This window comes from Kitasatospora sp. NPDC058063, from assembly GCF_042885395.1.
GTDB lineage: Bacteria > Actinomycetota > Actinomycetes > Streptomycetales > Streptomycetaceae > Kitasatospora > Kitasatospora lactacystinica.
Window position 1 is genome coordinate 173,480 of the sequence record NZ_JBHVSD010000008.1, and the last position, 55,951, is coordinate 229,430.

General features: G+C 73.7%; 47 protein-coding genes and 5 pseudogenes (1 of these 52 only partly in view). 30 read left to right on the top strand and 22 right to left on the bottom strand.

The features are described from left to right. Positions 1 to 1,995 carry the 5' portion of a Tex family protein gene (locus ACFVUY_RS16125; RefSeq protein ID WP_387730421.1) on the bottom strand. It extends 516 nt beyond the left edge of the window, so only the first 1,995 of its 2,511 coding nucleotides appear in the window; it begins with the start codon at positions 1,993 to 1,995; the stop codon falls past the left edge of the window. Positions 1,996 to 2,173: 178 nt separating this feature from the next. On the opposite strand from ACFVUY_RS16125, the gene ACFVUY_RS16130 reads away from it, so the two are divergent. From ACFVUY_RS16130 to ACFVUY_RS16150, 5 genes are all read left to right on the top strand, one after another. Next, positions 2,174 to 2,566, top strand: a complete 393-nt coding sequence (locus ACFVUY_RS16130; protein ID WP_387730424.1) for a PPOX class F420-dependent oxidoreductase — start codon at positions 2,174 to 2,176, stop codon at positions 2,564 to 2,566. A 92-nt stretch (positions 2,567 to 2,658) separates the two neighbouring features. Next, complete coding sequence (locus tag ACFVUY_RS16135) at positions 2,659 to 3,558, top strand: aminoglycoside phosphotransferase family protein (RefSeq protein WP_387730427.1); 900 nt, start codon at positions 2,659 to 2,661, stop codon at positions 3,556 to 3,558. A 299-nt stretch (positions 3,559 to 3,857) separates the two neighbouring features. Then, complete coding sequence (locus ACFVUY_RS16140; protein WP_387695618.1) at positions 3,858 to 4,511, top strand: TetR family transcriptional regulator; 654 nt, start codon at positions 3,858 to 3,860, stop codon at positions 4,509 to 4,511. Between the two features lie 9 nt (positions 4,512 to 4,520). Beyond that, complete coding sequence (locus ACFVUY_RS16145) at positions 4,521 to 5,255, top strand: tyrosine-protein phosphatase (RefSeq protein WP_387730430.1); 735 nt, start codon at positions 4,521 to 4,523, stop codon at positions 5,253 to 5,255. A 101-nt stretch (positions 5,256 to 5,356) separates the two neighbouring features. Then, a complete protein-coding gene (locus ACFVUY_RS16150) occupies positions 5,357 to 5,917 on the top strand; it encodes a DinB family protein (RefSeq protein WP_387730433.1) in 561 nt (186 codons plus the stop codon). A gap of 170 nt (positions 5,918 to 6,087) precedes the next feature. On the opposite strand, the pseudogene ACFVUY_RS16155 reads toward ACFVUY_RS16150, so the two are convergent. Further along, a pseudogene (locus ACFVUY_RS16155) lies at positions 6,088 to 6,918 on the bottom strand (pentapeptide repeat-containing protein); the annotation flags it as partial. Between the two features lie 129 nt (positions 6,919 to 7,047). On the opposite strand from ACFVUY_RS16155, the gene ACFVUY_RS16160 reads away from it, so the two are divergent. Next, positions 7,048 to 7,710: a GNAT family N-acetyltransferase gene (locus ACFVUY_RS16160; RefSeq protein WP_387730436.1), complete on the top strand. Its 663-nt coding sequence runs from the start codon at positions 7,048 to 7,050 to the stop codon at positions 7,708 to 7,710. Positions 7,711 to 7,746: 36 nt separating this feature from the next. Here ACFVUY_RS16160 and ACFVUY_RS16165 read toward each other — a convergent pair whose 3' ends face one another. Together ACFVUY_RS16165 and ACFVUY_RS16170 are read right to left on the bottom strand one after the other, a co-directional pair. Beyond that, a complete protein-coding gene (locus tag ACFVUY_RS16165; RefSeq protein ID WP_387695614.1) occupies positions 7,747 to 8,550 on the bottom strand; it encodes an SGNH/GDSL hydrolase family protein in 804 nt (267 codons plus the stop codon). A gap of 260 nt (positions 8,551 to 8,810) precedes the next feature. Continuing rightward, positions 8,811 to 9,164, bottom strand: a pseudogene (locus ACFVUY_RS16170) (winged helix-turn-helix transcriptional regulator); the annotation flags it as partial. A 97-nt stretch (positions 9,165 to 9,261) separates the two neighbouring features. Here ACFVUY_RS16170 and ACFVUY_RS16175 point away from each other — a divergent pair. Further along, positions 9,262 to 10,476, top strand: coding sequence for a pyridoxal phosphate-dependent aminotransferase (locus tag ACFVUY_RS16175; protein ID WP_380538651.1), 1,215 nt, complete (start codon positions 9,262 to 9,264; stop codon positions 10,474 to 10,476). A 30-nt stretch (positions 10,477 to 10,506) separates the two neighbouring features. Continuing rightward, positions 10,507 to 10,839 carry a YnfA family protein gene (locus ACFVUY_RS16180; RefSeq protein WP_359912267.1) on the top strand — a complete coding sequence of 111 codons (333 nt, stop codon included), beginning with the start codon at positions 10,507 to 10,509 and terminating at the stop codon, positions 10,837 to 10,839. Positions 10,840 to 10,899: 60 nt separating this feature from the next. Here the strand turns inward: ACFVUY_RS16180 and ACFVUY_RS16185 are convergent, their stop codons facing one another. The 3 genes from ACFVUY_RS16185 to ACFVUY_RS16195 all read right to left on the bottom strand — a co-directional run bounded on the left by ACFVUY_RS16185 (position 10,900) and on the right by ACFVUY_RS16195 (position 13,638). Then, a complete protein-coding gene (locus ACFVUY_RS16185) occupies positions 10,900 to 12,567 on the bottom strand; it encodes a fibronectin type III domain-containing protein (protein ID WP_387730439.1) in 1,668 nt (555 codons plus the stop codon). A 232-nt stretch (positions 12,568 to 12,799) separates the two neighbouring features. Beyond that, on the bottom strand, positions 12,800 to 13,054 hold the full coding sequence (locus tag ACFVUY_RS16190) for a hypothetical protein (RefSeq protein ID WP_359912273.1): 255 nt from the start codon (positions 13,052 to 13,054) through the stop codon (positions 12,800 to 12,802). A 167-nt stretch (positions 13,055 to 13,221) separates the two neighbouring features. Continuing rightward, the gene (locus ACFVUY_RS16195) at positions 13,222 to 13,638 is read right to left on the bottom strand and encodes a (2Fe-2S) ferredoxin domain-containing protein (protein WP_359912276.1); all 417 of its coding nucleotides are present in this window, start codon (positions 13,636 to 13,638) and stop codon (positions 13,222 to 13,224) included. A gap of 188 nt (positions 13,639 to 13,826) precedes the next feature. Between ACFVUY_RS16195 and lepB the strand changes: the two genes are divergently transcribed. Then, positions 13,827 to 14,459, top strand: coding sequence for a signal peptidase I (lepB, locus tag ACFVUY_RS16200; RefSeq protein WP_387730441.1), 633 nt, complete (start codon positions 13,827 to 13,829; stop codon positions 14,457 to 14,459). A gap of 38 nt (positions 14,460 to 14,497) precedes the next feature. Here the strand turns inward: lepB and ACFVUY_RS16205 are convergent, their stop codons facing one another. Then, positions 14,498 to 16,153 (bottom strand): FAD-binding dehydrogenase, encoded by a 1,656-nt coding sequence (locus tag ACFVUY_RS16205; protein ID WP_387695611.1) that lies wholly within the window; start codon positions 16,151 to 16,153, stop codon positions 14,498 to 14,500. Between the two features lie 368 nt (positions 16,154 to 16,521). On the opposite strand from ACFVUY_RS16205, the gene ACFVUY_RS16210 reads away from it, so the two are divergent. Further along, positions 16,522 to 17,460 carry an SGNH/GDSL hydrolase family protein gene (locus tag ACFVUY_RS16210; protein ID WP_387730444.1) on the top strand — a complete coding sequence of 313 codons (939 nt, stop codon included), beginning with the start codon at positions 16,522 to 16,524 and terminating at the stop codon, positions 17,458 to 17,460. 168 nt (positions 17,461 to 17,628) lie between these two features. Here ACFVUY_RS16210 and ACFVUY_RS16215 read toward each other — a convergent pair whose 3' ends face one another. Next, positions 17,629 to 18,753: a HoxN/HupN/NixA family nickel/cobalt transporter gene (locus ACFVUY_RS16215; protein WP_387730446.1), complete on the bottom strand. Its 1,125-nt coding sequence runs from the start codon at positions 18,751 to 18,753 to the stop codon at positions 17,629 to 17,631. 259 nt (positions 18,754 to 19,012) lie between these two features. On the opposite strand from ACFVUY_RS16215, the pseudogene ACFVUY_RS16220 reads away from it, so the two are divergent. From ACFVUY_RS16220 to ACFVUY_RS16240, 5 genes and pseudogenes are all read left to right on the top strand, one after another. After that, positions 19,013 to 19,996 (top strand): annotated as a pseudogene (locus tag ACFVUY_RS16220) (hydrolase); the annotation flags it as partial. A 158-nt stretch (positions 19,997 to 20,154) separates the two neighbouring features. Then, positions 20,155 to 22,008, top strand: a complete 1,854-nt coding sequence (locus ACFVUY_RS16225) for a CocE/NonD family hydrolase (protein ID WP_387695607.1) — start codon at positions 20,155 to 20,157, stop codon at positions 22,006 to 22,008. 60 nt (positions 22,009 to 22,068) lie between these two features. Continuing rightward, positions 22,069 to 23,064, top strand: coding sequence for a helix-turn-helix domain-containing protein (locus ACFVUY_RS16230; RefSeq protein WP_387730449.1), 996 nt, complete (start codon positions 22,069 to 22,071; stop codon positions 23,062 to 23,064). 127 nt (positions 23,065 to 23,191) lie between these two features. Continuing rightward, positions 23,192 to 23,656: a hypothetical protein gene (locus ACFVUY_RS16235; protein ID WP_387730452.1), complete on the top strand. Its 465-nt coding sequence runs from the start codon at positions 23,192 to 23,194 to the stop codon at positions 23,654 to 23,656. A gap of 36 nt (positions 23,657 to 23,692) precedes the next feature. Continuing rightward, positions 23,693 to 23,833, top strand: coding sequence for a hypothetical protein (locus ACFVUY_RS16240; RefSeq protein WP_387730455.1), 141 nt, complete (start codon positions 23,693 to 23,695; stop codon positions 23,831 to 23,833). Here ACFVUY_RS16240 and ACFVUY_RS16245 read toward each other — a convergent pair. After that, complete coding sequence (locus tag ACFVUY_RS16245; protein WP_387730458.1) at positions 23,830 to 24,663, bottom strand: hypothetical protein; 834 nt, start codon at positions 24,661 to 24,663, stop codon at positions 23,830 to 23,832. The genes ACFVUY_RS16240 and ACFVUY_RS16245 overlap by 4 nt on opposite strands. Positions 24,664 to 24,757: 94 nt before the next feature. Beyond that, entirely contained in the window at positions 24,758 to 26,077 is a 1,320-nt protein-coding gene (locus ACFVUY_RS16250; RefSeq protein WP_387730460.1) for a tetratricopeptide repeat protein, read from the bottom strand. A 297-nt stretch (positions 26,078 to 26,374) separates the two neighbouring features. Here ACFVUY_RS16250 and ACFVUY_RS16255 point away from each other — a divergent pair, with 297 nt between their 5' ends. The 3 genes from ACFVUY_RS16255 to ACFVUY_RS16265 all read left to right on the top strand — a co-directional run bounded on the left by ACFVUY_RS16255 (position 26,375) and on the right by ACFVUY_RS16265 (position 27,974). Further along, positions 26,375 to 26,866, top strand: a complete 492-nt coding sequence (locus ACFVUY_RS16255) for an NUDIX domain-containing protein (protein WP_387730462.1) — start codon at positions 26,375 to 26,377, stop codon at positions 26,864 to 26,866. 103 nt (positions 26,867 to 26,969) lie between these two features. After that, positions 26,970 to 27,407, top strand: coding sequence for an ATP-binding protein (locus tag ACFVUY_RS16260; protein WP_387730464.1), 438 nt, complete (start codon positions 26,970 to 26,972; stop codon positions 27,405 to 27,407). Positions 27,408 to 27,422: 15 nt separating this feature from the next. Beyond that, positions 27,423 to 27,974: a hypothetical protein gene (locus ACFVUY_RS16265; protein WP_387730466.1), complete on the top strand. Its 552-nt coding sequence runs from the start codon at positions 27,423 to 27,425 to the stop codon at positions 27,972 to 27,974. Between the two features lie 437 nt (positions 27,975 to 28,411). Here the strand turns inward: ACFVUY_RS16265 and hemC are convergent, their stop codons facing one another. After that, positions 28,412 to 29,344: a hydroxymethylbilane synthase gene (gene hemC, locus ACFVUY_RS16270; RefSeq protein ID WP_387730469.1), complete on the bottom strand. Its 933-nt coding sequence runs from the start codon at positions 29,342 to 29,344 to the stop codon at positions 28,412 to 28,414. A gap of 523 nt (positions 29,345 to 29,867) precedes the next feature. Between hemC and ACFVUY_RS16275 the strand changes: the two genes are divergently transcribed. Continuing rightward, positions 29,868 to 30,167, top strand: a complete 300-nt coding sequence (locus tag ACFVUY_RS16275; protein ID WP_387730472.1) for an RICIN domain-containing protein — start codon at positions 29,868 to 29,870, stop codon at positions 30,165 to 30,167. Positions 30,168 to 30,193: 26 nt separating this feature from the next. Here the strand turns inward: ACFVUY_RS16275 and ACFVUY_RS16280 are convergent, their stop codons facing one another. The 5 genes and pseudogenes from ACFVUY_RS16280 to ACFVUY_RS16300 all read right to left on the bottom strand — a co-directional run bounded on the left by ACFVUY_RS16280 (position 30,194) and on the right by ACFVUY_RS16300 (position 34,576). Next, positions 30,194 to 31,090, bottom strand: a complete 897-nt coding sequence (locus tag ACFVUY_RS16280) for an aminoglycoside phosphotransferase family protein (RefSeq protein ID WP_387730687.1) — start codon at positions 31,088 to 31,090, stop codon at positions 30,194 to 30,196. An 80-nt stretch (positions 31,091 to 31,170) separates the two neighbouring features. Next, the gene (locus ACFVUY_RS16285) at positions 31,171 to 31,836 is read right to left on the bottom strand and encodes an HAD family hydrolase (protein WP_387730475.1); all 666 of its coding nucleotides are present in this window, start codon (positions 31,834 to 31,836) and stop codon (positions 31,171 to 31,173) included. A 75-nt stretch (positions 31,837 to 31,911) separates the two neighbouring features. Then, a pseudogene (locus ACFVUY_RS16290) lies at positions 31,912 to 32,637 on the bottom strand (putative Ig domain-containing protein); the annotation flags it as partial. A 204-nt stretch (positions 32,638 to 32,841) separates the two neighbouring features. Further along, positions 32,842 to 33,528: pseudogene (locus ACFVUY_RS16295) on the bottom strand (serine protease); the annotation flags it as partial. Positions 33,529 to 33,646: 118 nt separating this feature from the next. After that, positions 33,647 to 34,576 (bottom strand): hypothetical protein, encoded by a 930-nt coding sequence (locus ACFVUY_RS16300; RefSeq protein ID WP_387730477.1) that lies wholly within the window; start codon positions 34,574 to 34,576, stop codon positions 33,647 to 33,649. A 150-nt stretch (positions 34,577 to 34,726) separates the two neighbouring features. On the opposite strand from ACFVUY_RS16300, the gene ACFVUY_RS16305 reads away from it, so the two are divergent. Further along, positions 34,727 to 35,848, top strand: coding sequence for an alpha/beta hydrolase (locus ACFVUY_RS16305; RefSeq protein WP_387730480.1), 1,122 nt, complete (start codon positions 34,727 to 34,729; stop codon positions 35,846 to 35,848). 71 nt (positions 35,849 to 35,919) lie between these two features. After that, positions 35,920 to 38,340, top strand: a complete 2,421-nt coding sequence (locus tag ACFVUY_RS16310; protein ID WP_387730482.1) for a glycosyltransferase family 39 protein — start codon at positions 35,920 to 35,922, stop codon at positions 38,338 to 38,340. Between the two features lie 77 nt (positions 38,341 to 38,417). Here the strand turns inward: ACFVUY_RS16310 and ACFVUY_RS16315 are convergent, their stop codons facing one another. From ACFVUY_RS16315 to moaA, 3 genes are all read right to left on the bottom strand, one after another. Further along, positions 38,418 to 39,983: an alpha/beta hydrolase gene (locus ACFVUY_RS16315; protein WP_387730484.1), complete on the bottom strand. Its 1,566-nt coding sequence runs from the start codon at positions 39,981 to 39,983 to the stop codon at positions 38,418 to 38,420. A gap of 70 nt (positions 39,984 to 40,053) precedes the next feature. After that, positions 40,054 to 40,824, bottom strand: coding sequence for an HNH endonuclease family protein (locus tag ACFVUY_RS16320; RefSeq protein ID WP_387694761.1), 771 nt, complete (start codon positions 40,822 to 40,824; stop codon positions 40,054 to 40,056). Positions 40,825 to 40,965: 141 nt separating this feature from the next. Further along, on the bottom strand, positions 40,966 to 41,985 hold the full coding sequence (gene moaA / locus ACFVUY_RS16325) for a GTP 3',8-cyclase MoaA (protein WP_387694760.1): 1,020 nt from the start codon (positions 41,983 to 41,985) through the stop codon (positions 40,966 to 40,968). Between the two features lie 130 nt (positions 41,986 to 42,115). Here moaA and ACFVUY_RS16330 point away from each other — a divergent pair, with 130 nt between their 5' ends. From ACFVUY_RS16330 to ACFVUY_RS16350, 5 genes are all read left to right on the top strand, one after another. Further along, on the top strand, positions 42,116 to 42,733 hold the full coding sequence (locus ACFVUY_RS16330; protein WP_359908002.1) for a nucleotidyltransferase family protein: 618 nt from the start codon (positions 42,116 to 42,118) through the stop codon (positions 42,731 to 42,733). Positions 42,734 to 42,907: 174 nt separating this feature from the next. Next, on the top strand, positions 42,908 to 43,756 hold the full coding sequence (locus ACFVUY_RS16335) for a hypothetical protein (RefSeq protein WP_387694759.1): 849 nt from the start codon (positions 42,908 to 42,910) through the stop codon (positions 43,754 to 43,756). 275 nt (positions 43,757 to 44,031) lie between these two features. Further along, positions 44,032 to 44,874, top strand: coding sequence for a hypothetical protein (locus ACFVUY_RS16340; protein ID WP_387694758.1), 843 nt, complete (start codon positions 44,032 to 44,034; stop codon positions 44,872 to 44,874). Between the two features lie 160 nt (positions 44,875 to 45,034). Then, complete coding sequence (locus tag ACFVUY_RS16345) at positions 45,035 to 45,958, top strand: (2Fe-2S)-binding protein (RefSeq protein WP_387730487.1); 924 nt, start codon at positions 45,035 to 45,037, stop codon at positions 45,956 to 45,958. A 214-nt stretch (positions 45,959 to 46,172) separates the two neighbouring features. Next, the gene (locus ACFVUY_RS16350; RefSeq protein WP_387730489.1) at positions 46,173 to 47,279 is read left to right on the top strand and encodes a DUF2637 domain-containing protein; all 1,107 of its coding nucleotides are present in this window, start codon (positions 46,173 to 46,175) and stop codon (positions 47,277 to 47,279) included. 64 nt (positions 47,280 to 47,343) lie between these two features. Here the strand turns inward: ACFVUY_RS16350 and ACFVUY_RS16355 are convergent, their stop codons facing one another. Beyond that, the gene (locus ACFVUY_RS16355; protein ID WP_387730492.1) at positions 47,344 to 49,773 is read right to left on the bottom strand and encodes a SpoIIE family protein phosphatase; all 2,430 of its coding nucleotides are present in this window, start codon (positions 49,771 to 49,773) and stop codon (positions 47,344 to 47,346) included. Between the two features lie 425 nt (positions 49,774 to 50,198). Next, positions 50,199 to 50,573 (bottom strand): ATP-binding protein, encoded by a 375-nt coding sequence (locus tag ACFVUY_RS16360; protein ID WP_380547894.1) that lies wholly within the window; start codon positions 50,571 to 50,573, stop codon positions 50,199 to 50,201. 708 nt (positions 50,574 to 51,281) lie between these two features. Between ACFVUY_RS16360 and ACFVUY_RS16365 the strand changes: the two genes are divergently transcribed. From ACFVUY_RS16365 to ACFVUY_RS16380, 4 genes are all read left to right on the top strand, one after another. Then, positions 51,282 to 51,992 (top strand): urease subunit gamma, encoded by a 711-nt coding sequence (locus ACFVUY_RS16365; RefSeq protein ID WP_387694754.1) that lies wholly within the window; start codon positions 51,282 to 51,284, stop codon positions 51,990 to 51,992. Beyond that, on the top strand, positions 51,989 to 53,710 hold the full coding sequence (locus ACFVUY_RS16370; RefSeq protein WP_387730494.1) for an urease subunit alpha: 1,722 nt from the start codon (positions 51,989 to 51,991) through the stop codon (positions 53,708 to 53,710). The genes ACFVUY_RS16365 and ACFVUY_RS16370 overlap by 4 nt, the downstream gene beginning before the upstream one ends. Positions 53,711 to 53,744: 34 nt before the next feature. Next, positions 53,745 to 54,794: an agmatine/peptidylarginine deiminase gene (locus ACFVUY_RS16375; protein ID WP_387694752.1), complete on the top strand. Its 1,050-nt coding sequence runs from the start codon at positions 53,745 to 53,747 to the stop codon at positions 54,792 to 54,794. 75 nt (positions 54,795 to 54,869) lie between these two features. Continuing rightward, positions 54,870 to 55,469, top strand: coding sequence for a TetR/AcrR family transcriptional regulator (locus ACFVUY_RS16380; RefSeq protein WP_387694751.1), 600 nt, complete (start codon positions 54,870 to 54,872; stop codon positions 55,467 to 55,469). The last annotated feature ends 482 nt before the right edge of the window (positions 55,470 to 55,951 follow it).

Genomic DNA, 55,951 nt, shown 5'->3' on the forward strand with positions numbered 1-55,951 from the left:
CACCATGCCGACCTCCAGGTCGCCGATCTTGTCGACGCCCTCCTTGAAGGTCGCGGTGCGGAAGGCCGGGCGCGGGTCGCGGCCCGGCTTGTCCAGCTCGCCGAGGATGTCGGTGACGGTCGGGACGCCGAAGGTGTCGTCGGCGAAGTCCGCCGGGCGCAGCGCCCGCAGCCGCTCGCCGTTGCCGATCAGCTCGCCCAGCTCCCCGCCGGTGGCGGCCAGGATCCGGCGCACCACCGGGTAGGCCTCGGGGTGCACGCTGGAGGCGTCCAGCGGGTCAGCGCCCCCGGGGATGCGCAGGAAGCCGGCGCACTGCTCGAAGGCCTTGGGGCCGAGCCGGGAGACGTCCTTGAGCTGCTTGCGGGTACGGAACGGGCCGTTGGCGTCGCGGTGCGCCACGATGTTGTCGGCCAGCGTGCCGGTGATCCCGGAGACCCGGGTGAGCAGCGGGGCCGAGGCGGTGTTGACGTCCACGCCGACGGCGTTGACGCAGTCCTCGACCACGGCGTCCAGCGAGCGGGAGAGCTTCACCTCGCTCAGGTCGTGCTGGTACTGGCCGACGCCGATCGACTTGGGGTCGATCTTGACCAGCTCGGCCAGCGGGTCCTGGAGCCGGCGGGCGATCGAGACCGCGCCGCGGATCGACACGTCCAGCTCCGGCAGCTCCTGCGAGGCGAACGCGGAGGCCGAGTACACCGAGGCGCCGGCCTCGCTGACCATCGCCTTGGTGAGCTTCAGCTCGGGGTGGCGCCCCAGCAGGTCCTCGGCGAGCTTGTCGGTCTCCCGGGAGGCGGTGCCGTTGCCGATCGCGACCAGGTCGACGCCGTGCTTCGCCGCCAGCGCGGCCAGGGTGGCCAGGGCCGCGTCCCACTTGTTGGCGGGCTGGTGCGGGTAGATCGTGTCGTACGCGACGACCTTGCCGGTGGCGTCCACCACGGCGACCTTCACGCCGGTGCGGAAGCCCGGGTCCAGGCCCATGGTGGCGCGGGTGCCGGCCGGGGCGGCGAGCAGCAGGTCGCGCAGGTTGGCGGCGAAGACCCGCACCGCCTCCTCCTCGGCCTCGGCGCGCAGCCGGGCGCGCAGGTCGATGCCGAGCCGGACCAGGATGCGGGTGCGCCAGGCCCAGCGGACGGTGTCGCCGAGCCACTTGTCGGCCGGGCGGCCGCGGTCGGCGATGCCGAAGCGGGCGGAGATCCGCTGCTCGTAGTCGTTCTCGCCGGGCAGGTCGCCCTCGGACTCGCCGTCGTACGGGGAGAGGTCGAGGTCGAGCACCTCCTCCTTCTCACCGCGCAGCATCGCCAGGATGCGGTGCGAGGGGAGCCGGGTGTACGGCTCGGCGAAGTCGAAGTAGTCGGCGAACTTGGCGCCGTCGCCCTCCTTGCCGTCCCGGACTCGGGCGACCAGCCGGCCGCGGGTCCACATCCGCTCGCGCAGCGAGCCGACCAGGTCGGCGTCCTCGCCGAAGCGCTCGACCAGGATCGCCCGGGCGCCCTCCAGCGCGGCGGGGCCGTCCGCGACCGACTCGTTCAGGTACCGCGCGGCCAGCGCGGCCGGGTCCTGGCCCGGGTCGGTCAGCAGGGTGTCGGCGAGCGGCTCCAGGCCGGCCTCGCGGGCGATCTGCGCCTTGGTGCGCCGCTTCGGCTTGAACGGCAGGTAGATGTCCTCCAGCCGGGCCTTGGAGTCGGCGGCGAGCACCCGGGCCCGCAGCGCGTCGTCCAGCTTGCCCTGGGCCTCGATCGACTCCAGGACGGCCGCCCGGCGGTCCTCCAGTTCGCGCAGGTAGCGCAGCCGCTCCTCCAGGGCGCGCAGCTGGGCGTCGTCGAGGGAACCGGTGACCTCCTTGCGGTAGCGGGCCACGAAGGGGACGGTCGCGCCGCCGTCGAGCAGGTCGACCGCAGCCTTCACCTGCCCCTCGCGGACACCCAGCTCCTCGGCGATCTTCCGCTCGATCGCCTGCTGGGCCTGCCGGGCCACCTGTTCGACTGCCGTGGTCACGAAGCCGGTCACCTTCTCCATCAGTGCTTGCGCCGTACGCCCTGCATTCTGGCAGGTGCCGACGACGACGCCCGGCCGCACCCGGGACGGCCGGGCGTGGCGCGCCGTCCGGTGCCGTGCCGGGCGGCTCCACCGAGGCTTGAGCGGGGCCCAGTTGCCGCTTCCTAGGCTGGCGGGCATGGACACTCTGGATGCCGCCGCCGAGTTGGAGCGGCTCGCCGCCGCCAAGTACCTGCTGTTCACCACGTACCGGAGGAACGGCACTCCGGTCGCCACCCCGGTGTGGGTCGCGCGCGACGGTGACGCGCTGGTCTTCACCACCGTCACGAAGACGGGCAAGGTCAAGCGCCTGCGCAACCGTTCGGACGTGCTGGTCGGGCCGAGCGACATCCGCGGGAACCTGCTCGGCGCCCAGGTGCCGGCCGTCGCGGTGCTGGACCCGGACCGGGCGCCCGCCTACCGGAAGCTGCTGCGGCGCAAGTACGGGCTGCTGTGCGCGGTGGCACTGACCGCCAACGTGCTGCGCTTCGGCAAGGGCGGCACCATCGGGGTGCGGGTCACCTTCGACTGATCGTCCGCCGGTCGCTTTCGAATGGCCTTCGGAATGTGCGCAGTTCGGGAATCGGGCTGAACGGTAACGACCAGAGCTGTACGCTGCCGGGCATGTGCGCTGCCACCCGGATGCACCCCGACGGGCCGGTGGTCGACGCGACCCTGGTCCGTCGGCTGATCTCCGTCCAGTTCCCGCAGTGGGAGCGCCTTCCGATCACCCCGGTCCCCGCCCCCGGGGCGGACAACGCGATGTTCCGCCTCGGGCCCGAACTCGCCGTCCGGCTGCCCCGGGTGGAGTGGGCCGCCGGGGGCCTGCGGCGGGAGCAGCAGTGGCTGTCCCGGCTGGCGCCGCGGCTGCCGCTGCCCGTCCCGGCGCCGCTCGCGGTCGGCCGGCCCGCCGCCGGCTACCCGTGGGAGTGGTCGGTGCTGCACTGGCTGGACGGCGCCAACCCGGCCGTCAACGCGCTGGCCGCGCCCCAGGCCCTGGCCCGCGACCTGGCCGGCTTCGTCAACGCGCTGCGCGCCGTCGACCCGGCCGGCGCCCCGCCCTCCCAGCGCAGCACCCCGCTCGCCTCCCGGGACGGCGCCACCCGCGCGGCCATCGCCCAGCTCTCCGGCTCGATCGACACGGGCGCCGCAACCACCCTGTGGGACAAGGCGCTTCGGCTGCCCGAGTACGCCGGCCCGCCGGTCTGGATGCACGGCGACCTCACCCCGGGCAATCTGCTGCTCGCCCCCACCGGGCGGCTCTCCGCCGTCATCGACTTCGCCCTGATGGGCGTCGGCGACCCGACCGCCGACCTGATCGTCGCCTGGAACCTGCTGCCCGCCGCCGCCCGTCCGGCCTTCCGCGCCGCCCTGCGCGCGGACGAGGCGATGTGGGCCCGCGGCCGCGCCTGGGCGTTCTCCATCGCCCTGGTGACGATCCCGTACTACCGCCACACCGACCAGGCGCTGACCGCCAACGCCCGCCACGTCGTCCGCGAGGTGCTCGCCGACCGCAGCGCCTAGGCCCTCTCTTTCGGATCACGTCGGACCAGTGGGCGTCGTTGGAGTGCGTGCATCGGCGGTGCGGAGGAGGGAGTCCATGCGGTGGGGGCACCTCCCGGCCGCCAGGCTGGGGGCCATCGGCGACCGACGACAAGCCGGCGAGGTGCGTGCTCCGGCAGCGACCGCCTGGCGTGATCCGAAAGAGAGGGCCTAGGGTCCGTCCGCCGTACTCGGCGGCGGCCCTCCCGGGCCGGACACGCCCGCCGGAGGACCGGGTCCAAAACCTGTCCCGGTCAATCCCCACTGCTAGCCTGAGCCGCATGACGGGACTGCGGGAGCTGAAGAAGGAGCGGACCCGGCGGGCCATCTCCGAGGCGGCCATCGCGCTGTTCCTGGAGCACGGCTTCGACCGGGTGTCGGTGGCCGACGTCGCGGCCGCCGCCGAGGTCTCCAAACCGACGCTGTTCTCCTACTTCCCCACCAAGGAGGACCTGGTCGTCCACCGCTTCGCCGACCACCAGGAACAGGCCGCCGAGGTGGTCCGCGCCCGGCCGCCCGGCGAACCGGTGCTCGACGCGCTGCTGCGGGACTTCCTGGCCGGGCTCACCCGGCGCGACCCGGTCACCGGCCTCAACGACCACCCCGCGGTGCTCGCCTTCACCGGCCTGGTCCACGGCACCCCCAGCCTGGCCGCCCGGGTCGGCGAGTACGTGGCCCGCGCCGAGCAGTCGCTGGCCGAGGCGCTTCGCGCCAGCCCCGGCCTGCCCGGGCCGCAGGAGCTCACCGCCACCCTGCTCGCCGCCCAGGTCACCGCCACCCAGCGGGTCCTCGCCCTGCACAACTGGCGCCGCATCCGGGACGGCCGCACCGCCGACGGGCTGTACGCCGAGGCCGTCGGGGACGCCACCGGCGCCTTCGGCCTGCTCGCCCACGGCTACGGCCCACCCCGCGGCGAGCGGCCCGCCGCTGACTAGAGTGCGCGCATGACGACGCGTCACCACTCCTTCGATGCCCTGCACAACTTCCGCGACCTGGGCGGCCATGCGGCCGCCGGCGGACGCTCCGTCCGGTGGGGGCTGCTGTACCGCTCCGACTCGCTCGGCAAGCTCGACTCCCCCGCGGACCTCGACCGGCTGCACGCCCTCGGCGTGCGGACCGTGATCGACCTGCGCTACCCCTGGGAGATCGCCGCCAAGGGCCGGGTGCCCGCGTTCGAGGGCCTGGAGTACCACAACCTCTCGATCGAGCACCGCCCGTACGACCAGGCCGAGATCGACCCGGAGCTCGACCCGTGGCGCTACCTCGCCGACCGCTTCGCCGAGGTCGCCGAGGACGGGGTGAAGGAGATCCGCCAGGCCCTGGACGTGATCACGGCCGCCAACGCCCCGGTGGTCTTCCACTGCGCCTCCGGCAAGGACCGCACCGGGCTGATCGCCGCCCTGTTGCTCACTCTGCTCGGCGTCGGCGAGGACGAGATCGCCGCCGACTTCGCCCTCACCGAGCTCGCCACCCCGCACTTCGTCGCCGACTGGCACGCCGCCCACCCCGGCCGCACCCTGCGCTGGCCCGCCTTCGGGCGCGCCCCGGAGGCCGTCATCCGGCTCACCCTCGCCGACCTCGCCGACCGCTACGGCTCGGTCGAGGCCTACCTCACCGGCACCCTCGGCATCGACCGGGAGCAGACCGCCGCCCTGCGCGCCCGCCTGCTGACCGGCTGAGCCCTCCGGAGGCGGCCGTCCGGAGGCGGCCGTCCGCGAGGGCGCGTCGACGCGCGAAACCCGGTGGCGGGAAGGAACGGTCGCGCACGACGATGCACGCCATGACCGAACAAACCGCGCGATGGACCGAGGCGACCGTCCACCCCGACATGTGGGCCGACCCGGACGACGACCCCCGCCACACCGACGACCCCGGCCCCGAGGGCGAACTCGCCACACTCCAGGACTTCCTGACGAACTACCGGCTGACCCTGCGGATGAAGTGCGACGGCCTGGCTCCGGAGCAGCTGGCCCGCCGCTCGGTGCCGCCGTCGACGATGTCGCTGCTCGGACTGGTCCGGCACCTCGCCGAGGTGGAACGGGACTGGCGGAACTGGATCACCGACGACGAACCGCTGCCGAAGCTGTACGGCGGGCGGGACGCGGACTTCGACGAGGCCGTCGGCGAGCAGGCCGTGGTGGAGGCCGCGTTCCGCGACCTGGAGCGCGAACAGGCCGCACTGGACGTGGCGCTGGACGGCCACCGGGACCTGGGCGAGCGGGTGGGGCGGAACGCGGTCTCGATCCGGGAGCTGCTGGTGCACCGGATCGAGGAGTACGCCCGCCACTGCGGCCACGCGGATCTGCTGCGCGAGCGCGTGGACGGCCGGGTCGGCCAGTAGCGCTACCCGCGCCGGCCGCCCTGCCCGGAGCGGCCACCGCCCTTGCCCGAGCCACCGCCCTTGCCCGAGCCCCCGCCGGACCGGCCGTCCGCCCTGCCGCCCTTGCCGGAGCGGGGCCCGGCCCCTCCTCCGGCCCGGCCGCCGGCCGCCGGGGCCGGGGCGGTCTCGGGCCAGTGGGCGGGCCGGGTCAGGCCGTCCGGGAGGCGGGTGGTGGCGTCGCCGCGGGCGGCGTTGAGCTGGGCCTGGGTGAGGAAGAGGGCCGTGCCGAGGTCCGCGCCGGCCAGGTCGGCGTCCCGCAGGTCGGCGCCGACCAGGTCGGCGAGGCGCAGGTCCGCGCCGGAGAGGTCGGCCGCGACGAGCAGGGCGCCGCGCAGGTTGGCCCCCCGCAGGTCGGCGCCGCGCAGGCGGGCGCCGAAGAGGTCGGCACCCCGGAGCTCGCGGCGGCGCGGGACGGCGGCGCGGACCAGTTCACCGGCGCGCAGCAGCAGCTCGCTGACCTGCTGCCGGTGGGCCGGGACGTCGACGGCGAGGATCTCCTCGGGGGTGCCCCCGGCCAGCCGGTCGGTCCGCTCCAGCGCCTGCCGCAGTTCGTCGTGGACGGGAGCGGCGGCGTCGAAGGTGAGCGCCTCGGTGAGGTAGCGGAGCAGCTCGTGCAGCTGCCGCACGATCGGGAAGACGTCGAACATCGCCTTGGCGCTGTCCGGCTCCTCGCGCCAGCTGCGGCCGCCGAAGGTCACCTGGGAGACCCGCTGCCCGGCGCCGAAGCAGTCGTAGACGGTGCAGCCCTGGAAGCCCCGGTCGCGCAGCTGGGCGTGGATGCCGCAGCGGAAGTCGGTCCGCAGGTTGCGGCAGGCGCTGCCGGCCGCCTTGTTCATGGCGAAGTCGCTGCCGGCGGCGAACGGCAGCGCGACGCAGCAGAGGCCGAAGCAGTTGGCGCAGTCGGATTCCAGCGGGGTCGGCGCGGCCGCCGTGGGGTCCTGCGGCGGCTCGGTCTCGCGCACGTTCCGGGGTCCTTCCAGCAGCCGGCGCCGGGCGGCACCGTGAACCCGGAAATCCTACTGGCCCGACGGCCCCCGCTGCCGGTAAGCTGTGCACTGCCTTTGAGACCATTACACACGGGGGTGGGCGACATGCGGGAACCGGACACCAGGGACCTGGTCCGGATGTGGATCTCGGGCTGGGCCGTCTCGCGCGGCTCCGCCGAGCCGGTGGACCAGCCCTGGGGCTGGAGCATCGACGTCGGCGCGCCGGCCGGCGAGGTGGGCCGGCACGTGCTGCCGGAACCGACCGAGGCCGACGTCCGCAAGCTCGCCGAGACCGTCACCGCACCGACCACCTGGCTGAAGCTGTTCGCCGAGGACGCCACCGTGCGCCCCTGGCTGGACGAACGGTGGCGTCTGGACGCGCCGGGCTTCCTGATGAGCGTGCCGCTCGCCGCCGAGCGGCCCGAGGTCCCGGCCGGGTACACCGTGACCGCCTGTGAGCGGGGCGGGGTCCTCCGGGTGCTGGTGCGCACCGGGGACGGGCACCTCGCCGCGCGCGGCCAGGCGGGCCTGGCCGGCCCGGTGGCCGTACCGGACCAGATCACCACCGTGCCCGAGCACCGCCGCCGGGGCCTGGGCGTCCTGGTGATGCGAACGCTCCAGTGCGCCGCGCACGATCGGGGCGCGCGCACCGGCGTACTGGTCGGCACGCCGGAGGGACGGGCGCTCTACGAGGCGATGGGCTGGACCACCCACGCCCCGATGGCGAGCCTGGTCCTCGACGCGCCGGGCGCCGGCACCGAGGGGTAGCGGGCCTCAGCCGAGTGGACCTCGGCCGAGCGGGCCTCAGCGGTACGGCAGCAGCTCCGGCCGCTTCGCCGGGCGGCCGTCGCCGGAGGAGCGGCCGGTGAGGCGGCGGCCGATCCACGGGCCGACGTGGGTGCCCAGCCAGCGGGCGTCCTCGCGCAGCCGCTCGGCGCGGCCGGCCGGGGCGGCCGCGGGCAGCGGGGCGCGCCAGTCGAAGGCCGCGGGGCGGCCGAGCGCCTCCAGCACGCCCGCGGCGACCCGGCGGTGGCCCTCGGACGAGAGGTGCAGGCGGTCCTCGGCCCACAGCCGGCGGTCGTCGAAGCAGGGCGCGGAGAACAGGTCGACCACGGCGAAGCCGTCCTGCCGGCCCAGCTCCTGGACGAAGGCCTTCATCCGCAGGATGGCGGGCAGCAGCCGGGCGCTGCCGGCCATGCGCCGGGTGGGGTCGGTGCTGGTGAACAGCACGACGGTGGCGCCGGTGGCGCGCAGCCCGGCGGCGCAGCGGCCGAGCAGCCGCTCGACCTCGTCGATGTCGCAGCCGGGGCGCAGCACGTCGTTGAGGCCGCCCGCCAGGGTGACCAGCTCGGCCCCCATCGCGGTGGCGGCGGCGAGCTGCTCGTCGTGGATCTGGCCGATGAGCTTGCCGCGGACGGCGAGGTTGGCGTACCGGAAGCCGGCGTCCGGGGGCTGCGCGTCGGCATGCTCGGCGGCATGCTCGGCGGCCAGTGCCGAGGCGACCCGGTCGGCCCAGCCCCGGTAGTGGCCGTCCGGCAACAGGTCGTCGCCCATGCCCTCGGTGAAGGAGTCGCCGACGGCGACATAGCTGCGGTAGGGGGTGGGCACGGGCTGGCCTCCGCTCTCCTGGAACGACTCCGGCGGTCCGACGATCCGACGATCGTACGTGCGTGCCCGTCCGGGGCGGCGACGGGCCCCGGCGCTCATCGCACGCCGATCGTTCGTTCATCGGCCCGGGACACCCTGAGGGCATACGGGACGGCGTTCGGCGACGGGGGCCTTGCCGCCGCCCCGTCCGGGCGACCCGGGCACGCCCGCGGTCGTCAGCCGGCCGCGACCGCCGCCGGCTCCTCCGCCCCGCGGGGCGTGAACCAGTGCTCGCGCACGGCGTCGGTGGGCCGCTGCTCGCCGAGGGCGGCCAGCCCCCACTCCCCCAGCGCCTCGACGACCGGCCGCAGTTCACGGCCCCGCCCGGTCAGTTCGTAGACCGTCGCGTTGGCGGGCCGCTCCAGCCGGCGGCGGGTCACCAGCTCCTCGGCCTCCAGCTGCTTGAGCCGGGCGGCCAGGATGTCGGTGGAGACGCCGGGCAGGTCGGCGTGCAGGTCGGTGTAGCGGCGCGGGCCACCGAGGAGCTCACGGACGATCAGGAGGCTCCAGCGCTCCCCCACCGCGTCCAGGGCGCGGGCGACGGCGCAGTACTGGTCGTAGCTTCGGCGTGACATGCGGATCAGCATAGCCAAGAGGTTGGACTTTCCAAGTACACACTTGGTAGAACAAAGCTGAAGCAACGGAGCGGTGGTGACGGTCGGGAGGCCGCAGATGGAGTTTCGACAGTCCAGCAAGCTCAATGACGTGTGCTACGAGATCCGGGGCCCGGTGGTCGACCAGGCCAACGCCCTGGAGGAGGCCGGGCACAGCGTGCTGCGGCTGAACACCGGGAACCCGGCCCCGTTCGGCTTCGAGGCGCCCGAGGAGATCATCCAGGACATCATCCGCAACCTGCCCAAGGCGCACGGCTACAGCGACTCGCGCGGCATCCTGCCGGCCCGCCGGGCGGTGGTGCAGTACTACCAGCAGCGCGGGGTCCAGGGCGTCACCGTCAACGACGTCTACCTCGGCAACGGCGTCTCCGAGCTGATCCAGATGGCCGTCACCGCGCTGGTCGACGACGGCGACGAGGTCCTCGTGCCGATGCCCGACTACCCGCTCTGGACGGCCGCGGTCCGGCTGGCCGGCGGCAAGGCCGTGCACTACCTGTGCGACGAAGAGGCCGAGTGGTACCCGGACCTGGACGACATCGCCGCCAAGATCACCGCCCGCACCAAGGCGATCGTCGTCATCAACCCCAACAACCCCACCGGCGCCGTCTACCCGAAGGAACTGCTGGAGGGCATCCTCGACCTGGCCCGCCGCCACCACCTGATGGTGCTGGCCGACGAGATCTACGACAAGATCCTCTACGACGGCACCGAGCACCACTGCCTGGCCGCCCTGGCCGACGACGTGCTGACGCTCACCTTCAACGGCCTCTCCAAGTCCTACCGGGTGGCCGGCTTCCGCAGCGGCTGGCTGGTCGTCTCCGGCCCCCGGCAGCACGCCACCGACTACCTGGAGGGCCTGACCATGCTCTCCGGCATGCGGCTGTGCCCCAACGTGCCCGCCCAGTACGCCGTGCAGGCGGCGCTCGGCGGCCACCAGTCCATCAACGACCTGGTGCTGCCCGGCGGCCGGCTCACCGAGCAGCGCGACATCGCCGTCAAGGCGCTCAACGAGATCCCCGGTGTCAGCTGCGTCAAGCCCAAGGGCGCGCTGTACGCCTTCGCCAGGCTGGACCCGGCGGTGCACCGGATCGTCGACGACGAGCGGTTCGTGCTGGACCTGCTGCTGCGCGAGAAGATCCACGTCGTCCAGGGCACCGGCTTCAACTGGCCGCGCCCGGACCACTTCCGCTTCGTCACCCTGCCCCGGGCCGACGACCTGGAGACGGCCGTCAACCGGATCGGGCGCTTCCTGGCCACGTACCGCCAGAGCTGACGCCCCGGGACACGCCCTAGGCTCGGCCGCATGACCGTCCTTCGCTCCGTCGCCCTGTTCGTCCTCGCCGCCGTCGCCGAGATCGGCGGCTGCTGGCTGGTCTGGCAGAGCGTGCGCGAGCAGCGGCCGTGGTGGCTGGCCGGCCTGGGGGTGGTGGCGCTCGGCGCGTACGGCTTCGTGGCCGCCCTGCAGCCGGACAGCAACTTCGGCCGGGTGCTGGCCGCGTACGGCGGGGTGTTCGTGGCCGGCTCGCTGCTGTGGGGCGTGGTCGTGGACGGCTTCCGGCCGACCCGCTACGACGTGCTGGGCGCGCTGGTCTGCCTGGCCGGGGTCGGCGTCATCATGTACGGGCCCCGGCGCTGAGGTCCTCCCTCACCGCCGGGGCCCGTCGGGCGCGTCCGGGGAGCGCCGGCCGCTCGGGGACTACCAGCCCCAGCCGCCGCCCTGGCCGTCGTCGTCGCGGTTCGAGTCCCAGCCCTCGCCGACCGTGCGCAGGATCGTGTAGTTGTCGATCTGCGTGCCGTCCTCGGCCAGCGCGGTGACCTTCATGACCGACTTCTGGCCCAGGTGCTTCGGGGTGACGTCGACCTTGATGAAGGAGTAGCCGGTGTAGCGCACCCGCGACCACTGGATGGTCTCGGGGGTCTTCACCCTGCCCTTGCTCCAGTAGTAGGTCTTGACCTCGTCCTGGTGGTTCTCGTGCCCCTCGTAGGTGTCCGGCACGTCGAACTTGTACAGGCTGCGGCCGGCCGCGCCCGCGGTCACGTAGACCACGCCGTCCTTGGCCGGCTCGATGGTGGCGCCGCTCGGCACCTGCTTCGAGACCTTGTTGCCGAGGATCGCGTCGGTGCGCTCGTAGATGTGGTTGTGGCCGTTGATGACCAGGTCCACCCGGTACTTCTCGAACAGCGGCACCCAGGCCTCGCGGACACCGCCCTCGGAGGCGTGCGCGACGGTGGTGGAGAAGGCGCAGTGGTGGAAGAAGACCACGACGAAGTCGACGGTCTCGTCGTTGCGCAGGTCCTTGAGGGTGCGCTCCAGCCACTTGGTCTGCTTGTTCGCCGAGACGCCCAGGTTGGCCGGGATCTCGTAGGAGACGTCGTTGGCGTCCAGCGAGACGACGCCGACGTTCTTGTAGCGGAAGGTGTAGACGCCGGGGACCGCGCGCGGGTCCGGGCCGTTGTTCGGCAGGAAGAAGCGGGCGTTCTCGCCGCCGTAGCCGTTCGGCGAGTACCAGGCCTCGATGTCGTGGTTGCCGTACGCGACCATCCACGGGATCTCGGCGGCGACCGTCTCGGTCTGCACCAGGAAGTCGTCCCAGGTCTTCGCGTTGAAGACGGACTTGTCCGGGTCGGTGCCGGAACCGGCCGGGTCGGCGTAGCAGATGTCGCCGGCGTGCAGGTGGAAGGCCGGGTTCTGGGCCTTGATGATGTGGTCGTTGCCGGCCGCGTGCGCGCTGACGCCCTGGTCGCCGAAGGCGGTGAAGGTGAAGGGCTCGTACACCTTGCCCCAGCGGTGGTCGCGGGAGGGCGCGGTGCGGAAGGTGTGCAGGGTGGAGATCTGCTGCTGCGAGGCCGGGTCGAAGCCCTCGTGGCCGACACCGTAGTAGTAGGTGGTGTCGGGGCGCAGGTCCTCCAGCGCCACGTGCAGGTAGTACTGGTCCACCGGCTGGCTGTTCGGGGTCAGCGCCGGGGTGTGCAGGGCGCGGACCTCGGCCTGGACCTTGTGGCTCAGCTCCCACGGGGTCTTTCCGAAGCGCAGGAACGGCTTCTTGACCGGGGCCGGCACCTGCCAGGAGACGCGGAACTGGGTGTCCGGCTCGGGGCCGAACTGGAGGTGACGGCCGGTCGGCGCGACCAGCGCGCCGTCGATGCCGCTGGTCGTGCCACCGGTCAGCAGCTGCGGGCCGGCCGGGGCGGCGAAGGCCGTCCCGCTGCCCAGCGCGCCGCCGACGGCGACGGCGCCCACGGTCACGGCACCGGCGCGCAGCATCCGGCGGCGGGAGAAACGGGCCCGCAGGTACTCGTGCTGCTCGGCCATGCTCATGCGGTCGGCAAGCTTGGCCGGCACGCCCATGTTGGGGATATCCATGCGCGGGACTCTTCCAGCGGCACGTTGATCGCGCACGGACGCCGGGTGAACGGGTCGCAGCGTACCCGTCATTCGAACGCCAATGTTCGACCATGATTCGGTAAAGGGCGTACCCGTACCGTCTCGACGCCGCATCATGGCCCCCACCGGCCCCGCGAACTGAGCGGGCGTCGGCGGCGCCGCGGGCCCGCCCGGACCCGCGGCCCGCGCCACCGGCCGGCCGGGTCCGTCCTCAGCCGGAAGGCTCGTCCCACTGGGTGGCGGCCCGGTTGCCGGTGCCGTCGCAGGTGCGGCAGATCTCGTCCCGGTAGGCGTGCTTGGCCCCGGTCGCGTCCACCCGGTAGCGCACGTACACCCCGGTGCCGTCGCAGAGGAAGCAGTTGCCGCCCCCGCCGCCCACCTCGGTGGTGCCGGTGCCCTGGCAGGTCCGGCAGCTGAGACCGGCGGTCCGGCCGGTGCCCGCGCAGATGCGGCAGACCGTCGTCATCGGCTTCCTCCCTCGCGCGGAATCGGCTCGGCGCCGTCCGCGAGGGCCCGGCGCCACCGGTCATGGTAGTGGTGAAGGCACCCGGGCCGACCCGGGTTCGCCCCGGGTAGACATGATCCGACGATCATCCGGTAGGACCGGGGACCGACCTCAGCCGGAGCCCGGCCTCACTCCGGCAGGCCCTCGCGGACCCGCCGGGACACCGAGATCAGCTGGAGGTCCAGCAGCCCGGGCGGATCGGCCAGGCCCGGGCCGCCCGCGCGCACCCAGGCGCCGATCTCGTCGATCATCTCGTCCATCAGCACGAAGCCCAGCCAGACCGGCCGGCCGCCCGCCGCCCGGCCCTCCGCCGAGGGGCCGACCACCACCACGTTCGACTGGGTGCACACGTCCAGGCACTTGACCGCCCGGACCCGGCCCGCCGAACCCACCGCCGTCCGCAGCCGCTCGTACTGGCCCGCGTGGTCCACCCCGGGGTGCTTGGCCTCGGTGCCGCAGCAGCAGCCCCGGCAGACCGTGACGGTCACGGGGGCACCGGCGCCCCGCTTGCGGTCCCGGGCACCGTCGCGCTCTCGGCGGCTCATCGGTTCTGCTCCCCCTCGTGGTCGGCGGCGCGCTCCGCACCGGCCCCCGCACTGTACCCGCAGGCCAGGGGGCGCCCGCCAGACCCTTAGGATGCGCACGGCCCACGGGCCGCAGCACGAGTCACGAACGACAAGGGGAGGACGGCCGGATGCCGAAGCGAAGGGGCCGCCGCGGTACACGGATATCGGTGGCCGTGGGAGTGGTCGGGATCCTGTGCGCCGTGCTCGGGTTCGCCGTGGTCGGCTCCGGCTACGGCTATCACCGCATGGCGGGCGAGACGATGTCGCCGGAGCTGCCGTCGGGCACCGGGCTCTGGACCGAACGGGTCCAGCCCGCGGACGTGCGCCGCGGCGAGGTCTACACCGTCGACTCCCCCTGGACGCTGCAGGGCACGGTCGTCCAGCGGGCCATGGCCCTGGGCGGCGACCGCATCGCCTGCGCGAACGGGCAGTTCAGCCTCAACGGGAAGCCGGTCGACGAGCCGCCGGCCCGGCAGACCCACACCTGCTACCTCGACTTCGACGTCACCGTCCCGCCGGGCCGGGCCTTCCTGATGGGGGACCGCCGCGCCGACACCCTCGACTCCCGGATCAACCTGAACGACCAGCAGGGCACCGTCGACCTCGCCAAGGTCGGCGAGCGGGTGGTGTGGCACAACGGCGCCGGCGACGAGGCGCTGCCCGGCAAGCTCGCCGGAGCGCTCGTCCTGGGCGCGGTCGGGCTGCTGCTGGCCGTCGTCGGCCTGATCGCGGCGATCATCCTCGCCGTCCGCGGCCGGGCCGCCCGGCCGCTGGGGCTGGAGCCGCCGGCCACCTTCTGACGCCGTCCCCCGGCGCCGCTACCCGCCCCCCGGCGCCGCTACCCGACCGCCCGGGCCGCCGCCCGTCCCGCCGTACGGCCCGAGAACAGGCAGCCGCCCAGGAACGTCCCCTCCAGGGAGCGGTACCCGTGCACGCCCCCGCCGCCGAACCCGGAGGCCTCGCCGGCCGCGTACACCCCCGGCAGCACCTCGCCGTCCGGCCGCAGCACCCGGGAGGACAGATCGGTCTCCAGCCCGCCGAGCGACTTGCGGGTCAGGATGTTCAGCCGGACGGCGATCAGCGGCGCGGCGCCCGGGTCGAGGATGCGGTGCGGGGCGGCGGTGCGGATGAGCCTGTCGCCGAGGTGGCGGCGGGCCCCGTGGATCGCGGTGACCTGGAGGTCCTTGGCGAAGGGGTTGGCCAGCTGCCGGTCGCGGTCCTCGACGGTGCGGCGCAGCTCGTCCGGGTCGATCAGCGGTTCGCCGGTCCTGGCGTTCATGCCCCGGGCCAGGTCCGCGAGGTTGCCCGCCGTGACGAAGTCCCGGCCGTGCCGCAGGTGACCCCGGACCGGGCCGGGAGCCCCGGGCAGCGCGCGCCCGAGCACGCCGCGCACCGACTTGCCGGTCAGGTCGGGGTTCTGCTCGGAGCCGGAGAGGGTGAACTCCTTCTCGACGATCCGCTGGTTGAGCACGAACCAGGTGTACTCGTACCCGGTGGACATGATGTGTTCGAGCGTCCCGAGGGTGTCGAAGCCGGGGAACAGCGGGACGGGCAGCCGCCTGCCCCGCGCGTCCAGCCAGAGCGAGGAGGGGCCGGGCAGGATGCGGATGCCGTGCCGGGCCCAGATCGGGTCCCAGTTCTCGATGCCCTCGGTGTAGTGCCACATCCGGTCGCCGTTGATCAGGCTGGCCCCGGCCCGGCCGGCGACCTCCAGCATCAGTCCGTCCACGTGCGCGGGCACCCCGGAGAGCAGCCTGGCGGGCGGGGTGCCGAGCCGGGCCGGCCAGGCCTTGCGGACCAGGTCGTGGTTGCCGCCGATGCCGCCGGAGGTGACGATCACGGCCTGGGCGCGCAGCTCGAAGCTCCCGGCGGCCTCGCGCGAGCTGGCCTCGCCCCGGCCCGCCGGGCTCGGCACCAGCACCTCGCCGGTGACGGTGTCGACGGCGCCCGCGGTGGCGGACAGCCCGGTGACCCGGTGCCGGAAGCGCAGGTCCACCAGGCCGCGCGCGGCGGCGGCGCGGACCCGCCGGACGAAGGGCTCCAGCAGCCCCGGCCCGGTGCCCCAGGTGATGTGGAAGCGCGGCACCGAATTGCCGGGCCCGTCGGCGAGGTAGCCGCCGCGCTCGGCCCAGCCGACCACCGGGAAGAACCGCACGCCCATGCCGTGCAGCCAGGAGCGCTTCTCGCCCGCCGCGAAGTCCACGTACGCCTCGGCCCAGCGGCGCGGCCAGGCGTCCTCGGGCCGGTCGAAGCCGGCCGTACCGAGCCAGTCCCGCAGGGCGAGGGCGTGCGAGTCGCGGATCCGCATCCGGCGCTGCTCGGGCGAGTCGACCAGGAAGAGGCCGCCGAAGGACCAGTGCGCCTGGCCGCCGAAGGAGGCGAGGGGCTCCTGGTCGAGGAGGATCACCTTCCGTCCGGCGTCGGCGAGTTCGGCGGTGGCGGCGAGGCCCGCGAGGCCCGCTCCGATGACGATGACGTCGGCGTCCAGGGCCATGCGCAGTCCTCCGTCGGGGCTCGCGGTGGCGGCGCGTCCGGGACGCACCGCCGCTGTGCGCCCGATACTGCGGTCTGCGGTGACGTCCGGTCAACCGGCGGGTAACAACCGCCCGCGTGAATTCCGCTCCGGGCCGTTTCGGAATTGCCGTCGGCAGTGGCGCGATAGCCGTTCGAGAGCCGTGCGATAGCCGTTCGGCACCCGGTGGGGCGAAATGCGGAATTCCGTCCGGGCCCGCCTGACGGAATGTCGGCAATTTCCGCGCAAACCATGGACGTCCGGGAAACCTGGCAGTAACTTACCTGCGAGTAGCTGTGGCCCGGCTCGATGCGACCCCCACCCGTCGTTTCTCTCCCCCAGGAGGAATCGTGCTCCGCCCTGCCCGGAAATCCCGGCACCTCCGGAATTCCACCGCGCTCGCCGCCGTCGCCCTCGGTGCCGCACTCGCACTCACCTCCACCACCGCCCAGGCCGCCGGCGCCGCGCCGAAGCACTACGTGGCGCTCGGCGACTCCTACGCCGCCGGCGCCGGCGTGCCGGGCCAGTCGGCCGGCCTGTGCCTGCGCTCCGACCGCAACTACGGCCACCTGGTCGCCGCCGCCCTCAAGTCCGGCCGGTACACCGACGTCACCTGCTCCGCGGCCAAGATCAAGGCGATGACGCAGCCCCAGTACGACGCCTTCATCAGGGTCAACGACCCCCAGCTGGACGCGGTGACCGCCGACACCGACCTGGTCACCCTCGGGATCGGCGGCAACGACCTCGCGGCCAGCGACCTCGGCCTCGGCGAACTGGTCGCCACCTGCATCGCCGGCGCCGTCGTCAACCCGCTCGGCACGCCCTGCAAGGACGTCTACCACCACGGCTACTGGGACTGGAGCAGCATGTCCTGGCAGTACGGCACCGACGACCTGGCCGAGCGGATCCGCACCACCATCGCCCCGCAGCTGGCCGACACCCTCAAGCGCATCCACGCCAAGGCGCCCGGGGCGAGGGTGCTGCTGGTCGGCTACCCGTCCGTGCTGCCCGCCGACGGCTCGACGTGCATCCTGCGCCAGCCGGTGACGCCGGGCGACGTCGAGTACATGCACGGCGTGCTCGACAAGCTGAACGCCGCACTGAAGTCCACCGCGGCCGCGAACGGCGCGACGTACGTGGACACCGCGACGCCGACCCTCGGGCACGACGTCTGCTCGGACGACCGCTGGATCGAGGGCGCGCTGCCCGGCTCGCCCGCCGTGCCGTTCCACCCCAACGCGACCGGCGAGCAGGTGATGGCCCAGGCGGTGCTCGCCGCGCTGAAGTAGCGCGGCCCCGGCGCCCGAACCGCCGCCCGCGCGGGTGCCGCGCCCCGACCGCCGCCCGCGCGGCGCCCGCCCGGCGCGCCCCCGGAAAGCCCCGAGGGGCCGGTGACCGAACCCCCGGTCACCGGCTCCTCGGCCCTGCGGCCCCTCGGCTCCTCGGTCCTGCGCGTCCTACTCGGACTTCGCGGAGGCGGAGGCGGCACCGGCGGCGGCACCGGCGGCCAGCCCGGCCGACCACTTCTCCTCGACGTTGCCGAGCTTCCAGTAGGCGATCGCCGCGGCCCAGGTGAGCACGAACAGTCCGACGATGGCGTAGCCGACGAAATTGAGGTCCAGTGCGCCGATCCAGGCGACCGGACCGCTGGTGATGTCCAGCTTCTCGCCGAGCAGGCCGATCAGCTCGATCGAGCCGATCACCAGCGCGACCAGCACCGACAGCCCGGTGACGGTCAGGTTGTAGTAGATCTTGCGGACCGGCTTGGAGAAGGCCCACTCGTACGCGAAGTTCATGAACGAGCCGTCGATGGTGTCCAGCAGGCTCATTCCGGCCGCGAACAGGATCGGCAGCGTGAGCAGCGCGTACCAGGGCAGCGAGAAGGCCGCCGCGCCGCCCGCCAGCACCAGCAGGGACACCTCGGTGGCGGTGTCGAAGCCCAGGCCGAACAGCAGGCCCACCGGGTACATGTGCCAGGGCTTGGTGACGGCCCGGGTGACCCTGCCGAGGATGCGGTTCATCAGCCCGCGCCGCTCCAGCTGGCGCTCCAGCTCCGCCTCGTCGTAGTCGCCCTCGCGCATCCGGCGGAAGACCTTGAGGATGCCGTTGAAGGCGCCCAGGTTGATCAGGCCGAGCAGCAGCAGGAAGGTGCCGGAGACGGCGACGCCGATCAGGCCGGTCATCTCGTGCAGCGTCGAGTCGTCGGACTCCACCTGGCCGGCCAGTGAGCGGATGCCGAGGGCCAGCAGGGCGCAGAGACCGAAGACGATCGACGAGTGCCCGAGCGAGAACCAGAAGCCGACCGACAGCGGCCGCTTGCCCTGGCCCATCAGCTTGCGGGTGGTGTTGTCGATGGCGGCGATGTGGTCCGCGTCGAAGGCGTGCCGCATGCCGAGGGTGTAGGCGGTCAGGCCCATGCCGGCGCCGAACACCTGGCCGCCGACGTCGTAGTGCTCGGGCTCGACCACCGCGAGCAGGGTGAACCAGCCGATGACGTGGAGCGCGAGGATGAATCCGCCCATTCCGGCCAGGCGGATCCACTCCTCACGGGTGAGCCGGTCGCGCCAGCGGGGGGCGGTCATCGTCGTGTCCTTTCGGTCGGGCGGTCGAAGCTGGGCCATCTTTCCGCCTAGGTGCGCGCAGTTGCAAGTCATGCGCAATTACGGATTCGCCTCCCCCCGGTCTCCCCCGGCTTCCGCCCCCCTCCCGAAGATCGTCACGACCCGTACAAGGCTTCGTAACCTCGGAGGGCTTTCACCCTGCGCTCTACGCGCGGATACTCCCGTTCTACGCGCGAAAACCTGAGCGCTGCCCCCTCAACTCCCCACGGAGGAACGGCACATGACGATCCGCATCCGAACCGCCGCGGCCCTCGCCGGAACGGCCCTGCTCACGGCCGGTCTCACCACCCCCGCCGCCACCGCCGCGCCCGGCCCCGCCGCGCCCGCCGCACTCACCGCGCCCGCCGCTCCCGCCGCCAGGACCGCCACCGTCGGCGCCACCCCGCACCGGGTGCTGTTCGACAACAGCAAGGCCGAGACCGCGGGCAACGCCGACTGGATCATCAGCACCAGCCAGCCCGACCCGCTGGCCCAGAACGCCAACCCCACCACCGAGAAGAGCTGGACCGGCGCCCTGTCCGCCTGGGGCGTAGCCCTCCAGAAGACCGGCCAGTACAGCCTGAAGACCCTCCCGGCCGGGTCCACCATCAGCTACGGCACCGGCGCCGCGCTCGACCTCGCCAACTTCGACACCTTCGTGATCCCGGAGCCCAACACGCGCTTCTCCGCGGGCGAAAAGGCCGCGATCATGAACTTCGTGAAGAACGGCGGCGGGCTCTTCCTGGTCTCCGACCACAACAACAGCGACCGCAACAACGACGGCTGGGACTCCCCGAAGATCATCAACGACCTGCTGACCAACAACGGGGTGAACAACAACGACCCCTTCGGCTTCTCGGTCGACCTGCTCAACATCACCACCGACAACCCGCGCGCGGCCGACGCCCCGACCGACCCGGTGCTGCACGGCCCCTTCGGCACCGTCACCGGCTCCATCCTGCGCAACGGCACCACCTTCACCCTCAAGCCCGCCGACAACCCGAACGTCAAGGGCCTGGTCTACCGGACCGGCTACAGCGGCAACACCGGCGCGTTCTTCGTCACCAGCACCTTCGGCTCCGGCCGGGTCGCGATCTGGGGCGACAGCTCCCCGATCGACGACGGCACCGGCCAGTCCGGCAACACCCTGTACAACGGCTGGGACGACCCGGCGGGCACCGACGCCGCCCTCGCCCTCAACGCCACCGCCTGGCTGAGCAAGGCCTGACCGGGGGCGCCCCTCACCGGGCCCCCCTCACCGGGCCCCTCGCATCAGGCCCCTCTCATCAGGCCCCTCTCACCAGGAAAAGGGCCGCTCCCTCCCCTACTGTCGGAAATACCGAACCGTCGGAAGGCCGACGCCCGGGACCGATGGGAGCGGCCATGCCGTCCTACCCCTTCCACACCACCCGCGAGGACCTGCGCATCCCGCTGCCCGACGGCACCCGGCTGGCCGCCCGGCTGTGGCGGCCGGTCGGTGACGAGCCCGGCCCCGCGCTGCTGGAGTACTCCGGCGGCCGCCTCACCGACCGGACCGCCGCCGAGGACGCCCGCCGCCACCCCTGGTACGCGGGCCACGGCTACACCGCCGTCCGGGTCGACACCCGCGGGCACGGCAACTCCGAGGGCATCCCCGGCGAGCCCGGCGGCGAACAGGAGCTGGCCGACGGCGCCGCCGTGGTCGACTGGCTCGCCCGCCGCCCCTGGTGCAACGGCCGGCTCGGCCTGCTCGGCACCGGCACCGCCGGCACCACCGCCCTGCGGCTCGCCGCCCGCACCCCCGGCACCGTCGGCGCCGTCGTCACCGCCTGCCCCGAGGGCGGCCACCGGCTCGGCGGGGCCGTGCTCGCCGCCGACCTGCACACCCGGCTCACCGCCCTGGTCGCCGACGCCGCCCTGCCGCCGGACCCGCGGCACGTCGGCGACGCCTGGCGGGCCGCGTGGCTGGCCCGGCTGGAGGCGCTGCAGCCGCCCGTCGACGACTGGCTCGCACCCCGCGAGAGCACCGTCCCGGTGTCCGTGCCCGCCCTCGCCGTGGCCGGCTGGGGCGACCCGTCCTGCTCCTTCGTGCTGCGGCTGCTCGCCGAGTCCCCGACCGCGCGCGCCCTGATCGGCCCCTGGCCGCACGGCCTGCCCGAGGCCGCCCTGCCCGACACCCTGCGCTGGTGGGACCACTGGCTGCGCGGCATCGACACCGGCGCCCTCAAGGAACCCGCCCTGCGCACCTGGCTCTCCACCCGCTGGACCGGGGACGAGGCCTGGCCCTCCCCCGACGTCCGGGAGATCCACTACGGCCTGGACGGCCCGCTGCGCACCGCCGGCACCGCCGCCCACGACCGGTACGTCCCGGTCCGGTCCCCGCAGCACACCGGCCTCAACGCCGGCGCCTACGTCCCCCACGGCCGTCCCGCCGACCAGCCGCCGGACCAGCGCGAGGAGGACGGCCGCTCGGTCTGCTTCGACTCCCAGCCACTGCCCGAACCCGTCGAGCTGCTCGGCGCCCCGACCGTCCGGCTGCGGCTGCGCGAGGACGGGGCACCCGTCCAGGTGACGGTGCGGCTGTGCGCGGTCGGCCCGGACGGCACCTCGGAGCTGGTCACCCGGGGCTTCCTGGTCGCCGACGGGCCGGACGCCGAGGTCGATCTCGCGGCCTGCGCCTGGACGGTCCCGGCCGGGCACCGGCTGCGGCTCGCCCTCTCCTCGGTCTACTGGCCCTGGGTCTGGCCCCCCGCGGAGGACACCGGGTACGGCGTCGACCCGTCCCGCTCCACCCTGAGCCTGCCGGTGCGCCACCTCGCCGCCGACGTCGGCGCCCCGCCCGTCACCTTCGAGCCCCCGGTGCTGCCCGCACCGCTCGACATCCACCTCACCGAACCGCTCACCGTCCGGCCCGAACACCTCACCGTGCACGACATCGGCCGCCACGAGTGGCGCACCGAGCTCTCCCCCGCCACCGACGGCACCCGCACCCACCCCGACGGCCTGGTCCGCGACGAACACACCGTCACCGCCTACCGGGTGCTCACCGGCGCCCCGCTCAGCGCCCAGGCCCGCACCGACCGCACCGTCCGCCTGGAGCGGCCCGACATCGGCTGGGACGTCACCGTCCAGACCCGCACCCAACTGCGCTGCGACGCCGAACACTTCATCAGCGTCGTCCAGCTGCGGGCACTGGAGGCGGGGTCGGTGGTGTTCGCCCGGGAGTGGCAGCACCAGGTGCCGCGAGAGCCGTCCTGAACGAGACCGTTCGTGATGTGACAATGCCCTTACCAGAAGCGCGAGTCGGGGAGGGCGGGCATGCTGGACGAGTCGGTGTACCGGACCGAGGACGTGGAACCACCGGACCGCTTCGAGTACTGGCGGCACCGACTCACCGAGAGGAGCGCTCCGTTCGAGGCCAGCACCGGAAACGCCGTCGACTTCCGGGCGGACCTGCGCATCCTGACGCTCGGTGAGCTACAGCTCTGGAACATGGAGAGCCCGCCGATCACCGTACACCGGCCGGCGAGCCTGATCCGCTCGTCCGACCCGGAGTTCTACCTCCTCTCGCTCCCCGTCCCCGGCGCCGGCCCCGCGGCCAGGTCCGACGGCCACGGCGAGTGGCACCCCCGGGACCTGGTGATGTACGACAGCGTCCGACCCATCTCCCTCCAGGTGAACACCGACGATCCGCGCCGGCAGATCCACGGGACCTGGTTGACCGTCCCCCGGCAGGCGCTGCCGCTGCCCCCGGACAAGGTGGCCGAGCTGATCGCCCGCCGGATGCCCGGGGACGAAGGGGTGGGCGCCCTGCTCGTCCAGCTGCTCGCCGGCATCGCCGCCGACACCGGCGCCTACCGCACCGGCGACGCGCCCCGGCTGGGCACCGCCGCCCTCGACCTGGTGTCGGCGCTGCTCGCCCACCACCTCGACGCCGAGGACGCCGTCCCGCCGGAGAGCCGGCGCCGGGCGCTGGTCCAGCGCGTCCGGGCCTTCGTCCGCGCCCACCTGCACGAGCCGGACCTCAACCCCGGCGCGGTCGCCGCCGCGCACCACATCTCGGTCAGCTACCTGCACCGCCTCTTCGAGGGCGAGGAGGAGACCGTCGCCGCCTGGATCCGCCGCCAGCGCCTCGAACGGGCCCGCCGCGACCTCGCCGACCCGGCCCTGGCCGCCACCCCCGTCCACGTCATCGCGGCCCGCTGCGGGTTCCCCCGCGCCGCCGACTTCAGCCGCGCCTTCCGCGGCGCGTACGGGCTGCCGCCCCGCGACTTCCGCCACGGCGCCGCCGCGACGGCCACGGGTGGACGCTGAGCGAAGCGGACGTGGACTCGCTGCTAACGACAACTCCCCTGGGGGGTCGGCAAGCTGATGCTGTGTCCACCACGGGGGATCAAGTGGTGGACGCGAAGACACCAGCACCCTCGAAGGGGGACCATCCATGTCCAGCAACGGACTCCGCAGCACCCGGCGCTCCGCCGCCGCCGTCGGCCTCGCCGCCCTCACGCTCGCGCTGACCGGCCTCGGCGGCGGCCAGGCCGTCGCCGACTCGCACGCCGGCCCGCTCACGATCGGGACGACCGTCACCGTGTCGGAGTCCGCGATCGCGGCGGACAGCCTGCCGTGCATCACCAGCCCCGGGGTCAAGACCTGCTTCGACAAGGCCGGCGACAAGGTGCTCGTGCTCGACACCGCGAAGGACGGCTTCTCCGCCGTCGGCCGGTGGAGCACCGACTACGGCCGCACCGGCGCGTGCCGCAACGCCCTCGGCGTCGGCACGTGGGCGGAGTGCAACTACGACATGCGCGAGACGGGGCACATCCAGCTGAACAACGCCCTCTACGACGGCGACACCGGGCTGTTGGTGCTGACCAACACGTACTCGGGCTGGCTGGCGATCGGCTGACCCGCCGGCGGCCCTGCGGCTCCCGTCCCGCTACGCGTGATCGGCCAGGACCTCGGCGACGACGTGGCGGGCGAGGTCACCCCGAACGCCGCCCTCGGCACTCGGGTCGCGCACCTCGACGACCTCGACGGCACCGACCTGGAGATCATCCACCCCGAGAGCGGCTTCGCCGGCTAGGAGCCTGCGACGGCCGGCCGCCGGGGCCACCCGCGCAGGGCCGCGCGCGCCCGGGCGACACCGCCGGGGGTGGCGGGCGCGCCGGTGCCGACGTCGACGGTTCTCGTGCCGAGGCCCGCGCAGGTGCGGCAGATCCCCGGCCGGGGCACGGGGTCGTGGCAGCGGCCGCACTCGGCGTACGGCGTCGGCGGGGGCGCTTCGGGGCGTTCCGGTGGCAGCTTGCGTTGCAGGCGGTCCCGGAGGATCGCCGCCGGGGAGTGCATCGGCTGGGGCAGCCCGGGGAGCAGGGCGTGGGCCAACTCGGCCTCGCTGCAGCCTCGTTCCAGCCACTGCGAGACGAGCGGTGCCAGCGTTTGCGCCTCGGCCTCGCCGAGGCGCAGGCGGGGTTCGGGCCGGATCACCCGGAACAGGGTGGCCACGGCGGCCCGCGTCCGTTCATCCGGGAGGGTGGGTTCTTGTCCCGGGTCCTTTACGGGAGGGGCGACAGTGCGGCCGGTCCCTCGCCCACCGGAGGCCGGACGCTGGGCAGCCGGTTCGGGCTGCGGGGTGTCGAAGACGTGGGCCTCGGACCGGACCGTCCCGTCGGCCATCCGGACCGTGTCGACCCGGTAGTACCCGGCGTCCTTGAGTTCTTTGAGCGCCCGCCGCACGGCGCCCCGCCCCTGCGGACTGCTGTCCGCCATCTGCCGCCCGTCCTCCCGCCAGCCGCTCGGCCGGGAGAGGAGGTCGGCGAGGAGGCCCCGAGCGGTGTAGCTGAGCCGCCGGTCCTGCAACAGGCCGTTCGGTAGAACGGTGAACGCGCGCGTGTGCGCGCTACGATGAATCTGCATCTGGAGTTACAGCTCCTGGTGCCCGACCCCGGGGTGTCTCACCACCGCCGGGGTCTCCTATGTTCTGTTGATGATGCGGAAAGTAGCACACCGACTACGCACGGTGCGAACCGTTTGAGAATTGCCGGCCGTCCGTCATGGGCCGGGCACGCTCCAGGAGTTCGCGCACATGGTGGTTGCGGCGGTGCGGCCGGGTCGCGGAGAGCATCGAGCGGAAGCGGTCGTCGGCCCGGCCGGACTGGATGGTCGGGTAGTCGTCCAACGCCCGGTGCCAGTCCGCGCAGGCTTCTTCGAGGCGGCCGGCCTGCAGCTTCCACTCCGCGAGCATGCCGGTCATCCGCACCCGATTGCGAATGTATACGGAGTACCGCAGGCGGTCGGACGTCTCCATCGCGCTGATGGCACCAGTCTTATCCCCGAGCTCCCAGCGGACCTGGGCCTCGTGGTAGGCGAGGGAGGACGGATCGTAGGAGCCGAACGCCTTCGCTTTGGACTCGGCCTGCTCCATCGCGACTTCTGCTGTTCGCAGGTGGTGCAGGGCTCCGGTCCTGTCTCCGGTCTGGGCGAGGGCGTGGGCCTGCTGGCCGGCGAGGAAGGCCCTCATGCGAGGGCCGGCCTGGGGGGAGGCTGCCGAGGCGGCGTCCGCGAACCGCAGGGCGGTACTGCCGTGGCCGAGGTCGACGGCCTGGACGCTCATGCCCCGCAGGGTGGTGCAGTACGTGAGGTGGTCGCCCGCGTGTCCGGCCAGCTCCAGGGCCTTCAGGTAGTAGTGCTGAGCCAGGGAGTCGTGGCGTTCGTCCATGGCCATGTAGCCGGTCAGGTAGCAGTGGTCGGCGGCGGCCGACAGCATGGCCTTGCGGACGTCCTCACCGGCGTCCGCCCGAAGGTACGGGACGATCGTGTTCACCAGGAACGAAGCTGCCATCGGGCGGGCCATCCGGCCGCCGAACTGGTCGTCCAGGTCACTGATCCGCCCGGTCATCGCCGCGACCGCCCGCACCTCCGCCATGCCGATCCGCAGGTGGGGGTCGGTTCGCAGCCTCTCGAAGCGGCCCACCGCGTCGGGCCAGCCCGGAATGGCAAGGGCCGCCGAGTACAGGCCTGCCGTGAGGACTCCGCGCCGCGATGGGTCCATATCGAGGCTCCCCAGGTTGGTCAGCCCTGACACCGTATCCGTCGGCTGGTCAACGGTGGTAGGTGTCTCGCGGAATCCGGCCTCGAAGGCGGTGATGGGTCGCTTGAGCCTCCGCGCCAGCGTCTCCAGGACGATCGGCAGGGCCTTCACCGAAGGCGAGGTGCCGCTGAGCCAGTGGGAGACGGCCGAGGCATCGTACTTGAGTCGCTGTCCGGTCTCGGTGCCGGCTCGGTTGATGGCCCGCGCCAACTCGCCGTTCCCCCAAGCGGCTTCAGTCATCAATGAGGCGAGCTTGCGGTTCGGCGCACGGTCGGTTCGCACGACAGTTCCCCCTTGCAGTCGGGTTTCAAGGGTTTCAACGTCCCGGCTTGGCTCGACCATAGCCGACCGCAGAGCAGGGCGGTTGACTGTTCGTCATCGGCCGATCACCAGCAGTGGCAGGGCCTCTCGTTGCGGGGTCATCCGGCCGCTCCTGGAAATCGCGCCCGGACTCCTGTGGGGAATCGCCCGCCTCGTTGGCTTTTCGTAATCCTTTAAGTCCTCGTATCTGGAGCAGAGTTGAGCAGGACCCGCATCATGAGCAAGCCCCCGGCCCGCCGGTCGGGTCAGCAGATCTTCGCCCTGCGCGAGAACCCCGACGGATCGGGCGAACTCTCCGCCCTCCTCGTCGATCCGATCTACATGGACGGACTGATCCTCCCCGGCGGCAGCGCCGAGCAGGACGAGCTCCCGCACCTCGCGGCCCGTCGGCACCTCGAAACCGAGACCGGTCTCGTCCTTCCCCTGCGCACCGTCCTCACCATCGACTACATGCCCGCCGCCGCCGAGTTCCCCGAGGGCCTCAACCTCGTCTATGCGGGCGGAATTCTCACACCCCAGCAGGCCAACACCGCGACCCACCACCAGCCCCCGGAAGAACTCCGCGCCCTCCACTGGGCCCCCCGCCACCAGCTCCGCGACCTCATGGCCGACGAGCAGTGCCGCCGCGTCGAGGATGCCTGGGACGCCTGGGAACACGGTGACGGCCTGCCCCTCCTCGTCCGAGGCGTGCCGGTCCCGGTCGGCTGACCAAACGCCCGACCCGACGGCGACATCCCAGGGCCGGACCTCCGTGAGTGCGGTCCGGCCCCACCTTCAGCAGCACGGCTACAGTCCCTTGAGGTACTCCCCCATGCTCAAAACCCACCGCCGCCCCCGCATGTTCGTCGCGCGCCTCGACTCCCGTACCGAGTCCACGCCCCTGGCCCGCTACCTGCTCCGTGCCTACCTCTCCGGCATGCCCTCCGGCGAGCGCTACTCCGACACCGCCGAGCTCCTCCTCGGCGAACTCTTCGCCAACGCCGTCCAGCACTCCGATTGCCCCGACGGCGACCACATCGAGATCCGCTTCACCCTCACCGGCTCCCGCCTGCGCCTCGAAGTCCACGACGCCGGCACCAACCACCCCAACGTCCGCACGTCCTCCCCCTCCGACGAGCACGGCCGTGGCCTGCTCCTCGTCAACGAACTCGCCGAGCGCTGGGGCTGTACCTCCCTCCCGGGCGGTATCGGCAAGTTCGTCTGGGCCCTCGTCTCCCCCGCCCCCGGCCCCGCCCTCGCCACCGCCTGAAAGCCCAGAACCCCCATGCACCTCACCACCCTCGCCGGCCACGCCCTCTCCCGCGGCCGCACCCCCGCCGACACCTACGCCCTCCTCGCCCGCCGCACCCACAAACCCCTCCCCTCCGCCCGCGCGGTCTGCCTCGCCCTCACCATCCCCCTCGCCGAGACCCTCCGCCGCCTCGACGAGTGCCACGACGCCCTCCTCGCCAACCCCCGCACCGGCTCCGAGACCGACACCGGCGAACTCCTCGAAGCCCTCGGCGTCTTCGACGTCCCGGCCTCCCTCACCGACACCGAACTCACCATCGTCGATCACTTCCTCGTCGCCATCGACGCCATGGGCGGCATCCGACCCGGCCACCACCACGGCCTGCACCGCTGGTTCACCACCGGCAACCTCACCGCCGCCTACCTCTCCCTCGCCGCCGCCCGGCCCCTCCCCCGCACCGGAAACCCCACCCTGTACTGGACCACCCTCGTCACCGCCGGCGAACTCCTCACCACCACCCCCAACCCCGACACCCGCCTCAAGTACGCCCTCACCCACTGCCGCACCCAAGCCACCCGCACCTGAACCCCCACCCCGCGCAGGAATGGCGGTGCACCGTGCCGATGCCGCTTTGGCCCTGCCGAAGCGGCAACGGGCTCTGGGGCGCCATGAATGGACTCGGCTGTCTCGGCCAGGGCTGCTGGGTTGCCTCATTTTTGGGCGGCCCGGCCAATCTTGGCCGGGCCGCCCATGACTTTTGTGGAAGGGGTGGGTGGGCGGGCGTTAGGTGTTCTTGGGCGGGCCCGTGTGCTTGCCCGCGGGCCCGCCCTCGACCTGGATCGCTCATCGTCTGCGCAGGAAGTCGGGTCGGCCGACTTCCTGCGCGCAAGGTGGCGACGGGCGGGCCCGCGGGCAGGTCAGCGGGACTTCCGCCCGCTGGCGGAGCTGTTCACCATGCTCAAGCGGGCCGGCGCGGACCGGATCATCACCTATGCGGCCCTGGACCTCGCCCGCCTGCGAGCCTAGGCGGCGACTGTGGGCCGGACCTCCGCCAGGATGCCCTCCGCACCCTGGCCCAGCAGGAGGCCCGCCACCTGGGTGCCCAGCTTCTCCGGCTCGCTCAACGGGCCGGAGAGCCGGGCCTCCACCTGCCGCCTTCCGTCCACGGAGGTGACCTGCCCGCGCAGGGTCAGCACGTCGCCGTCGGCCTTGCCGAACGCGCCGACCGGCACCGAGCATCCGCCGTGGAGCTCCGCCAGCATCGCCCGCTCGGCCCGCACCTCCGCGTCGGTCACCGGGTCACCGGAACCGGCCAGGAGCTCTCGGGCCGACTCGTTGTCCTCCCGGATCTGGATGCCCAGCGCGCCCTGCCCGGGCGACGGGGGAAACTGCCTGATCAGCAGGATCTCGCTGATCTCCTCGCTGCGGCCGAGCCGCTTGATCCCGGCGGCCGCCAGGATCACGGCATCCAGCCGCTGCGTCCTGAGCTTGCCGAGCCTGGTCGGGACGTTCCCCCGGATCTCCACCGGTACCAGGTCCGGGCGTACGTGCAGCAGTTGGGCGATCCGGCGCGACGCCGACGTGCCGATCCTGCCCCCGTACGGGAGATCGGCCAACGTCGAGCCGCACAGCGCGTCGTGCACATCCGCGCGGGTGGGCGGGGGCAAAAGGATCAGGCCGGGCGGGTTCGTGGTCGGCAGGTCCTTGAGCGAGTGCACGATCACATCGACCTCACCGGACACCAGCGCGTTCACCTGGTTCACCGAGAACGCCGAGCCGCCGCCGCGCTCCGAGACGTCCCTCAGGGCCGACCTGCGGTCCTGATCACCGGCCTCCGTGATCACTCGCTGGCGGAAGACCACATGGGGGAAGCGCTCCCGCAGCGGCACCAGGAACTCCCTGACCTGAGCCCGCGCCAGGTGACTGGCCCGCGACCCCACCACCAGTGTGTTCATAGGTCAACTCCCAGCATCAAACGAGGCGTTGACCGCATGCTACTCGCATCAATCGCGCCCGGTATCCGACGTTATGCCGGAAACTGGGAAGAGGTCCTTGGCATCGCACACCAGCCGAGCCAATCGTCTCGCCGAGCCCGCCTGGGCAGCCCCCCGCCGAACCCGTTCGGCGGGGGGCTGGAGAGCACTGGATCAAGTCCGGCCCGACCAATGGTCGTACTGCTCCTCCTGGTTCTGCGCAGGAAGTGGTCGTGTCCGTTGCCGCTTCGGCCAGGCCGAAGCGGCAACGGATGGTAGGGCCGCTTGAATGGGCTCAGCCGTGGCCTCGGTGGCGCGTACAGGCTGCCGCCCCGCGACTACCGCCACAGTGCCGCGACGACCGGCGGTGGACTCCGAGCGAAGCGGGAGTGGACTGACCGCTGACGACAACTCCCTTGGGGAAAGCGCAAGCTGCTAATGCGTCCAGCACTGGGGACCAGGTGGTGGGCGCGAACCCACCAGCACCCTCGAAGGGGGACCCTCCATGTCCAGCAACGGACTCCGCAGCACCCGGCGCTCCGCCGCCATCAGCCTCGCCGCCCTCACGCTCACCCTCACCGGCCTCGCCGGCGGCCAGGCCTTCGCCGACTCGCACACCGGGGAGCCGAGCCTGCACACCGCGCTCGCCGAGCTCGGGAAGGGCGTCTCCGCCGACCTCTCGGGCACGTTCGTCATCAAGAACAGCTCCGGCAAGTGCCTGGAGATCACCAACTCCTCCACCGCCAACGGGGCCAACGCCCAGCAGTGGCTGTTCTCGGGCCAGCCCGGCGCGGTGTGGCACTGACCCTCGGACGGGCGGGGACGGGGCCCTCAAGCACGGTCGGCCAGGACCTCGGCGATCACGTGGCGGGCGATGGCGGTCATCCTCGGGTCGCTGTCCCGGTAGTAGGCCACCTCCAGCAGGGCGATCGACAGGGCCCAGCCGCGGGCGCGGGCCCAGGCCGCGTCGTCGGGGGCCGCGGCCTCGCGGAAGGTCCCGCGGGCGGCGGCGGGCAGGACGTACCAGGCGGGGATCAGGTCGACGGCCGGTTCGCCCAGGCCCGCGCAGCCGAAGTCGATGACCGCGCTCAGCCGGCCGTCCGGGGAGACCAGCAGGTTGCCGGGCTGCAGGTCGCCGTGGATCCAGACCGGGGGGCCGGTGGGCGCGGGGGCGCGCAGCGCGTGCTCCCAGGCGGCGGTCACGGCGGCGGCGTCGACCAGGTCCGCCACGGCCGCGATCGCGGTCCTGGTCCCGGCGTCCCGCGACGCCAGCGACTCGCTGCGGTAGGCGGCGGGGGCGCCGGCCGGGTCGATCCGGCGCACGGCGCCCACGAAGCCGGCCAAGTCCCGGGCCAGCAGCTCGGGTTCGGCGGGCCGCCCGGCGTCCGGAGTGGTGCCGTCGAGCCAGCGCAGCACCGACCAGGGCCAGGGGCAGCCGTCGACCGGCCCGCCCACGGCCAGCGGGACCGGCACCGGGACCGGCAGCCGCGGGGCCAGGCGGCGCAGCCAGACGTCCTCCTTGGCGATCTCCTCGACCACCCCGGGGATCCGCGGGATGCGCACCACCAGCTCCGCCCCGAGCCGGTACATCGCGTTGCTGGTCCCGGCCGGCACCACCGGCTCGACCGGCAGCCCGGCCCACTGCGGGAACTGCTCGGCGACCATCCGGCGCACCAGCGCCTCGTCGATGTCCAGTTCGTCGTCGTGCAGCTTGCGGGAGGGGGCCATGGCGCCCGACCCTGCCACCCGCGGACCGTACCCGGCAACCGAATTGGCGCCGGACCCGACGGCCGCCCCGAGGGCGGGACCTACCCCTGGTGAACCGCGCCCGCGGCGATCAGCCCGGGCAGGTCCCGCATGTCGTCGAAGACCACGGTGCCCGGCCCGGCCAGCCGCTCCGCGACCGTGACGCCGCCCGCGTAGCCGAGCGCGCGCATGCCGGCGGCGCGGGCGGCCTCGACGCCGGGCCGGCTGTCCTCGACCACCACGCAGGCGGCCGGGTCGACGCCCATCGAGCGGGCGGCGTGCAGGAAGAGGTCGGGGGCGGGCTTGCCGCGGGCGACCTCGGTGGCGCTGAAGATCCGTCCGGCGAAGTGGTCGTGGAGGCCGGTGCGGCCCAGGGTGTGGCGCATCTTCTCGTGGGTGCCGCTGGAGGCCACGCAGGTGGGCAGGGTGATCGCGGCCAGGGCTTCCGGCAGGCCGGCCACGGGGGTCAGCCCGGCGTCGACCGCCTCGGCGTGCAGTTCGACGAAGCGCTTGCTCCACAGGACGGCCGTCTCGGCGCCCAGCCGTTCGGCGACCGTCGCCCGGTTGGCGGCCTCGGACCGTCCGACGAAGAGCTCGATCGCCTCCGCCCCGGTCAGCGGCCAGCCGTGCTCCGCCCCCAGGCGCACCAGCACCCGGACGGCGATCACCTCGCTGTCCACCAGGACGCCGTCGCAGTCGAAAATCACCAGCTCTATCGGCTTGATCATCCGACCAGCATAGGCCGGTGCGCACCCGGGGGCGGTGACCGGCGAACCGGCCACCGCCCCTTGGGCGTTACCCGGTCAGCCGGTCTGGACGGAGGTGTCGTCGATCACGAAGCTGGTCTGGAGCGAGGCGTCCTCGGTCCCGGCGAACTTCACGGTGACGCTCTGGCCCGCGTAGGCCGACAGGTCGAAGGTGCGCTGCTGGTAGCCGGCCGCGGCGTCCACGTTGGAGTAGGTCTTCAGCGTGGTGCCGTTGACCGAGACGGTCAGCTTGTCGTACGCGGTGGTGCCCGACTCGGCGGTGTCGATGTGCAGCCAGAAGCTCAGCGTCGCCTTGCAGCCCGACGGGATGCTCACCGTCTGCGACAGCGAGTCCGAGTGGGTCGAGCCGTAGCCGTTCATCCACGCCTTCCAGGAGCCGCCGTGGGCCGCCTGCGAAGAGCTGTTGTCCACCACGCCGCTCGACGTCGTCCACGGGGTGGCGGTGCCGGTCTCGAAGCCCGCGTTGCCCAGCAGCTGCGCCGGGGTGCAGCTGCCGCCACCGGTGGAGACCGCCCAGGTGAAGGAGGTGGAGGCCGACTTGCCCGCGGCGTCCGTGACGGTGACGGTCACGGTGGAGCTGCCCGCGGTGGAGACGGTGCCCGCGATGACGCCGGTGGAGGAGTTGATCGACAGCCCGGCGGGCAGGCCGGTCGCGGCGTAGGACAGCGGGGCGGTGCCACCGGAGGCGTTGATCTGGAGGTTGACCGCGCCGCCGACGACGGTGGACTGGTTGCCCGGGTTGGTCACCGAGACGGCGCTGCCGGCCGGCTTGGTGAGCAGGCAGCCGGCCACGTTGAGGTCGATGGCCCGGGTGGAGGAGTTCAGACAGGTGGTGAACCAGTACGTCTCCTCGCCGTAGCTCTGGCCCTTGTAGGCCTTGGTGGTGCCGTCGGCGGCCACCTCGCACGGGTTGTTGAGGGTGCACATGGCGCCGTCGTCGTTGCCGGTGTTGTTGATGCCGATGATCCGCCCGCTGGCGGAGTCGACGATCGGCGAACCGGAGGTGCCGTGCGTGGTGTTGCACCCGGAGCTGTAGCGCAGCGAGTCGTGCCAGGTCCAGGCGTCCTCGCGCAGGGTCGGCACGAAGCCGTTGACGGAGCAGTTCCAGACCTGCTTCCAGTACGACGACGGTATGTACATCGACGCGCCGTCGGTCGGGTGCGAGTCGCTGATCGTCAGCGCGGTGGCGCCGTACTTGGAGCTGATCGACCCGTAGGTGTCGGTGAGTTGGTAGAGGGCGACGTCGGTGCCGGTCATCGTCGCGTAGAGCAGCTTGTCGGCCTGGACGGTGCCCAGGCTGTTGCCCGCGCCGTCCAGCAGGGTGCCGCTGCGGCTGGCGGTGGTGTTCTGGATCACCTGGCCGGCCGAGGGCATCGTCGGCAGGCAGTGCCCGTTGGTGAGCATCAGCGCCCGGTCGCCGGCCACCGATGTGGGGTAACGGACCAGCGAGGCCGAGCAGTTGCTCAGGGCGATGGTGGACGTCAGGTCGGCCGCCTGGACGGCCTGCGCGGGGGCGGCGGCGAAGGCCAGCCCGCCCGCGACGACGGCACTGGTACCGGCCACCGCGACAAATCTCTTGAACATGGCTCTCCTTGTGGGGGATCGCGGGGTGTACGACTGGTCGCCGACGCCCGCGCCGCACGAAAGTGCCATGGCCACTTCAAGAGGTCAAGGATTGTGACCGAACTCGCCACTGCCCGGCACGGGTCGTGCCATCCGAAGGCAACGACCCGTCCCGGTATGCCCGTTACGGGCAGGGGCTACGCGGCGGCTACGGCTGCGGGGCGGTGGCCGCGGTCAGCCAGGCAGCATTGCCGGTGCCCTCGCCGCCCTCCGCGCGGAGCTTGAAGGTCCAGGTCGTCCCGGACGGCTCGAACTCGTGCTTGTCACCGACCTTGACGAACCGGCAGTCCTGGGTGAACTGCTTCACGTCGGCGTCCCAGTCCACTCCGGTGGTGTAGTGGAAGGCGTACGAGCCCGACTTGATGCCGTCGATGGTGGCCTTCCGCCCCTTGGCCACGTACATCGAGGCCACGGCCTGGCCGTCCTGGACGACCGAGACGACGGCATCCACGTCCCCGTTGTTGGTGACGGTCAGCTCCCCCTTGCCGCGGTTCCCGCCGTCGCGGACCGGGAATCCGTTCTCCTGGGCCCGCGGCTGCGGCTGTGGCTTGGGCAGTTGCGGGACGGTGAGGGCGGCCGGCTGGCCGGCCGTCGCCAGCTTTGCGAGCGCGGCGGGGACCGCCACCAGTCCCTGGCCGCCGCCGAGCTGCGCCTGGATGACGCCGACGGTGCAGTACTTCTTGAGGTTGAGGTCGGTGCGGATCGTCAGCGCCTCGGAGGAGAGCGTGTTCAGTCCGGTCACCAGTTCGGTGCGCGCCGCGTCGACCCCGTCCGGTGCGCCGACGGCCTTCAGGCTCCGGACCGCGCGGTCGGCATTGGACTCCACGATGGCGAGCGCGGTCTCGACCTCCTTCATGGTCGTCGCCGCGGCCACCTTCGACAGCCCGGTGCCGACCGGCTCCAGGGACTGCGCGAGCGTCGTCCCGAACGGCGTCGCCGAGGCGCTCGGCACGACCGTCGCCGAAGCGCTCGGCGCGGCGGCACCACCACCCCCGCCGGAGCAGGCCGCGAGCAGCAGCACCCCGCCGACCGCCAGACCCGCCCCACCCGAAGAACCCGCGAACCGCATCGACTTCACGACCCCACCCCACTGTCATCCGCCGCGCACTCCCCGTACGCGTCGGGGCGACATGCTGCCGAGCACGAACCACCCGGGTCAACTCGATAAGGACGATCATCGGAAGGGGTCGCCCCGGGGCCTCCACGGAGGTCAACTACGATCGGGCTCGTGCTCAGTCTCACCGGACTCCCGCTCCAGATCATCGCCTCCCTCCTCGCGATCGCCGTCTTCGCCGCCACCATGTGGCTCTGGCCGCGGTTCGGCGGGAAGGGCTGGAAGGCGTGGCTGGGCCGGATCGGCGCGTTCCTCGCCACCCAGGTGTCGGTCCTGGCCGCGATGGGCCTGATCGCCAACAGCTACTTCGGCTTCTACAGCTCCTGGACCGACCTGCTCGGCACCAGCGGCGGGCTCGGCACGGTGGTCGACCACCAGCCCAACGCCTCCGGGGTGGCCGTCACCGGCGAGCAGAAGTTCTACTCCGCCCAGGGCTCGGACCCGGAGCGCTCCGGCCTGATCCAGAAGGTCGACGTCAAAGGGGCCGGCAGCGGTCTGACCACCGAGGCGTACGTCTACCTGCCGCCGCAGTACTTCCAGCCGGAGCACGCGAAGCAGCGCTTCCCGATGGCCCTGGTGCTCACCGGCTACCCGGGCACCCCGGAGAAGCTGATCTCGCTGATGCAGTACCCGGCGTCCACGCTGAACGCGATCGAGCAGAAGAAGCTGCCGCCGACCGTCCTGGTGATGACCCGCCCCACCCTGGTCGGCGACCGGGACACCGAGTGCGTGGACGTGCCGAACGGCCCCCAGGTGGAGACCTTCTTCACCAGCGACCTGCCCAAGGCCCTCGCCACCACGTACCGGATCGGCACCGACCCGGCCAACCGGGCGGTGATCGGCAACTCCACCGGCGGCTACTGCGCGCTCAAGTTCGCGCTGCGCAAGCCCGACGCCTACCGCTCGGCGGTCGCGCTCTCCGGCTACTACAGCGCCGCCCACGACGCGACCACCGGCGACCTGTTCGGCGGCAACGACCGGCTGAAGCAGGAGAACGACCTGCTGTGGCGGCTGAAGAACCAGCCGCCCGCCCCGGTCAACCTGCTGCTGACCACCGCGTACGACGAGAACAACTACGACGAGACCAAGGCCATGATCGCGGCCTTCAAGGCCCCCACCACGATGTCCTCCATCACGCTGGACACCGCCGGCCACAACTTCCACACCTGGACCCGGGAGATCCCCCCGGCCCTGGAGTGGCTGGGCAAGCACCTCGCCGTACCGCCGTCCGCCTGACTTTCCGGATCACACGCGCCTCACACCCCCGTCTCACGGTTCTCTCAGGCACGCCACCGACGGTATGGCGCATGACCACGAGCAGCTACTCCCCTCCGGCCGGCGAACCGTGGCCCGAGGCCGCGAACTTCCCGCCACCGGAGGTGCCGCCCGGCCCGGCCCGGCCGGACCCGGCGCCGCTCTTCCCCGAGCAGCCCCTGCCGCCCGCCGGCCCCAAGGGTCCGGCGTCCTGGTCCGGCCGGCTGCGCACCCTCCCGGCCCGCGCCTGGCGCGGGCGCGCGGACGACCCGCGCTGGGTGCGCCCGGCCCTGCTGGCGCTGCTGGCCGCGACCACCGTCCTCTACCTATGGGGCCTGAGCGCCTCCGGCTGGGCCAACTCCTTCTACTCGGCCGCCGTGCAGGCCGGCTCCCAGAGCTGGAAGGCCTTCTTCTTCGGCTCCTCGGACGCGGCGAACTTCATCACCGTCGACAAGCCCCCGGCCTCGCTGTGGCCGATGGCCCTGTCGGCGCGGATCTTCGGCCTCTCCTCGTGGTCGGTGCTGGCCCCGCAGGCGCTGATGGGAGCGGCCACCGTCGGCGTGCTGTACGCGACGGTGCGCCGCCGCTTCTCCCCGCTCGGCGGCCTGCTGGCGGGCGCCGCGCTGGCGCTCACCCCGGTCGCGGCGCTGATGTTCCGCTTCAACAACCCGGACGCGCTGCTGGTGCTGCTGCTGACGCTGGCCGCGTACGGGCTGGTGCGCGCGGTCGAGGCGGCGGGCACCCGGTGGCTGGTGTTCACCGGGGTGGTGTTCGGCCTCGCCTTCCTTACCAAGACCCTGCAGGCCTTCCTCGTGCTGCCCGCGTTCGCGGTGATCTACCTGGTCGTCGCGCCCACCGGCCTGTGGCGGCGGGTGCGGCAGCTGCTGCTCTCGGGCGCGGCGATGGTCGTGGCCGGCGGCTGGTGGGTGGCGGTCGTCGAGCTGCTGCCCGCCTCGGCCCGCCCGTACGTCGGCGGTTCGCAGGACAACAGCTTCCTCTCGCTCACCTTCGGCTACAACGGCCTCGGCCGGATCAACGGCGACGAGACCGGCAGCGTGGGCGGCGGCGCCCGGATGCCGGCCGGGCTCGACCTGCCGGGCGGTGCGATGCGCGGCGGCGGCCACGGCTGGGGGCAGACCGGGCTGACCCGGATGTTCGGCACCGACATCGGCGGGCAGATCGCCTGGCTGCTGCCGGCCGCGCTGATCCTGCTGGTGGCCGCGCTCTGGGCGACCCGCCGCTACGCCCGCACCGACACCGCCCGCGCGGCCTTCCTGGTCTGGGGCGGCTGGCTGCTCTCCACCGCGCTGATCTTCAGCTTCATGTCCGGGATCTTCCACCAGTACTACACGGTGGCGCTGGCCCCGGCCGTCGCGGCGCTGGTCGGCATGGGCGTGGACGGCCTGTGGCGGGCCCGGCACCGGCTGCCCTGGGCGCTGGTGCTGGCCGGAACGCTCGCGGTGACGGCGGTCTGGGCGTTCGTGCTGCTCGGCCGCAGCCCGGACTTCGTGCCGTGGCTGCGCTGGGCGGTGCTGGTCGGCGGGCCGCTCGCGGCGGCGGCGCTGGCCGCCGGTCCGCTGGTCGTCGGCTCGCCGGTCGCCGGGTCGCCGGCCGGGCGGTTCTCCGGCCGGACCGGCGCGCGGATCGCCTCGGTGGCGGGCCTGGTGGGCCTGGCGGCGGCGCTCGGCGGTCCGGCGGCGTACGCGGTGGACACCGTGAACACCCCGCACACCGGCTCGATCGTGACCGCCGGGCCGGGCGTGGACGGCGCGTTCGGACCGGGCGGCACGGGGCGCAAGGGCGGCAAGGGCTTCCCGGGCGGCGGCAACGGGCGCGGCTTCGGCCAGGGCTTCCCGGGCGGCCAGAACGGTCAGAACGGCCAGAACGGCCAGCCGGGCTTCCCCGGCGGGCAGGGCTTCCCGGGCAGCGGCGCGGGGGCGGGCACCGACCACGGCAACGGCCGCCACGAGCGCGGCAACGGCACCGGCAACGGCTTCCCCGGCACGCAGGCCCCCGAGGGCACGGGCACCGGAGGCCTCCTCGGCAGCGGCACGGCCGGCGGCCCGCCGCCCGGCGGCATGGGCGGCCTGCTCGACGGCCCCAAGGTGACCGACGAGGTCGCCGCCATGCTGAAGGAGAACGCCGACCACTACACCTGGGCGGCCGCCACGGTCGGCTCGCAGACCGCCGCCGGCTACCAACTCGCCACCGGCGAACCGGTGATGGCCCTCGGTGGCTTCAACGGCACCGACCCCTCACTGACCCTGGACGGCTTCCGGACGTACGTCCAGGAGGGCAAGGTGCACTGGTTCATCGGCGCCGGCGGCTCCCACCGCGGCTTCGGCGGCGCGGGCGGCGACGAGGGCGGGCAGCAGAACGAGTCCGCCCGGATCGCGTCCTGGGTGACCGCCCACTTCACCGCGAAGACCATCGGCTCGACCACCTTCTACGACCTGACGGCCCCCACCTCCTGACGGTGGGCCCGCACCCCGGAGGGGGCGTGCCGCGTTCGCGCGGCGCGCCCCCTTCCGTCGTCCCCGGCCGGCCGTCCTCAGTCGGTCGCGCAGTGGGTGCCCGCCTCCGGCAGCCGTCCGTCCACCAGGTAGGCGGCCACCGCGTCCCGGACGCAGCTGCTCCGGTAGTAGGCCATGTGCCCGTCGCCGTCCCGGGTGAGCAGCACGCCGTGCTCCAGCCCGCCGGCCAGCCGCTGCGCCCAGGCGTACGGGGTGACCGGGTCGCCGGTGGAGCCGATCACCAGGACCGGCGCGCTGCCCTGCGCCCGGACGGGCTGCGGCGCCTCGGGCGAGCGGTACGGCCAGGCCCGGCAGTCCGGGACGAGCAGGGTGCCCGTCGGGTCGTGCCCGGTGGTCAGCGGGGCGCGGGCGGCGAGTTCGGCGAGGGCCGGGCGCAGTTCCGCGTCGGTGGGCGGCGGCGGGCCGTCGGCGCAGGAGATGGCGGCGAAGGCGTCGGCCACACTCTGGTAGCGGCCGTCCTCGCCGCGTCCGTAGACGCTGTCGGCGAGGGCGAGCAGGCTCTCCGCCTCGCCCCGGGTGACGGCCGGGTCGATGGCGTCGCGCAGCCCGGACCAGGACTGGTGGCCGTCGGCGAGCGCGTCCAGGACGGCGCCCCAGCCGAGCGCGGCGGTGAGCGTACGGCCGTCGGCGGTGCGCAGCGGGTGCTCGCGCAGGCCGTCGAGGAAGCGGGCGAGGCGCTGCGGGGCGGCGGCCGGGTCGGGGCCGAACGGGCAGGAGTCCCCGTCCTCGGTGGCGCAGTCGGCGGCGAAGGCCCGGAACCCGTCCTCGGCGGCGACGGCCTGTTCGATGCCGAGCCGGGCGGTGGGGACGCCGTGCTCGACGGCGCCGTCGAGGACGAGCCGGCCGGTGCGCTCGGGGAACTCCTCGGCGTAGCGGGCGCCGAGGTGGGTGCCGTAGGAGAAGCCGAGGAAGTCCAGGCGGCGTTCGCCGAGGGCGCCGCGCAGCACGTCGAGGTCGCGGGCGGTGTCGCGGGTGCCGAGGTGCGGGAGCAGGTCGGCGTGCCGGGCCTCGCAGGCCTCGGCGAGGACCCGGCCGCGGCCGTAGTCCGGGTCGTCGGTGGCGTCCCACTCGTCGCGCGTGGTGTCGTCCAGGCACTGGACCGGGACGGTGTCGCCGGTGCCGCGCGGGTCGAAGCCGACCAGGTCGTAGCGGTCGTGCAGCGGCCCCTGATAGTTCTTCCAGCCCCAACGGACCATCTTGACACCGGAGTTTCCGGGCCCTCCGGGGTTGAGCAGCAGGGCCCCGAGCCGGTGCTCGCGGTCCGCGGCGGGCACTTCGGTGACAGCGACGTCGATGGTGCGGCCGCCCGGATCGGCGTAGTCCAGCGGCACCTTGAGGGTGGCGCACCGCACGACGGCCGTGTCCGGGTCGGTGCCGTCGTCGCCGGGGCAGGGCTGCCAGTCGATGTGCTGGTCGTAGAGCGCGCGCAGGGCGGGTGTCGCGGTGGCGGCGACCCGCTCGTCCAGCGGAGGCCGGGCGGCGCCGCCCGTGCAGCCGCTCGACAGCGCGAGGGCGAGGACGGCGGCGAGGGCGGGCACGGCGCGCCCGGACGAGCGGGGGAACCGGGAAGTGATCGGGGGCACCGCCCACGAATACCATCCGACCTGCGTCCGAAGCACATCGCACCCGCCCCCGGCCGGGGTCAACGGTCCGTCAGCCGTCGCACTGCTGGAGCATGGCCTTCTTGTCGGCGTCGGTGACGGGCAGCTGGTACTTCAGCGAGACCTGGGCGAAGCGCACCGCGTAGGAGCAGCGGATCCCGGTGTCGGCGGGCAGCCAGGTGGCCGGGCCGGAGTCGCCCTTGGAGGCGTTCTGCGAGCCGTCGGCGGGGATCAGGTTGAGCGGGTCGTTGGCGATCTGGACGCGCTTGGCCTTGTCCCACTTGCTGGCGCCCATCTGCCAGTCGTAGGAGAGCGGCATCACGTGGTCGATCTGGATCTTGGAGGCCTGCTGCTTGGTCCACTGGACGCTCTTGCCGGTGTACGGGTCCCAGATGGTCATCGCGGTGACCGTGCAGTCCGAGCCGTCCTTGTGCTCGACGCCGGTGCCGTCCCGGGCGAGCAGGTCGTTGCGGGTGTCGCACTTGTTGCCGCCGAACGGGACGCCGTCGACGTTGTCCGTCCAGGCGGGGCCGAACTCGTTGCGGTCGTAGCCGTCCTTGGTGCCGACGGCGGCGGTGGCGACCTTGGCGATGACGTCCCGGCCGGCCTTCCGGTCCTCGGGGGTGGTCAGCGGCGCCAGGCCGGGCTTGGTGCCGTCCGGGTTCTGCAGCGGGCTGGTGCCGGTGGCCCCGGCGACAGCGCCGCCACCGGGCTTGGGGCCGGTCGACTTGTGGTCGCGGCCGCCGATCAGCCAGCCGACCAGCGCGAGCGCGCATATCAGGAACACGGTGGCGGCGGACAGGGTGGTGCGGCGGGCGGGCACGGAGAACTCCCGGGATCGGGGGCGGGGTGACGGCGAACCAGCAGATCAGCACCCCGAGAGCAGGTCAAGCCGACGCCACGGGCCGGCCCGGAGCATGTCGAAGCTCACACCCGCTCATGCCGCCCCGCCCCACCGGGGCGTTCAGCCGCCGATGGCCGACATCGGACGGTCGGGCCGGACGAACCGCGCGCTGCCGATGGCGTGCCCGGGCCCCTTGCCCGCCACCGCCACCCGCCAGGCCGCCTCGATCGCCGCGTCGTCCGCCCCACCGCGCAGCAGTGCCCGCAGGTCCGACTCCTCGGTCGCGAACAGACAGGCGCGCAGCTGCCCGTCGGCGGTCAGCCGCACCCGGTCGCAGCCACCGCAGAACGGCCGGGTGACGGAGGCGATCACCCCCACGACCGCGTCCGTGCCGGCGATCCGCCACTCCTCCGCCGGGGCGTTTCCGGGCCGGCCGACCGGCCGGAGGTCGAACCGCTCCCCCAGGCACTCCAGGATCTCCTCCGCCGTCACCATCGCCGAGCGTTCCCAGGCGCCTTGCGCGTCCAGCGGCATCGACTCGATGAAGCGCATCCGGTACCCGTGCGCGAGGGCGAAGGCGGTCAGCTCCACGATCTCGTCGTCGTTCACCCCGCGCACCGGCACCGCGTTCACCTTCACCGGCCCCAGCCCGGCCGCCTTCGCCGCCGCCAGCCCCGCGAGCACGTCACCGATGCGGTCCCGCCGGGTGATCGCCGCGAAACGCTCCGGGCGCAGCGTGTCCAGGCTGACGTTCACCCGCCCCAGCCCCGCCTCCCGCAGCCCGGCGGCCGTACGCGCCAGCCCGATCCCGTTCGTCGTCAGCGACAACTCCACGCCCAGCGCCGCGATCCGCCCGACCAGCCCGGTCAGCCCCCGCCGCAGCAGCGGCTCCCCGCCCGTCAGCCGCACCGAGCGCACCCCCAGCCGCTCCACCGCGATCCGCACCAGCCGCACGACCTCGTCGTCCCCCAGCACCTCGGCACGCGCGAGCCAGGCGGGCCCCTCCGCCGGCATGCAGTACGTGCAGCGCAGGTTGCAGCGATCGGTCAACGACACCCGCAGATCGGTGTGGACCCGGCCGAAGCGGTCCACCAGCGGGCGGGGCGCGGCCCCGGGTACGGGTGGGGGTGCGGTGTTCATCGCCCCAGTACAGGGGGCCCGGGCCAGGCCCGGCCAGCGGCCGAACCGCCGGGCCGCGGCCGCCGCGCGCGGCTTCCCCTTGTGGCTTCCCACAATGCGCGCCCCGGCCCCGACCGGGCAGGCTGGCCCCATGCAGACTGCGCCGACACCCGCCGGGCCGGGCCCGGTCGCCGCCCTGGTCCTGGCCGCCGGGGGCGGGCGGCGCCTGGGCGGGCGGCCCAAGGCCCTGCTCCGGTACGGGGGCCGGCCGCTGGTGGAGCACGCGGTGGCGGTGGTCCGGGCGGGCGGCTGCGCGGACGTCACGGTGGTGCTGGGCGCGCAGGGCGGGCGGGTGCGGGCCACCGCGCACCTGCCGGGCTGCCGGCTGGTCGGCAATCCGGACTGGGCGCAGGGCATGGGCTCCTCGCTGCGGGCCGGCCTGGCCGCCCTGCCGCCGCACGCCACGGCGGCGCTGGTGATGCTGGTGGACACCCCGGGCGTCACCCCGGCCGCGGTGGCCCGGCTGCTGGCCGCCCACCGGGCGGGCGCCGAACTGGCCGCGGCGGCCTACGGCGGGCGGCGCGGGCACCCGGTGCTGATCGGCGCCCGGCACTTCGCCGAGGCGGCGGCGGGCGCCCGCGGCGACGCCGGGGCCCGCGCCCTGCTGACGGCGCACGCGGCGGAGCTCGTCCTGGTCGAGTGCGCCGACGTCGCCGCCCCGGACGACCTCGACACCCCCGCCGACCTGGCCCGCTGGTCCGCCGGGTGAACGTCCCGGTCCGGCCCGCCGGACATCCCCCTCGGGGAGGATTCCGCCCCCACCCGAGCGGGCAGGATTCCCTGATCCGTCCCTGAGGATTGCCTCATTCCGCGCCCGGCGCCGGACATTTCGGGGAGCATGGGAAACGTCCCACCCACCCGCCCCCGACGGACGGAGCCCGCGATGGCCGGACTGCCCGACGACTTCACCGGACACGACCCCACGCGGCCGGGGCCGGGCGGTGGCGCCCGGGCGATCCGCTGCCCCGCCTGCCGCCGCGAGCACCTCTACGAACCGCCCTCCCTGCCCTGCCCGTGCGGGGCCTCGCTCAAGGTGCCGCTGCTGCGCGGCGGGGTGCCGGTGCAGGTGCGCTTCCGGTCCTGGGAGGACTCCTGGCTGAGCATGCGCTGCCCGCACTGCGGCCGCTCCGACCAGTGGCCGCAGCCCGAGTTCACCTGCAACTGCGGCGCGACCGTCCGGCTGCCGGTGGACCGCGCCACCCGGCTGGGCGGCGGCACCGCCGCCCCGCTCGCCGCCCCCGGCCCGCAGGCCGCCCGCCCGTACCCGGCCCACCCGATGAACGCGCCCGCCCCGGCCCCGCCCGCACCGCCCTCGGCCGGCCGCCCCCGCCCGTTCCGCCACCGCGCGCCGTTCCGCCCCCATCCGGTGCGCACCTCGCAGGACGCGGTGTTCACCGCCGCCCGCTACCTGGAGTGGCTGGGCTTCGACGACCTGGAGCTGACCGAGGCCCAGGAGCGCGACGGGGTCACCCTGCTCGGCGGCCGGATGGTCGCCCAGGTGGACACCTGGACCGAGCCCGCCGACGTGAAGTCGGTCGAGTGCCTCTGGCTGCAGACCCTGCACGCCGAGGAGATGGCCGCCGCGATGTTCACCCTCGCGGGTTATTCGCACCAGGCCACCGTGCGCGGCGAACAGCTGCTGGTCGCCCTGTTCAGCCTGGACCTGGCGGGTGTGCCGCAGCCCGCGAACGGCGCCGCCGAGGCCCTGATGGAGACCGGCTGGACCTCCTGACCCACCGGGCGGCCCGCCGGGCCGCCCCCACCTCCGCCCCCACCTCCCCCTCCCGTGTCTCCTCCGGCGTCTCCTCCCGTGCGCACCCCTAGATCATTTTTCCTCCAAAAGCAACAACCTTCGCTCGTGATCTGGTGCACAAGCTCACCCCCGTGTTGAATTGCGGCCACAGCGCGGGCCTTTCGCCCTGTCGTCGCCATGCGTGCGGGTCGTGGCGGCAGGGCCTCAGGGGCAGGTCCGCGCGCTTGCCGGATGGCGCACACAAGGAGGTGGCGTTGTCGGAGCACGGATGGAACCCGAGCGGCCCGGAGGAGCGGGGGCGGGCGGCAGCGGAGGAGCCGGGCGACACCGTGTGGCGGCTGAGGTCCCGGGGGTGCTGGCAGGAGGCCGCCGAACTGCTGCGGCCGCCCGCCGAGCACGACCCGGAAGCGGCCCTGGGGCGGGCCGAACTCCTCATCGAGCAGTGCCTGTTCACCGCGGCGCACTGGACCCAGGCGGAACAGGCGCTGCGCCTGGCGGAGGCACTGGCCTCCGGCACCGAGCAGCGCGCGGCCGCCGCCTGCGCCCGCGGCTTCCTCGCGTACGTGGCGAGCGTGCTCGGCCCACGGGACCGGCTGGACGAGGCGCAGGCCGCCCTCGGCCGCACCTCGGCGCTGCTGCCGCCGGACGCCCCGGGCCGCCCGCTGCTGGACTTCCGGCGCGGACTGGTGGCCGAGAACCTGCTGCGCGACCGCAGCGCCGCGTGGATCGCCTATCGCCGGGCGCACGAGGGCGCCGGCGAGCGCGGGGACGAACTGCTGCGCTCGTACACCTGGCGGCACCTGGCCGCGCTGGCGCTCTCGCGCGGGGACCGCGGGAACGCCCGGGAGGGCTTCGAGGCCTCTCTGCGGCTGCGCGAGCAACTCGGCTTCACGGTGGGGGTGGCGCCGGCGCTCGCGGCGCTCGCCGAGGTGTCCGAGCCGCCCGAGGCCGCGCGGCTGCGGGCCGAGGCGGCCCGGCTGGTGGCCGGCCTGGGCGGGGTGCCGGTCTGGCTCGCGCGCCAGTTGGCCGCCTCCCGCGCGCCGGGGCCTCCCTCGGACGGGCGCATCGCGAGCGAGACCGGAGGAACAATCAGCTAAGGTGAGGCTAACCTGGCCGGGGGGAGCAGTACCCCGGCCAGGTCGCCTTGCCGTTCCCCGGGCACCGCCATGCCCCGGTCCGGCCGCGTCCGACGGGCCCGTGCCGCCGGGCACCGCCGGGCGGACCATGGGCGCCCCGGTCGACCCGATGGGGCCGCCCATGACCGCGAGCAGCACCCGGCCCGGCCCCAGGCCGCAGGTCCCCCGCACCACCGGGACGCGCACCGCCGTCCCCGCCCCCGCTCCCACCACCCCGGGCGCCCCCTCGTACCACCGGCTGTCCGGACTCACCCCCGTTCTGACGGTGCGCTGCACCCCGCCCCGGCGCCGCGACGGCTGGCTGCCCGCCGCCGACCTCACCACCCGCCCCGAGGCGGTGCGCGAGCTGATCGCCCACGACGCCCGGCGGGGCCTCACCCGCTACGGGCAGCCGCTGCGCCCGGACGTCGCGGCCGGCTTCGGACTGCACCGCTTCGTCTGGCCGGTCTCGCTGCTGTTCACGCTGCCGTGGTTCCTGGAGCGGCGCGTCCCGCTGCTCGCCCTGCGGGACGTCGCGCTGCGCAGGCGCCCCGACGCGGTCGAACTGACCGTCCGCGCGGCGGAGTTCGCCTGCCTGCCGGAGGACCGGGCGGCCGGCTCCGGGCAGGCCCGGACGGTGCCGGACGAGCCGGCGCTGGCCGCCGCCCTGCGGTCCGCCCTGGGCGCCTTCCTGGCCCCGGTGCTCACCGCCTTCGGCCCGGAGGCCCGGCGCGGACCCCGGGTGCTCTGGGCGATGGCGACCGACGCGGTGGTGGAGGGGCTCTGGTACGCGGGCGGGCTGCTCGGGGAGCAGGAGCGGGCGCGCACCGAACTGACCGCGCTGCTGGCGCCCGGCGGGGCCCTCGACCCCGCGCGCACGCCCGGCGCGGACGACCGTCCCGCCCCGGCCCCGGCCCCCTTCACCCCGGGCGCCGGTTTCGCGCCCCCGGCGCCCGGAGCGGAGGGCGCCCCGCCCCCGGACCGGTCCCGGGCCAGCTGCTGCCTCGTCTACACCGCCGATCCGAGGGATATGTGCGGCGGCTGCCCGCGCGTCACGCGGCGTTGACGAAAAGCCGTTCGACATCGGGTTCGAAAAGCCCGCCATTCCTGGAAAAACCCACGTCGCATTCCTATGACCATGCGATGGTCACCGGGTCAGAAATCCCTCTCCTCAGCGCATTGACGGCGAATCGGCCATTCCTCCGCGCGAAATCCGCCATGATGGTCCCCGCCATCACGGCGCAGAAAAGCGACGCAGGAAAGCGAGGCCGGTTCCGGCGATGAAATTGTCCGACATACCGCTCGGATGGGCGATCACCGCGGTCGTGGGGCTGCTGGTCAGCGCACTCCTGGCGGCCCTGCTCCGCAGCCGGGGGGCCACCTCCTCCACCGCCGGCCCCGATTCCTGGGAACGTTCCGAGGAACGGCGCCGCCGCAAGGAATCCCTGTACGGCGGCGCTTCCTACACCCTGTTGTTCTGCTGCGCCGGCGTCGCGGCCGCGCTCTCCTTCCACGGCCTGGTCGGCTTCGGCGTGCAGAACCTCGGCCTGTCCGGCGGCTGGGAGTACCTCGTCCCGTTCGGGCTCGACGGCGCCGCGATGTTCTGCTCGGTACTCGCCGTCCGCGAGGCCAGCCACGGCGACGCGGCGCTCGGCTCCCGGCTGCTGGTCTGGCTCTTCGCCGGCGCCTCGGCCTGGTTCAACTGGGTGCACGCCCCGCGCGGACTGACCCACGCCGGCGCCCCGCAGTTCTTCTCCGGCATGTCCCTCTCGGCGGCGATCCTCTTCGACCGGGCGCTCAAGCAGACCCGCCGGGCCGCACTGCGCGAACAGGGCCTGGTGCCGCGCCCGCTGCCGCAGATCCGCATCGTCCGCTGGCTGCGCGCCCCGCGCGAGACCTACGCGGCCTGGTCGCTGATGCTGCTGGAGAACGTCCGCAGCCTGGACGAGGCGGTCGACGAGGTGCGCGAGGACAAGCGGGAGCGCACCGTCGAGAAGCAGCGCCGCAAGCTGGCGGGGCGCCGGGAACGGGCCGAGATCCGGGCGATCAACCGCTCCAACAGCGCCTGGCGGCGCGTCGGCGGTGCGACGGCACGGCGACTGGAGGCCGGCCCGGAGCCCGCCGTGGCCGCCGTGGCCCCCGGCGCGGGGCGTCCCGGGGTGGAACGGTCCGCCGCGGAGCGGGTCCGGGCCGAGCGTCCCGGGATGGAGCGGGCCGCCGCGCCGCGCGAGGTGGAGCCGGCCGAGGGCGCGGTCGTCCAGCCGGGCCTGCCGGCGCGTCCGGAGCGGCGCACCATCGACCTCACCATGGAGGAGGACACCGTCACCCTGCCCCGGCTGGACTCGCTGGAACGCAAACTGAAGGACCTGGAGCAGCAGTTCGGCTGATCCCCTCGGGCCCGGCCCCCGGGCGGCGCGCCGCCTCCCCGGGGAGCCGGAACCGGACGGGGGGTCAGGCCGCTGCCGCCGCCGTCCCGCTGAGTTCGAACCACATCCGCTTGCCGGTGCCGCGCGGCTCCACACCCCAGGAGTCCGCGAGCGCCTCCACCAGCATCAGCCCGCGCCCGGAGGAGGCCTGCTCCCCCGGCGTCCGGCGGGTCGGCCAGAGGTCCGACTCGTCCTCCACCTCGACCCGCAGCCGGGCCCGGCCGCCGTCCTCCTCCGGCTCCCGGTAGAGCCGGGCGGTGAACATGGCGTCCCGGTCGGTGTGCCGGATGGCGTTGGTGACCAGCTCGGAGGAGAGCAGCTCGGCGGTGTCGATGAACTCGGCCACGCCCCAGCGGCGCAGCGCGTCGCGCAGCTCGGCCCGCACCTCGGCCACCCGCGCCAGGTCGGCCTGGCCGATCCGGCGGCGCAGCTGCTGGGCGGTCAGGCCGCCGGCCGGGCCGTCCCAGCGCAGGAGCAGCAGCGCTATGTCGTCCTCGCGCTCGCTGGAGTCGGCGGCCTGGGAGGCGATCCGGTCGGCCAGCTCCTCCAGCGGGTCGCGGGCGGCCTGCGCGGCGTCCGGCAGCGGGCGGGCGAGCGCCCGGGTGAGGCGGGCGACGCCCTCGTCCAGGTCCATGCCGCGCGCCTCGACCAGGCCGTCCGTGCAGAGCAGCACGGTCTCGCCCGGGTCCAGGCTGAACCGGGTGACCCGGTACTCCTGGTCCGGGTCGATGCCCAGCGGCAGCCCGCCGGCCACCGGCACCACGGCGGCGGTACCGTCCGCGCGGCGCACCACCGGGTCGAGGTGGCCGGCCCGGACGGCGTAGACCACGCCGTAGTCCACGTTGACCTCGGCGTAGGCGCAGGTCGCGAAGTGGTCGGTGTCGAGATCGGCGAGGAAGCGCGAGGCGCGGGCCATCACGGCGGCGGGCGGGTGGCCCTCGGCCGCGTAGGCGCGCAGCGCGATCCGCAGCTGGCCCATGATCCCGGCGGCGTGCACGTCGTGCCCCTGGACGTCGCCGATCACCAGGCCGACGTGTCCGCCGGGCAGCGGCACCACGTCGTACCAGTCGCCGCCGATCTGGAGGCCGGAGCCGGCCGCGAGGTAGCGCACCGCCGTGGTCACGCCCGGAACGGACGGGACGGTGCGCGGCAGCATCACCCTCTGGAGACCGGCCGCCAGCTCGTGCTCGGCATCGTGCAGCCGGGCCCTGGCCAGCGACTGGGCGACCAGCCCGCCCAGGGTGGTGAGCAGGGTGCGCTCGTCCGCGTCGAGCTCGCGCTCGTCGTCGAAGCTGACCACGCACACGCCGATCGCCCGGCCGCTGGCCACCAGCGGCAGGTACGCCCAGGAACCCCGGCCGGTACGGCTGGTCGGCTCCCACACCTCGGGATAGCCCTCGCGGAACTCCTCGCGGGTCGAGACGAAGACCGGCGTACGGTGGCGCAGCGCCTCGGCCGCCGGGTGCCCGGGCGGCAGCACGGTGCGGTCCCAGACCGCCAGCGTGTCGGCGCGGTAGCCGGAGGCCCCGAGGATCTGCGCCCGGCCGGCCTCGAAGGAGGCCAGCACCAGGCCGTCCGGCGGCAGCCCGGGCAGCGGCAGCTCGGTGAACACCCGGGCCACGTCACGCACGGTGACGGCTTCGGAGAGGGCGCGCGCCGCCTCCTTGATGAACCGGGAGCGGTCCTCGCGCAGCAGGGCCATCCGGTCGGCGTGGTCCCGCTTGTGCAGCTCGACGGTGGCGTCCCAGACGAAGCCGACCATTCGGGAGGCCCGGCCGAAGGCGTCGGCGAGCACCCGGCCGCGGAAGCGCACCGCGCGCATGCCGCCCTTCGCCCCGACCGTGCGGTAGTAGGCGCCGCACTGACCCAGCTCGGCCACCGCGCGCTCGACCCGGCGGCGCACCACGGGCGCGTCCTCGGGGTGCAGCAGGGCCAGGAAGGAGGCGGCGGTGCGGTCGAAGCGACCCTGCTCCAGGGCGTCCAGTCCGACGATCGTGCAGGCCCGCTGGTCGCCCTCCAGGACGTCGCGGCGGATGTCCCAGTCGAAGGAGCCGATGCCGTTGGCCGCCATCGCGGGCTCCAGCCAGTCCGGCATGGTGTCCGCGGAGGACGGCGGCAGTCCGCCCGACAGCACGGGCGCCAGCCGCGCGGCGGCGAGGCTCGGCGACGGGCGCACCACGGAGCCGCGGCGCGTGGACTGGGCGGGCGGCCGGGCCCGGCCGGTCCCGGTGGTGGTGGCGCCGGCGACGGGCTGCCCGGCAGTGCGCGGCTCCGGGGCGCCCGGCTGCTCGGCGACGCGCGGCTCGACGGCCCGCTGTCCGACCGCTCGCGGCCTGGCGGCTCTCGGGTCGGCGGTGCGCGGCTCCACGCTTCGCGGTTCCACGGTTCGCGGCTCGACGGCGGGCGCCGCGCCGGGAGGAAGTGCCGGCCCCGGCGACTCGGGCTCAGTGGGCATGCTGCTCCTGCCGCTGCCGTGGCGGACCGCGCCGACCGTCCGGACGGGCCGCATGGCGGTGTGATGGGTCGTGCTGGATAGGACGGTGCGACGGACGGTGGCCAGTCGAGGTTCGGTCTCCCCGCTGCTTCCCGCACGTGGACACACATTCCCACCATCCTGGCCAATGTTCGGCCGAGCGGCAATGCCAACGGGCCGGAAACCTTCCGTTCCGCCTTCTGTTCCGGGCTTCCTTCGACAGCGAATCAATCGACGGCGAACAATCGTACGACCCCGGCGGCGGGCCCGGTAGCGACCCTGGCGGCGGGCCCGGCGACAGGCCCGGTGACAGGCCCGGGGCCGTCGGGCCGTGGCCGCGCCGATGCCGAGACCGGTGCCGATGCCGATGCCGATGCCGAGAGACTGTGCCGGCGCCGGGGCCGGGATCAGGGCGTGGCGAGTTCGAACCAGGTGACCTTGCCGTCGCCGCGCAGCTGTACGCCCCAGGAGTCCGCGAGCGCCTCCACCAGCAGCAGGCCGCGCCCCGAGGTCGCGTACTCGGCCTCCGGATCGCGGCGGCGCCCGGGAAGTCTGCTGGTGCCGTCCTGCACCTCGATCCGCAGCCGGTGGTCCGAGTCGAGCACCGCGTCGAACACCGCGCCCTTGCCCGTGTGCAGCAGCGCGTTGGTGACCAGCTCGGAGGAGAGCAGCTCGGCGGTGTCGGACAGCTCCGGCACCCCCCAGTGGCTCAGCGCCGAACGCAGCCGCCGCCGGACCGCGCCCACCCCGACCAGGTCCGCCGGGTCGAGCGTGAGGTGCAACCGCCGGTGCAGGGCACAACCCGGAGCCGGTGCACCCGGCAGGGTCGTCCCGGCGCTGCCGGTCGGCCCCTGGACCGGCCCGGACCGGTAGGCGTCGCCGGAACTCGTCCGCTGCCGCGGGAATCGCGACTGACCGTCCATCAACCCATGCCCCCGCCCTGAAATCCGGGCCCCCGCCTCCGGATCCCCCGCCGGCCGGGTGGCCCCCTCGTTCTGACCACTCATCCTCATGCCCAGTTGACGGCGTTTGCAACAGTGTGCGTCCGATCACGTGGGGTGAAAGGGGCACGGGGTGGTTCGCGTGATCCAACTGCCCGCGCCGGACAGGTTTGCGAAGCGCAGAGGCGATTTTCGAGGGCGCCATCACCCGATCCCGCGCACACCCGGCGCCCGTACGGACCGTGCGCCCGACCGCGCGCCCCCGCCCCGCCACCGCCGCGCGCCGACCCGGGCGCCGACCCGGGCGGCGGGTCCGGGCGGCGGGTCCGGGCGGCGGTCCGCGGACCCTCCCGGCCCGCCGCCCCCGCGCCGCCCCTCACCCCCATCCCCCGCCCAGCAAGCCGAACCCCCTCGGAGCGGCAACGCTGGACAGGGCGGCCCGGTGCGGGTTCAATGACCCGAGATGTTTGAACGACGTTCTAACATTGCCCCTGGCGGCCCCCAGACCCCCGAGCCGACCCCCTCCCCGGCGACCGCGAGCGAGGAACCGTGCGACTGACCCCCACCGAGCGGGACCGGCTGCTGATCTTCACAGCAGCCGAGCTGGCCCGCGCCCGCCGCGCCCGGGGCGTGCGCCTCAACATCCCCGAGGCCACCGCCCTGATCGCGGACGCCGTCTGCGAGGCCGCCCGCGACGGCCGGCGCCTGGCCGAGGCCATCGAAGCCGGCCGCTCCGTGCTGACCGCCGACGACGTCCTGCCCGGCGTGCCGGACGTGGTCACCGTCGTCCAGGTCGAGGCCGTCTTCGAGGACGGCACCCGCCTCGCCGTCGTCAACGACCCGTTCAAGGGCGCCGGATCCCTCGGCGACGAGGCCCCCGGCGGCACGCTGATCGGCGACGGAGCCGGCTACGACCCGATCGAGGAGACGCTGCTGCTCCCCGTGCACAACACCTCCGCGGTACCGATCTCGGTCACCTCGCACTTCCACTTCTTCGAGGCCAACCCGCGGCTGGCCTTCGACCGCGCCGCCGCCTACGGCACCCACCTGGCCGTGCCGGCCGGCTCCTCGGTGCGCTTCGACCCCGGCGCCACCGTCGAGGTCGGCCTGGTACCGATCGGCGGCGGGCGGGTCGCGATCGGTTTCGCGGGGCTCGTGGACGGCCCGCTGGACGCGCCCGGCGCGAAGGAGGCCGCCCTGGCGAAGGCCCGCGCCACCGGCTACCTCACCCACTTCGACGACGCGGAGGTCGAGTCGTGACGTCCATCACCCCGCACGACTACATCTCGGTGCACGGCCCGCGCGCCGGGGACCGGGTCCGGCTCGGCGACAGCGGACTGATCGTCCGCGTGGAGTCCGACTCCCAGGCGCCCGGCGACGAGTTCCTGGCCGGCTTCGGCAAGACCGCCCGCGACGGCCTGCACCTCAAGCCCGCCGCGGTCCGGGACACCTGCGACGTCGTGATCAGCAACGTGCTGGTGATCGACGCGATCCAGGGCATCCGCAAGACCTCGATCGGCCTGATCGGCGGCCGGATCGCCTCGATCGGGCGGGCCGGCAACCCGGACACCCTGGACGGCGTGGACGTGGTCGTCGGCACCGGCACCACGATCGTCTCCGGCGAGGGCATGATCGCCACCGCCGGCGCCGTCGACACCCACGTCCACCTGCTCTCGCCGCGGATCATGGAGGCCTCGCTGGCCTCCGGCGTCACCACCATCATCGGCCAGGAGTTCGGCCCGGTCTGGGGCGTCGGCGTCAACTCGCCCTGGGCGCTGCGCCACGCCTTCAACGCGTTCGACGCCTGGCCCGTCAACATCGGCTTCCTGGGGCGCGGTTCGTCCTCCGACGAGGCCCCGCTGATCGAAGCGCTGGCCGAGGGCGGGGCGTCCGGCTTCAAGGTGCACGAGGACATGGGCGCGCACACCCGCGCCCTGGACACCGCGCTGCGGGTCGCCGAGGAGTACGACGTCCAGGTCGCCCTGCACACCGACGGGTTGAACGAGTGCCTGTCGGTCGAGGACACCCTGAAGGTGCTGGAGGGCCGGACCATCCACGCCTTCCACATCGAGGGCTGCGGCGGCGGACACGTCCCCAACGTGCTCAAGATGGCCGGCGTGCCGAACGTCATCGGCTCCTCCACCAACCCGACGCTGCCGTTCGGCCGCGACGCCCTCGGCGAACACTTCGACATGATCGTCTCCGCGCACGACCTCAAGGTCGACCTGCCCGGCGACGCCGCGATGGCCCGCGACCGCATCCGGGCCGGCACCATGGGCGCCGAGGACGTCCTGCACGACCTCGGGGTCATCGGCATCACCTCCTCCGACGCCCAGGGCATGGGCCGGGCCGGCGAGACGGTGCGCCGCACCTTCGCCATGGCCGGCAAGATGAAGGCCGAACTCGGCCCGCTCGACGGCACCGGCTCGTACGGCACGACGGAGAGCGGCGACGACAACGAGCGCGTGCTGCGCTACATCGCCAAGCTCACCATCAACCCGGCCATCGCCCACGGCCTCTCCCACGAGGTCGGCTCCATCGAGATCGGCAAGCTCGCCGACATCGTGCTGTGGCGCCCGGACCACTTCGGCGCCAAGCCGCAGCTGGTCCTCAAGGCCGGATTCCCCGCGTACGGCGTCACCGGCGACCCCAACGCCTCCACCGACCGCTGCGAACCGCTCGTCCTGGGGCCGCAGTTCGGCGCCCACGGCGCGACCGCCGCCGACATCTCGGTGGCCTTCGTGGCCCAGGCCGCCGCCGACGGCGCGTACCTCGACCGGGCCGCCGACGGGCTGCCCACCCGCCGCCGCAGAGTCGGCGTCCGGGGCACCCGCGGCATCGGACCGCGCGACATGGTGCGCAACACCCGCATCGGCCACGTCGAGGTCACCGAGACCGGGCTGGTCTCGCTCGACGGCTCGCCGCTGCGCTCCGAACCCGCGGACAGCGTCTCGCTCAGCCGCCTCTACTTCCTCTGACCCCCCGCCAAGGCCCCAGACTCTTGAGGACTCGATGATGACCACCCCCACGCCCGCCGCCCTCGGCTACCGGATGCCCGCCGAGTGGCACCCGCACGAGCGGACCTGGATGGCCTTCCCCACCACCAACCCCACCTTCGACGGCCCCGAGCAGCTGCACGCCGCCCGCCAGGCCTGGGCCGCCGTCGCCGACACCATCGTCGGGTACGAGCCGGTGACGCTGATCGTCAACACCGGTGAGACCGAGGAGGCCCGCAAGTACGTCTCCGAGCGGGTCGACATCGTCGAGCGCCCGCTGAACGACGCGTGGATGCGCGACATCGGCCCGTCCTTCCTGATCGACGGCAAGGGCTCGCTGGCCGCCGCCGACTGGATCTTCAACGGCTGGGGCGCACAGTCCTGGGCCCGCTGGGACAAGGACCAGCATATCGCCGAGCACATCGGCGAGCTGACCGGGGTGCAGCGCTTCGCCTCCCGGCTGATCAACGAGGGCGGCGGCATCCACGTCGACGGCGACGGAACGGTGCTGGTCACCGAGACCGTCCAACTCGGCGAGGGCCGCAACGCCGACTGGACCAAGGAGGAGGTCGAGGCCGAGCTGCACGCCTTCCTCGGCACCACCAAGGCGATCTGGCTGCCGCGCGGACTCACCCGCGACTACGACGAGTTCGGCACCCGCGGACACATCGACATCGTCGCCTCCTTCGTGCGCCCCGGCGTCGTGGTCGCCCACGTCCAGCCCGACCCCTCGCACCCGGACCACGAGGTCTGCCGCGAACTGGTCGCCGTGCTGCGCGCCTCGACCGACGCCCGGGGCCGGCCGCTGGAGGTCGTCGAACTGCCCGCCCCCACCGTCCTGCTGGACGAGGACGGCGAGCCGGTCGACTACTCCTACATCAACCACTACGTGGCCAACGGCGCGGTCGTCCTGTGCGCCTTCGACGACCCGCGCGACCAGGAGGCCGCCGCCATCCTCGCCGAGGCCTACCCGGGCCGCACCGTCGAACTCGTCGACGCCCGCGAGATCTTCGCGAACGGCGGCGGCATCCACTGCATCACCCAGCAGCAGCCGAAGGCGCTCTGACGCCCCGTCCGGGCGGGGGCCCCGCGCCCCGCCCGGACGGCTTCCGAAGCCCCGTTCCACCGAGGAGACCCGCACATGGCCGACCCCCGCCCGCGCCGGCCGGCCCGCCCCCGCGAGGAGGTCTTCGCCACCGCCCGGGCCGCGATCGCCGAACACGGGCTCGCCGGACTCACCATGGCCGGGCTCGGCAAGCAGCTCCAGATGAGCGCCGGGCACCTGCTCTACTACTTCGGCAGCAAGGACCAGCTGCTGCTGGAAACCCTGCGCTGGAGCGAGGAGCAGCTCGGCGCCCGCCGCCGCGAGGCCCTCGCCGACCGCACCCTCGACCCCTGGCAGCGCCTCGACGCCTACCTGCGCCTCTACCTGCCGGAGGGCGCGGGCGACCCGCGCTGGATCCTCTGGGTCGAGGTGTGGGGCCGCTCCCCCGCGAGCGCCGAGATCCGCCAGGGCCAGCAGGAGATCGAGGCCCCCTGGCAGGCCGACCTGGTCGCCCTCATCGAGGAGGGCGCCGCCGCCGGCCACTTCACCCCCGGCCCCGCCGCCGACCGCGCCCTGCAGATCCGCGCCCTGCTCGACGGCCTCGCCGTCCCCATCGCCATCGGCCTCCCCGACGCCCACCGCCCCGCCGCCCTCACCCAGGCCACCGCCGTCACCGGCATCCTCCTGCGCACCTGAACCCTGCCCGCGTGAGAAGTCGGCCCGGCCGACTTCTCGGGAAGCTCGCCCGCACCGGGAGCCCCTCGCGCACCAGAAGTCGACCCGGCCGACTTCCTGTGCGCCGCTCCTGGGGCATGGGGAAGAAAATATGCAGACCGGTCTACAGATTTTACCGGGAGCACAGCCGACACATGCGCCCCCACGCGTGCGCGAGAAGTCGGACAGACCGACTTCTCGCGCACAAGCCCAGCCGGTCAGCCGGCCGGGCGGCCATCGAAGAGGCCCTGGGGCAGCCCCGCGCATCAGGAAGTCGATCAGGCCGACTTCCTGCGCATCACCTCGGTGGGGCGAGCAGAGAATATGCAGACCGGTCTACAGACTCGGCCCCGGCGCGGCCGGTGCCGTGGTGCCTGCGCACGCGCATCCGGCGCGGGGGGGGGGGGGGGGCGCCGCGCGGCCGCGGGGGGGGGGGGGGGGGGGTTGAAAAAAAAGAACACCCC

Coding starts and splice junctions, on each gene's coding strand:
- ACFVUY_RS16265 (WP_387730466.1), top strand. CDS start 27,423: ATGCACCTCACCACCCTCGCCGGCCACGCCCTCTCCCGCGGCCGCACC.
- ACFVUY_RS16255 (WP_387730462.1), top strand. CDS start 26,375: ATGAGCAAGCCCCCGGCCCGCCGGTCGGGTCAGCAGATCTTCGCCCTG.
- ACFVUY_RS16225 (WP_387695607.1), top strand. CDS start 20,155: ATGCCGTCCTACCCCTTCCACACCACCCGCGAGGACCTGCGCATCCCG.
- ACFVUY_RS16260 (WP_387730464.1), top strand. CDS start 26,970: ATGCTCAAAACCCACCGCCGCCCCCGCATGTTCGTCGCGCGCCTCGAC.
- ACFVUY_RS16350 (WP_387730489.1), top strand. CDS start 46,173: ATGAAATTGTCCGACATACCGCTCGGATGGGCGATCACCGCGGTCGTG.
- ACFVUY_RS16250 (WP_387730460.1), bottom strand. CDS start 26,077: ATGACTGAAGCCGCTTGGGGGAACGGCGAGTTGGCGCGGGCCATCAAC.
- ACFVUY_RS16230 (WP_387730449.1), top strand. CDS start 22,069: ATGCTGGACGAGTCGGTGTACCGGACCGAGGACGTGGAACCACCGGAC.
- ACFVUY_RS16380 (WP_387694751.1), top strand. CDS start 54,870: ATGGCCGACCCCCGCCCGCGCCGGCCGGCCCGCCCCCGCGAGGAGGTC.
- ACFVUY_RS16185 (WP_387730439.1), bottom strand. CDS start 12,567: ATGGATATCCCCAACATGGGCGTGCCGGCCAAGCTTGCCGACCGCATG.
- ACFVUY_RS16160 (WP_387730436.1), top strand. CDS start 7,048: ATGCGGGAACCGGACACCAGGGACCTGGTCCGGATGTGGATCTCGGGC.
- hemC (WP_387730469.1), bottom strand. CDS start 29,344: ATGAACACACTGGTGGTGGGGTCGCGGGCCAGTCACCTGGCGCGGGCT.
- ACFVUY_RS16130 (WP_387730424.1), top strand. CDS start 2,174: ATGGACACTCTGGATGCCGCCGCCGAGTTGGAGCGGCTCGCCGCCGCC.
- ACFVUY_RS16180 (WP_359912267.1), top strand. CDS start 10,507: ATGACCGTCCTTCGCTCCGTCGCCCTGTTCGTCCTCGCCGCCGTCGCC.
- ACFVUY_RS16310 (WP_387730482.1), top strand. CDS start 35,920: ATGACCACGAGCAGCTACTCCCCTCCGGCCGGCGAACCGTGGCCCGAG.
- ACFVUY_RS16135 (WP_387730427.1), top strand. CDS start 2,659: ATGTGCGCTGCCACCCGGATGCACCCCGACGGGCCGGTGGTCGACGCG.
- ACFVUY_RS16205 (WP_387695611.1), bottom strand. CDS start 16,153: ATGGCCCTGGACGCCGACGTCATCGTCATCGGAGCGGGCCTCGCGGGC.
- moaA (WP_387694760.1), bottom strand. CDS start 41,985: ATGAACACCGCACCCCCACCCGTACCCGGGGCCGCGCCCCGCCCGCTG.
- ACFVUY_RS16140 (WP_387695618.1), top strand. CDS start 3,858: ATGACGGGACTGCGGGAGCTGAAGAAGGAGCGGACCCGGCGGGCCATC.
- ACFVUY_RS16195 (WP_359912276.1), bottom strand. CDS start 13,638: ATGAGCCGCCGAGAGCGCGACGGTGCCCGGGACCGCAAGCGGGGCGCC.
- ACFVUY_RS16215 (WP_387730446.1), bottom strand. CDS start 18,753: ATGACCGCCCCCCGCTGGCGCGACCGGCTCACCCGTGAGGAGTGGATC.
- ACFVUY_RS16330 (WP_359908002.1), top strand. CDS start 42,116: ATGCAGACTGCGCCGACACCCGCCGGGCCGGGCCCGGTCGCCGCCCTG.
- ACFVUY_RS16235 (WP_387730452.1), top strand. CDS start 23,192: ATGTCCAGCAACGGACTCCGCAGCACCCGGCGCTCCGCCGCCGCCGTC.
- ACFVUY_RS16275 (WP_387730472.1), top strand. CDS start 29,868: ATGTCCAGCAACGGACTCCGCAGCACCCGGCGCTCCGCCGCCATCAGC.
- ACFVUY_RS16335 (WP_387694759.1), top strand. CDS start 42,908: ATGGCCGGACTGCCCGACGACTTCACCGGACACGACCCCACGCGGCCG.
- ACFVUY_RS16245 (WP_387730458.1), bottom strand. CDS start 24,663: ATGCAGATTCATCGTAGCGCGCACACGCGCGCGTTCACCGTTCTACCG.
- ACFVUY_RS16345 (WP_387730487.1), top strand. CDS start 45,035: ATGACCGCGAGCAGCACCCGGCCCGGCCCCAGGCCGCAGGTCCCCCGC.
- ACFVUY_RS16355 (WP_387730492.1), bottom strand. CDS start 49,773: ATGCCCACTGAGCCCGAGTCGCCGGGGCCGGCACTTCCTCCCGGCGCG.
- ACFVUY_RS16375 (WP_387694752.1), top strand. CDS start 53,745: ATGATGACCACCCCCACGCCCGCCGCCCTCGGCTACCGGATGCCCGCC.
- ACFVUY_RS16190 (WP_359912273.1), bottom strand. CDS start 13,054: ATGACGACGGTCTGCCGCATCTGCGCGGGCACCGGCCGGACCGCCGGT.
- ACFVUY_RS16175 (WP_380538651.1), top strand. CDS start 9,262: ATGGAGTTTCGACAGTCCAGCAAGCTCAATGACGTGTGCTACGAGATC.
- ACFVUY_RS16280 (WP_387730687.1), bottom strand. CDS start 31,090: ATGGCCCCCTCCCGCAAGCTGCACGACGACGAACTGGACATCGACGAG.
- ACFVUY_RS16150 (WP_387730433.1), top strand. CDS start 5,357: ATGACCGAACAAACCGCGCGATGGACCGAGGCGACCGTCCACCCCGAC.
- ACFVUY_RS16285 (WP_387730475.1), bottom strand. CDS start 31,836: ATGATCAAGCCGATAGAGCTGGTGATTTTCGACTGCGACGGCGTCCTG.
- ACFVUY_RS16145 (WP_387730430.1), top strand. CDS start 4,521: ATGACGACGCGTCACCACTCCTTCGATGCCCTGCACAACTTCCGCGAC.